Here is a 57,671-nt window from a genome sequence, read left to right on the forward strand (position 1 = left end):
TGTTTCGTGATGCAGGTGGGACTATAACGACTTATAATTTAGGCCCATACGCCAAGTCACCCGCATCTCCGAGTCCGGGAATGATGTATTTCTTCTCATTCAACCGCTCGTCAAGCGACGCAATCCAAACGGTGCAGGAGTCGGGTAGGGTTTCCTGTAGATGTGCGATGCCCTCCGGTGCCGCGATGATAGAGGCGAGGTGCACGGCAGCCGGTTTCGCCTTCTCCAACAACCGAAGCAATACCGCCGACATCGACTGCCCCGTGGCCAGCATCGGATCGAGCAGTAAAAGCGTTTTGCCATTCAGGTCCGGAATGGCTTCGTATTCCAAAAGGATGTCGAACGCGTCGTCGTGGTTATAATGGTGGCGGTAGGCAGAAATAAAACCATTCTCAGCCTGGTCGAAATAATTCAGGAACCCCAAATGCAGCGGTAGCCCGGCCCGCAATATCGAACACAACACCACCGGTTCGCTGATGACCGCGGTCGATTTCACCCCGAGCGGCGTCGTAATATCCACCCCGCTGAATGAGAGCGTTTTACTGATTTCATACGCCATAATCTCCCCGATGCGTTCGATGTTGCGCCGAAACCGCATACGGTCGCCCTGCACCGACACATCGCGCAATTGCGCCAGGAAATGGTTGAGGATGCTGTTGTGTTCCGAAAGGTGATGCACGCGCATAGGAAGGTATTTTGATGTAAATGTACGGGATTTTGAATTTGAGGACGATCTCTACCCAAGAACCTAGAGCCAAGAACTAAGAACCAAGAACTAAAAACCATCAACCCAAAACTCAAAACCCAAAACTCAAAACTCAAAACCCAAACCCCTATCTTTGTCCTCTAAATCCATCTCATGATTTCGCAGCAGGCCTATTCCGTTTTTGAACAAAGCATCCGCGACTACCATCAGTTCGATCATGTCGACCATCCGATTTCGAACCCGTACCCGAAAGGGCAGTTCGAACATTTGTTATATGTAAAGAACTGGATCGACACCGTGCAATGGCACCTCGAAGACATCATCCGCGATCCGAATATCGACCCGGTCGCCGCGCTGGCGCTGAAGCGTCGCATCGATGCTTCCAACCAGGAACGCACCGATATGGTAGAATATATCGACAGTTACTTCCTTCAGAAATACGCCCACGTGCAGCCAAAGGACGGCGCGAAAATCAACTCGGAAAGCCCGGCCTGGGCCTTCGACCGTCTTTCGATCCTGGCGCTCAAGATCTACCACATGAACGAAGAGGCCAGCCGCGCCGACGCGTCACAGGAACACCGCGATAAGTGCCAGGCCAAACTCGACATCCTGCTGGAGCAACGCCGCGACCTGACCACGGCTATCGAGGATTTGTTGCAGGATATTGAAAACGGCGACAAGTACATGAAAGTCTACAAACAGATGAAGATGTACAACGACGACGACCTGAATCCGGTACTCTACCAAGGGAAAAAATAACCGTGCCGTCACTACCGCAGCATATCGCCGTCATGCGACTCTCCGCCATGGGCGACGTGGCGATGACGGTTCCGGTGCTTCGGGCCTTTCGCAAACGCTATCCCGAGGTGCGGCTGACGGTGGTATCCACACCCTTCCTGAAACCGTTGTTCGACGCGTTGCCAGGCGTGACATTCGTTCCGTTCGATAAGAAGGCATACAAAGGCGTGTTCGGACTTTTCCGTTTCTATCGGAAGCTGAAGGCAACCGGAATCGACGCTTTCGCGGATGTGCACAGCGTCACCAGATCGCGTATCATCGGATTGTTTTTTACCCTTTCGGGCTATGCAGTGGCCCGCCTCGACAAAGGACGAAGCGAGAAGAAAGCCCTGACCCGTCCGCACAATAAGATGTGGAAACCGTTGAAGACCAGTCCGGAGCGCTATGCCGACGTGTTCCGTTCCCTTGGGTATCCGCTCGACCTTTTCCCAGCTGAATTTCCCCAACCCCAACCGCTGTCTGACGCTGTGTGGGCCGTTACCGGACCCAAAACCGGCCGCTGGATCGGCATCGCGCCCTTTGCCCAGCACGCTCCCAAAGTGTACCCAGAGGATTTGATGCAGGATGTCATAAACGCACTTGCCACCTGGCCCGACGTAAAGGTGCTGTTGTTTGGTGGTGGAAAAGAGGAAACCGCCCGACTGCAAGCCATTGCCGATTCGTCACCCCATTTGGTCAACGTCGCCGGGCGCCTTTCGTTTGCCGATGAACTTCTGTTGATTTCCCACCTTGACGTCATGCTCTCGATGGATTCCGGAAACGGTCACCTGGCCGCGATTGCCGGTGTGCCGGTCGTGACGTTGTGGGGCGCGACGCATCCGTATGCGGGGTTTGCGCCGTTCGGACAGCCACTTTCAAATTCGCTGTGCCCGGATCGGGAACGCTATCCGATGCTGCCTACGTCGGTGTTTGGCAACAAGGAGGTGGTCGGTTATGAAGACGCCATGCGTACCATTCGGCCTGATTTGGTAGTGGAAAAAATAAAGGAATTACTGCCGTAGTAACCGTCCGCGGAGGCTTTCGAAAAGGACGATAAGAAAGAACCCGCCGATATACGCCCACACATCTTCCCACGCAGCCGAATGCCCGATGACCGTGCGCGCCAGTGTGGAATGCTCCCATCCCAACCAATAAATAAAGTTGCAATACTGTAGGAATTCGATCCAGAAAGCAAACAACAGCACGCCTAGGGCGGTGGGCAGCATCCGCACCTTAAAGACGGTCCGGACGGCACAATAAAGTAATATAACGACCAACGTATCCCCAAAGTAAGGCCGGATGAAGTGATCGTGCACGAAAAGCGCAATGGCCACTTCTATCAGGAACAACGCGACCGAAGCGGCGAAATACCCGCGATGAAAGGTGAGGAAACGCGTCACACGTCGTCGTAATCGATATACAGTTCAGGCGTCGTCGGATGCGCCTGGCACGTCAGGATGAGGCCGTCTGCGATTTCACCATCGGTGAGGATGGCGTTCTTTTTCATCAAGGCACCGCCCGATTTCACCCGCGCCATACAACTGCTGCAAATCCCGCCCTGGCACGAATAGGGCGCATCGGCACCGGCTTTGAGCGCGGCATCGAGCACCGTAGTCAGGGGTGACATTTCAAAGGTCGTCTCGTCGCCGTCGACCAGCACCGTAACTTTGGTGTGGGACGTACCCGACACGTCGATTTTCTTTTCCGGTGCCGACGAGGTAAAGAGCTCGAAATGGATGTCTTTCTCTTTGACATTCTGCGAAGTCAGCACCGACGAAACCGTACGGATCATATCTTCCGGTCCACATAGCCAGTAACCATCGAACGTCATTTCTTTGTGTTTGTTCTTCAGTACAAAGTTGACCACCGAGCGGTCGATACGGCCGAACAGTGCGCCATCGACTTTCGCTTCACTGAACACATGGTGCAGGAAGAAACGGCCCACGAACCGTTGTTCGAGTTCGTGCAACTGCTGGTAAAAAATGGCAGTTTCAGGCGATTTGTTGCCGTACACCAATACGAAACTGCTTTCCGGCTCGCCCTCCAACACCGATTGCAGGATCGACATGACCGGCGTGATGCCACTTCCGGCGGCGAAGGCCACATAATTCCGTTGGCGTTCCGCATTGGGGTGAAAGGTGAAATTGCCTTCCGGAAGGCCCACTTCCAACACATCGCCCACACGAAGCTGTTCGTTGGCGAATTTGGAAAAGAACCCGTTGCGGATGCCTTTGATGGCAATACGCAGTTCGCCACTGCCGGGCGCCGAGCAGATGGAATAGGCCCGCCGGATTTCCTGTCCGTCGAGCACGAGTTTTAAGTTGAGGTATTGTCCTGCGACAAAATCATAGACGTCACGGTACGCCTCCGGAACCGAGAATAAAACGGAGATGGCGTCGGGTGTCTCGCGACGGATTTCTGTGATGGGGAGTTTATAGAAAGCCATGGTCGAAATTTCATACAAAGGTACAAATTGCAGCTCGGAAACAAATTTGAAGGAGGGCTTGTAACTTTTTTGTACTTTTCAACACCAACCGCACACAAAACAGGAACGCATGATCAAAAAATTCCTCTACCTCGAATGGAAGGCCTTCATCCGATCGGCTTCTTTCGGGACGAACCTCGCCATGAAAATCCTCATGGGCATCATGGCGCTGTATTTTACGGTGATTTTCCTCGGAGCCGGCATCGGCGGGTTTTTCCTCCTGCGGGATGAAGCCGGGCTCGACCCACTCGAAACCGTCAACCGTTACCTGATTTATTACTTCATCGGTGACCTTCTGACTCGTCTCCTGTTGCAGAAAATGCCGGTGATGAACATCCGGCCCATGCTGGCGATGAACATCCGGCGTAAAACGATTGTGCATTTTACGATCGGAAAAACCTTCCTGTCATTCTTTACCGTACTGCACCTGTTCGCGTTTGTGCCGTTCATCATCACCATGCTCGTGCAGGGTGTTGAACCGGTAGGCGTTGTGTGCTGGACGATAGCGGTTTTTGCCCTGGTGTTGTTCAACGACCTGTTGGCCATCCTGCTGAATAACAAAGACAATCTTTTTTATGCCTTTCTCGCGCTCGTGGCAGGTTTGGCGGCCAGTCAGTACTATGGCATTTTCAACGTTACAGATTACACCGTCCACTTCTACCACGGATTCTTTTTGACACAATGGCTCTGGATTATTCCTGTGGTGATTTTTGTGGTCACCTATCGTTTTACCTTCCGGTTCTTACGCTCGGAATTATACCTCGACGCCGGCCTTGCTTCGAAACACGAAGTAGCGTCAACAGAGAATTTCACCTGGCTGAACCGATTCGGCAAACTGGGTACTTTCCTTAAAAATGACATCAAACTGATCAAACGGAACAAGCGCTCGAAAGGCACCATCTTCGCCAGCATCATGTTCCTGTTTTACGGACTGCTGTTCTACACCGGTTCTATCGAGGCCTATAACAATACCTTCATGCACATGTTCGCCGGTATTTTCGTCAGTGGAGGCTTCCTGTTTACGTTCGGTCAGTTTGTGCCGAGTTGGGACAGTGCCTATTATCCGCTGATGATGACACAGAACATCCCGTATCGCGAATACCTGCGGTCGAAATGGTTCCTGATTGTGGTGGCGACGGGTGTTTCGGCGATTCTGGCGTCGTTCTACATCTACTTCGGCTGGCAGATCTATCGGATGATCCTGATTGGGGCGATTTACAATATCGGTGTCAACTCACACCTGGTGTTGCTCGGCGGTGCATTTACCAAAACCCCCATCGACCTGGCCTCGACCAAAGGAGCGTTCGGGAATAACAAGAGTTTCAATGTCAAGACCATGCTGATTTCCATCCCGAAATTGCTGGTGCCGGTGTTGCTGTATGGAATCGGCGACATGATTGCAGGCGAAACGGCTGCGTTGGTACTCGTAGGCGCCGTGGGCGTGGTTGGGTTCCTGACGCGCAATTGGGTCTTCATGCAGATCGAGAAAATATACAAGAGAGAAAAATATTCGACGTTGGACGCTTACAAGCAAAAGAACTAAAACATGATACAGGTACGCAATCTTAGTAAAGTATATGACGGAGTACGGGTGCTGAACATTCCGGAACTCGACATACGGGAAGGCGAAAGCTTCGGACTCGTAGGCAATAACGGTGCCGGTAAAACGACGTTTTTCAGCCTGTTGCTCGACTTGATCAGTCCGACGTCGGGTCATATCGACAACCGCAACGTGACAGTCGACAAAAGCGAAGACTGGAAACCGTTCACCGCCTCCTTTCTCGATGAAAGTTTCCTGATCGGATACCTGACTGCCGAAGAGTACTTCTATTTCGTAGGCGAACTGCGCGGCCAGAATAAAGCCGATGTCGATGCACTTTTGGCGAAACACCAGGAATTCTTCAACGGTGAAATCCTGAATACCAAGAAATACATCCGCGATTTCTCGAAAGGGAACCAAAAGAAAATCGGTATCATCGCGACCCTTATCGGAAGCCCGAAAGTGATCGTATTGGATGAACCCTTTGCCAACCTTGACCCAACGACACAGTTCCGCCTGAAGAAAATCATCAAGGAACTGGCCGACGACCCAACCGTAACCGTGCTGGTATCCAGCCACGACCTGAACCATACGGTTGAGGTGAGCGATCGCATTGTGGCCATGCACAAGGGTGAAATCGTCAAAGACATCGTAACGTCAGAGGAAACCCTTCGCGAGCTCGAGGCCTTTTTCGCCGTCTAAGCATAGGGCAAGCCGAAAAACGGGCGCTTACTACCCCATTTTCCGAAAAGAAGCGTATTTTTACCGGTTAGTATACTAAAGACGGCATTTGCCAGTTAATGGATAAAAACGCTTCCGATTTGACTACCAATATATTGCGGACAGCCGCTGGGTTGGCTGCGCTACTGCTTTTCGTCACGGCCTGTTCGACCCGTAAAGACCGTTTTGTGAACCGGCAATGGCAGGCGCTCAACACGAAATACAATGTCATGTATAACGGCAACATGGCCTATGAAAAAGGCCTGGCGGATATACGCGACAAATACAACGACAATTTCTGGGAAGTGCTGCCCATCGAACGGATGACGCCTAAAACCGATGAGGTAAAGGCGGGACAGCAGGCGGAATTGAACGCGAATTTCCAACGCGCGGAAGAGAAGGCGACCAAAGCCATCCAGAAGCGCTCGATGAACATCGACGGACGCGAGCGGAACCCACAGATGGACGAAGCGCACCTTCTCCTGGGCAAGTCGCGCTACTACGACAACCGTTTTGTGCCGGCACTCGAAGCCTTCAACTACATCCTGTATAAATATCCCGAAAGCGATAAGATTTACGAAGCGAAGATCTGGCGCGAACGCACCAACATGCGCCTCGACAACGACCAGGTGGCGGTCAATAACCTGACCAAACTATTGGGAGAAATCAAACTGAAAGACCAGGTTTTCGCCGATGCCAATGCCACACTGGCCCAGGCTTTCCTGAACCTCGAACAGCGTGACAGTGCCCTGGTGAAACTCAGCACCGCGCTGAAGTATACCGAAGTCAACGAAGAGAAAGCCCGTTACCACTTCATCCTCGGGCAATTATACGAAGAACAGAAAGAGAAAGACAGCGCCTACAAGCACTACCAGGCGGTGATCGACATGAAACGGAAGTCGCCGCGGAAATACGTCATCGAGGCGCATGCCCGTCAGGCCCGTCAATTCGATTATGTCAAAGGCGATACGTTGGCGTTTTTGGAGAAGTATACCGCGTTGTTGGAAGACCGTGAGAACCGTCCGTTCCTCGACGTCCTCAACCACCAGATGGCGCTCTACCATGACGCGCGGAAGAACTATCCGGCCGCTGTCAAGTTTTACAACAAGTCGATTGAAAAGCGCACGAAAGACGATTACCTCACCGCTTCGAATTACCGCAACATCGCGCAGATAAAATTCAACACGGCCAAATACCAGGACGCCGGACTGTATTACGACAGTACGATGACCTACCTGAATCCGAAGACGCGCGAATTCAAGGCGATCAAGAAGAAACGCGACAACCTGGCCGATGTCATCAAGTATGAAGCAATCGCCCAGCGCAACGACAGCATCCTCAATGTCACGTCACTTTCAGCCAATGACCGAAAGGAGTTCTACGAAGCCTATATCGCCAAACTCAAGAAAGCCGACGAGGCCAAAGCCAAGCTCGAAAAAGAAAAACAGGAACGCCTCGAACGCGAGAACCGCGCCGCCGATAACGACGACATCGAGCGGGCCGACGGAAAGGCCATCGTAGCGACGGTCAAAGACGATCCGAACAGCAAAGTGAGTCCGGTTAAGTCTACCGGCGGAACCAGCGCGGGCAACAGCACCTTTTATTTCTACAACCCGCAAACCGTGGCCTTTGGCAAACTTGAATTCCGTAAAAAATGGGGTTCCCGTGCGCTGAAGCCCAATTGGCGCTTGTCGGCCCTCAAGCAGGCAGATGAGAAAGCCGATGAGTTGCTAACCGATTCGACGGCGATTACCGCTGCACGCGATCCGAAAGGAAAAACGACGGAAGCCGTTCCGGAGAAATACACAACTGATTTTTACCTCAAACAACTGCCTTCCGACAAAAAGGTACTTGACAGCTTGGCCGTCGAGCGCAATTTCGCGTACTACCAATTGGGCGTTATTTATAAAGAGAAGTTCAAGGAGTATAAACTGGCCGCCGACAAACTCGAACAATTGCTCGGCAACAAGCCGGAAGAGCGACTGGTGCTACCGACCTACTACCATCTCTTCAAGATTTACGAGATCATTGACAAGAACAAGGCAGCGGCGATGAAAAACCGGATTGCGACGGAATACCCCGATTCGCGATACGCACAAATCCTCACCAACCCAACCGAGGCCGCCACGAGTAATCAATCGCCGGAAGCGGTATACGACCGCCTTTTTGCGATGTACGAAAAAGAAGAATATCGCGCCCTTTTACCGCAGGTGGAAGCAGCCGTCACACAGTTCACCGGTGAAGAGATCGTGCCGAAGATGGAGCTGTTGAAGGCCCGCGTGGCCGGAAAGATCAAAGGGTTGAAAGAGTATAAATCGAACCTGAATTTCCTCGCTTTGAATTATCCGAATGCAGAAGAAGGTAAGGAAGCCGAGAAATTGCTGGGGCGGGATGTGGCCATGCTCGAAGCGCGCAAGTACTATGCCGCCAAACCCGAAAGCTGGAAGATACTTTATAAGATAAGCGCAACCGACACACCTGAAATCAAAAAGCTCGTCGGATTGCTCACAACGTTCACCGCCGAACGCACCACCGAGCGCCTGAAACTGTCACGCGACCTGTTTACGATGGAAGACGACTTCCTGGTGATACACGGCATCCCGAGTGAACAGAAAGCGAAAGACATCGCCACCATCCTGCGCGACTACAAAGACTATCAGGTCAAACAGGAAAGTGTCGTCATCTCAAACGAGAACTACATCGTATTGCAGGCCAATAAAAACCTCGAGGACTACCTGAAAACGCCGCCAAGCGATCCGTTGCCAGAACCGACATACGTGCCTGAAAAACAAATCGTGCAGCCAAAAGATAAGTTACCGGGCAAGCGGCAGGAAAAACGCGACGCTTCGAAAGCTTCGGGAACGCGACCACCGGGGATGCCGGTGCCGCCAACCGAAAAAGACGAACCGTCCGCCGGATCTAAAATGGCGCCTGGTAAAGGCAGCAACAACGGTTCACTCGACAAATCGGCCGACAAAGGAAAAGCACAGCCACCCCAACGCCCATAGCCATGTTTGAGAAAAGCCAGAAATCGTATACGGACCTCCTCGGAAAGACCAACCGGATCGTCGAAGGCACGCAAATACGCGGCGACATCGTTTCGCAGGCCGACTTCCGGCTTGACGGCGAATTGGTCGGCAACTTTTCAAGTAAAGGAAAAATCGTAATCGGTCCGGCGGGCAGCGTCACAGGCGACATCACCTGCAAGAATGCCGATATCGAAGGGCGTTTCAAAGGAAAGATACTGGTGGCCGAAACCCTTAATATCAAAGCCAAGGCATCGATACAGGGCGAGGTCGTATGTGCGAAACTGTCGGTAGAACCCGGGGCCGACTTCAGCGCCAGCTGTGAGATGCGCCAGCTTAAAACCCCACTTGCCGATGGAGCCGGAGAAGAAAAGAAACCGCAATAAGTGGTTAGAGCTCTTGAGTATTCCCGCGCAAATGGGCGCGGTGATTTTTCTGTTTTCCTGGTGCGGTGGATGGCTTGACCGCGAACACCCACATCCTACCATCGATTACCGGGTATTGTTGACACTGATTGGCGTAGCCGTGTCGATGACGAGCGTCATCCTACAGGTAAACCGGATGAACCGAAAATGAGACAGGCAGCACACACCTTTGTATACCTCACTATAGTAGCTGCGGTTTGCTGCTCCGTACATTACGCACTCATTTCTTTTTTCGGTTGGGAAGAGGTAAAGCAACAGTTGCCGCTCCCGGAAACCTACGGCTTGTTTTTCCTGGGATCCTTACCGGTTTTGACAGTCGTACACCTTGTGTATCAGAAGAACAAAGACATAGTCGGTTTGTCGTTTCTGGTGGTTACGATGGCGAAGTTTATCGGCGCGGGCCTACTGGCGAAGTTGCTGCTCCCCGATTCGGAACACGGTCGCCTGGCGCAGTTTCACTTCCTGGCGCTCTTCCTTCTCTTTTTAGCAATAGAGACCGTCCTGACAATTAGGATTTTAAACAAAAAACAATAAAACAGCAGGGATTCTGCAGAAAGCTCTGAAAAAAACTTTTTTCCGTTTTTTTTACGACAGAAATCGCATACCTTTGCACCAAATTTCAAGAACCTTAGAATTTAAGTGCAAGAGATATGGTGATTTCCGGAAAACCGCTTCGATTTTTAGGATTACTTCTGATCGCGCTTCTCCCTTTAAAAGGACTTTCCCAGCATGCCGTTGACTCGGTTACCGTTGGTGATACGAAAGTGACAACAGAGGTAGAAGGCAATGAGGCAACCACCGTTGTTTCAGAAGAAGAAAAGGGAAAAGAGGAGCGTGCCGAACACATCAAGCACCACTTACTCGACTCGCATGATTTCACCCTGTTCTCGTATGGCGAACACGGACACGAAACGCATGTAGGGTTTCCACTCCCCGTCATTCTTTGGGATGGTGGCCTGCACGTTTTTATGTCTTCAAAATTCGAGCATGAGACAGCCGTAGCCGAAAGCAACGGAAACTACTATAAAATAGAACACGGTCTTGTGTATAAGACCGATGCATCCGGAAACATCCTGGAAGACGCTGACGGAAACCACATCAAGCCAATCGATTTTTCTATCACGAAAAACGTCTTTATGATTTTGGTGGTCGGCTTCATCATGTTGTGGTTGTTTTCTTCCCTTGCGCGTTCCTATAAAAAGAACGGCGGCATCGCTACTGGTGCCGGGCGCTTCATGGAGCCGTTGATCCTCTACATCCGTGACGAGATTGCGATTCCGAACATCGGCGAGAAGCACTACAAAAAATACATGAGCCACCTGTTGACGATTTTCTTCTTCGTGTGGTTCCTGAATATGTTCGGCCTGACGCCGCTGGGGGTAAACGTAACGGGTAACATCACGATTACAGCAGCCCTTGCGATCCTTACTTACATCATCACAACTACAACCGGTAAGAAAGACTATTGGAAGCACATCTTCTGGATGCCGGGCGTGCCGTATCCGATGCGTATCATCCTGGCGCCGATTGAATTGTTGGGCACCGTCATCAAGCCGTTCTCGCTCATGATTCGTCTTTATGCGAACATGCTGGCAGGTCACGTGGTGTTGATGAGTATCATCGCCTTGATGTACACCGCGAACCACCCGGTAGGAAGTCCGTTGTCGTTCCTCCTTGCGTTCGTACTCTCATTGCTTGAAATTTTGGTTGCTTTGTTGCAGGCCTATATCTTTACCATGCTGTCGGCTCTCTATTTTGGATCGGCCAGTGAAGAGCACGCACACGACGACCACCATTAATACGAGTTGTTTAATTTAATATATATAGTATGACTATTCCAAACATTGTAGGTGCAGGCCTTATCGTTATCGGTGCCGGTATGGGTATTGGTAAAATCGGTGGTTCTGCAATGGAGGCGATCGCACGTCAGCCGGAAGCTTCTGGTAAAATCCAGACAGCGATGCTGATCGCAGCGGCCCTTATCGAAGGTATCGGTTTCGCGGCTCTTTTCGCAGCGTAATCCACTTCACAAGAAAGAGTGCCGTAACGGTTGGTTGCGGCAACTTTTTCAAACAAAAAGAATACAACAACTAGATATACCGTAATGGAAAAATTATTTGGCACCTTTTCTATCGGACTGTTTATCCTTCAGACGGTCATTTTTGTTGCGCTGATTTTCCTGCTTAGGAAATTCGCCTGGAAACCCATCCTTGACACAGTAAACGAGCGTGAAGAAGGTATCCGTTCGGCACTTCGCGCTGCGGAGGATGCCAAGAAAGAAATGGCCAACCTGAAGACGCAGAACGAGAACCTGTTGGCAGAAGCCCGCGCCGAGCGTGACGCCCTGATGAAGGAAGCCCGTGAGATCAAAGAAAAAATGATTGCCGATGCGAAGTCGGAAGCAGCTGCACAAGGACAGAAAATGATCGAGCAGGCCAAAGCCACGATCGAAGGTGAAAAGAACGCGGCACTCGCGGAGTTGAAAGCACAGATTTCGACGATTTCACTTGACATCGCCGAGAAGTTGCTGAAAGAGGAATTGTCAAACAAGGAAGCCCAGACCAAACTCGTCGAGAAGATGCTGGGTGACGTCAAACTGAACTAAGGCATGTCGAGAGCTGCAATACGCTACGCGAAAGCGATACTCGAAACGGCAGGCAATGCGGCTGCCGTCAATGCCGATATGGAGACCATCCTGGGTGCGATCAGCGAAAGCGACGAACTGAAAGAGTTCCTGTCCAATCCTGTCACCACCTCCGAGATCAAGCTGTCGGCCCTGAACGAGGTATTCGCTTCGGTACAGAATGATACCAAAGCCCTGTTCCGCCTCTTGCACGAAAACAAGCGGTTTGAGATCCTGGCACAGGTAGCCCAACAGTATAAGATATTGTTCGACGAGTTGAGCGGTACCGAAGTGGCGGTGGTCACAACGGCGTTTCCGATCACAGCCGAACTGGAAAGCAAAGTGATGGCGAAGATCAAGGAGTTTTCCTCCAAGAACATCATCATCCAGAATATCGTGGATCCGGCGATCATCGGCGGGTTCATCCTTCGCATCGGCGACCGGCAGTACAATGCCTCAGTAGCCGATCGTTTAACCGAACTGAAAAGAGAATTAAGTAACTGATTTTAGTTAACAATAGTTATGGCGGAAATTAAAGCGGCTGAGATTTCAGCAATCCTGAAAAAGCAACTTTCGGCTTTCGAATCCGGAGCTACGCTGGAAGAAGTAGGAACCGTATTGCAGGTGGGTGACGGTATTGCCCGTGTATACGGACTGTCAAACGCACAATACGGCGAACTCGTGCAGTTCGAGAACGGACTGGAAGGTATCGTCCTCAACCTTGAGGAAGACAACGTAGGGGTCGTACTCCTCGGACCATCCGGCGAGATCAAGGAAGGTGCCACCGTGAAACGGCTGCAGCGCATCGCGTCCCTTCGCGTAGGGGAAGAGATGGTAGGCCGCGTCGTCAACACACTGGGCCAGCCTATCGACGGTAAAGGACCGATCGGCGGACAGCTTTACGAAATGCCACTCGAAAGAAAAGCACCAGGCGTTATCTTCCGTCAACCGGTAACCGAGCCGCTCCAGACAGGGGTGAAGGCGATCGACGCGATGATCCCGGTCGGACGCGGACAGCGTGAGCTCGTCATCGGTGACCGCCAGACAGGTAAGTCGAGCGTATGTCTCGATACCATCCTCAACCAAAAAGAATTCTACGATGCAGGCCAACCTGTATTCTGTATATACGTAGCGGTAGGCCAGAAGGCCTCTACCGTTGCCGGTATCGCCAAAACCCTTGAAGAAAAAGGCGCAATGGCCTACACGGTAATCGTGGCAGCGAACGCGTCTGACCCAGCTCCGATGCAGGTATACGCTCCGTTCGCAGGTGCCGCAATCGGTGAGTACTTCCGCGACACAGGCCGTCCGGCGCTGATCGTATATGATGACCTGTCGAAACAAGCGGTTGCCTACCGTGAGGTGTCGCTCCTCCTCCGTCGTCCACCAGGACGCGAGGCTTACCCAGGTGACGTATTCTACCTCCACTCCCGTTTGCTCGAGCGTGCGGCGAAAATCATCGCCGACGACGATATCGCAAAAGGCATGAACGACCTTCCGGAATCACTGAAAGGCATCGTAAAAGGAGGCGGATCACTTACCGCACTTCCGATCATCGAAACACAGGCGGGTGACGTTTCGGCGTATATCCCAACCAACGTAATCTCGATTACAGACGGACAGATCTTCCTCGAGTCGGATCTCTTCAACTCAGGTGTGCGTCCGGCGATCAACGTAGGTATCTCGGTATCACGTGTAGGGGGTAACGCCCAGATCAAGTCGATGAAGAAAGTAGCCGGTACCCTGAAACTCGACCAGGCGCAGTTCCGCGAACTCGAAGCCTTCGCCAAATTCGGTTCCGACCTTGACGCGGTAACGCTCAACGTAATCGAAAAAGGACGTCGTAACGTAGAGATCCTGAAACAAGGCCTCAACGATCCTTACACGGTAGAAGACCAGGTAGCGATTATCTACGCCGGTTCGAAAAACCTGCTCCGTAGCGTGCCGGTGAACAAAGTGAAAGAATTCGAGAAAGACTACCTCGAATACCTGAACAGCACCCACCGCGATACGCTCAACGCCCTGAAAGCGGGTAAACTCGACGACACCATCACCGATGTGTTGGAGAAAGCAGCGAAAGAGATTTCAGCGAAATACAAGTAAATTAGCGAATTAGCGAATTAGCGAATGTCATTCGCTAATTCGCTAATTGGCACATTAGCTAATTAAAAATGGCAAACCTCAAGGAAATCCGTAATCGTATCACGTCGGTCTCATCGACGATGCAGATTACGTCGGCGATGAAGATGGTTTCTGCGGCCAAGTTGAAAAAGGCCCAGGATGCCATCACGGCCATGCGACCGTATGCCGAGAAATTGACCGAATTGCTACAGAACCTTTCGGCGACGCTCGAAGGTGAGGTAGGTGGCGACTATACCGCCCAACGCGAGGTACGCAACGTACTGGCCGTGGTCATCACCTCTAACCGGGGTCTCGCCGGTGCCTTCAACTCCAACGTCGTCAAAGAAGTACGCGCCGTGCGGGAGACCTACGCGGGGAAGAACATTGAGTTCGTCACCATCGGTAAGAAAGGAAACGACGCCCTGCGCAAGACAAACACAATCGCGTTCAACGACAATGCCGTTTTCGATGCCCTTACATTCGACAACGTAGCAGCACTCGCCGACCGGTTGACGGCCCTTTTCCTCGAAGGAAAATACGACCGTATCGTATTGGTATATAACCAATTCAAAAACGCGGCGACGCAGGTGGTGAAAACCGAGCAGTTCCTGCCGTTGCAATCAGTAGGACAGTCAAACGCATCCGGAGTTGATTATATCTTCGAACCGTCGATGGAGGAGATCGTCATGACGCTCATCCCGAAGATGCTCAAGACACAACTGTACAAAGCCATCCGCGACTCATTTGCGGCCGAGCACGGTGCCCGTATGACGGCGATGCACAAAGCAACCGACAACGCGACGGCGCTCCGCAACCAGTTGAAACTGACCTACAACAAAGCCCGCCAGGCGGCGATTACTGGGGAAATCCTCGAAATCGTAGGAGGCGCGGAAGCGTTGAACGGATAAGAAAAATAGATGTTACACAAGAAAGCCGGCTACTAGCCGGCTTTTTTCATTGCAGATGATAGAGCAGGAAGTCGTAAAAGGCGGCAGTTGCTTCTGTAAAGCTCGCCGCGGTCGTACCTCCCCCGTTGTGGCCCGCGTTGCGATCGACCCTCAGGTATACCGGATTCTTCTGCCCGGGCCGGTTTTGCATCTTAGCCGCGAATTTATACGATTGAAAAGGAGGGACCCGTTCATCGTTTTCGGCCGTAATGATAAGCATGGTGGGATAGTTGACGTCTTCACGGATGTTGTGATAAGGGGAATACGCCATAACCTCGCGGTATCCTTTCTCATTTGAGATATCGCCGTATTCATCGACATGGAAGCGCCCTACCGAAAATTGATAAAAAAGCGGCATGTCGTATACACCCACCCGCGGTACCGCCACCCGAAAAAGCTCGGGACGAAGCGTAACGGCGGCACCCACCAACAACCCACCCTGGGAGGCGCCCGTAATCGCCAGTTTGGACGGCGACGTATACTTCTCGCGAATGAGGTACTCGGCCGCATCAATAAAGTCGTTGAAGGTGTTGATTTTGTTGGAACCCCGTCCTTTTTCATGCCACTCGGTGCCTTTGTCGCCATTGCCCCTGACTTCCGCAAAGGCATATACGCCCCCTTTCTCAAGGAAATACACCAGTCCGTTGTTGTAACGAGGGGTATGGATCTTGCCGAAGCTGCCGTACCCTTCCAGCAGTGTGGGGTTGGTTCCATCCAGTTTCATGCCGCGTTTGTGCACGATCGTGATGGGCACGTCTTCACCGTCGCGGCTTTTATACGTAATGTTCTTCGTTTCGAAATAATCAAACGGGAAAAGCGTTGGCTTGGCCTTCGTATAGCGGGAAACGAAAAGGTCGCTCGCGCCGGTTGTAAGGTTGAGGCGATAATTCTGTGCAGGAATGACATCAGAAGAAAACGTCACATATACTTCGTCTTTTTCATAGTCGTAAAAGGCAATCTCATAGTCCAGTCCGTAGGGAAGGTTGAACCGCCGGATGAACGTTCCGTTGTCGTGATATACACCCATATAAAACTGGCCATCCGCTTTATACTTGCATAAGATATAGTCTTTGAAAAAGGCGACGCTCACCAGCAGGTTCATATAGATCTGCGGGATAAGGATGCGTTCGCTTTTATCGACTACCGAAATCGTACGCAGGTCACCCCATGGATATTGGTTGGACGAGCAGTATATTTTCCCTTTACGATAGGTCTTGAAGCGATAATCCTTCAGGTCTTTGTCGAATAGGGTAGGAACAAAAGGGGGCAGGGTAAGGTCGGCCAGATACAATCCTTTAATCGATTCGTCAGGATTCTCTACCAAAACCGCCAGGACATCCCCGTAGACCCTGAAACTGGAGATGTTTCCCGTACTCTCCTTCGTGTCATAAACCGTTTCATCCACCGCCTCCTCCGAGCCGAGCCGATGGTACATGAGCCGGAAGGTCGAATCGCGTTCCATGCCATTCGTATTGTCATTTCGCTTGTAGAAAAAACCGCTGTCGCCGTTCCAGGCTACCCCTGAGAATTTTACCTGATGGATGACGTCGTCCGGATCTTTACCGCCATTCAAGGTCTTCAGCCGTATGACGCCGCGATCACCGCCCCCCGGATTTATGAGATACGCCAGGTATTGGTCGCCTTTTGAAGGATAAAAAGACTGGATGGGCGTTTCGGTGTCGCCCGTCACGTTAGAAGGATCCACTATAAGTTCGGGATCCGACTGTAGATTTCGTATCAGATAGAGTGAAGAAGGGCGATTGGCGGAGCTGCGGAAATAACCATACAGATAACGGCCTTTTTGGAACGGCAAGTAATACGTAGCCCGTTTGGCGTAGTCGAGGATGGCCTCTTTCGAAGAAACGGTCTTCCTGATTTCAGCGAAGTGGGCATCCGTAGCGGCATTTTCAGCCTCGACCCAAGCCAGGGTCTCGGGGCTATCCAGTGTTTCCAGCCAACGGTAGTTATCCGTAAACGGAAGGCCGAAGTGTTCCTCAACAACAGGCAGTTTTTTGGCAACGGGAACTTGGGCGTAAAGGTTCAGGCAAAGCAACAAAGCGGCTGCGACGAGTCGGTTCATGAAGAGGGATATTTCGCAAATGTAGAGAAAGTCCGATTTGTTTTTCGCAATACACCACCGCTTTACACTGGCATAAACTGCGTAACGATTTAAAAGCGTTGTATTTACATTCGACCAAAAGTGTTAAAATTTAAGTAACCCTTAACACTTAAAGAACGGGTAGTTTCGCTACGTAAAATCGTATCGTTATGAAGGTGAACACCTTTGTTGTTTGTTTGTTCTGGTCATTCTTCGCGTTCTCACAGACGGGCGCCATCAACGGAACCGTTCTCGACGAGGGGAACGGAAAACCCCTCCCGGGAGTAACCGTTGTATTAACTACCGGAAATCGCACAGCCATGTCGGACCTCGACGGGCATTTCTATTTTGACACGGTAGCGGTCGGATCCCACGACATCGCCTGCTCGTTCGTATCGTTTGCCCCCAAGACGGTTACAGGAGTAGAGGTGAAGAAAGGGGAGGTAACCGATCTTACTATTGTCATGTCGGGAAGCTCGGAAGAACTCCAGGAAGTGGTAGTGGTGTCTACGGCCAAAGCGCGCACCGAATCACTCAAATCGCTATTGACACTGCAGAAGAACAGTCCGTATGTGTCTGACGGCATCTCCGCCGAAACCATCAAGCGCACACCCGACCGCAACGTGTCAGACGCCCTTCGTCGCATCAGCGGCGCCAGTGTCCAGCAAAACCGGTTTATCGTCATACGCGGACTCAACGACCGCTACAACGCCAATATGATCAACGGAACGCCGCTTCCGAGTACCGAACCCGACCGGAAGGCTTTTTCGTTCGACATCTTCCCATCGAATATCGTCGACAACCTGATCATTGCCAAGACCGCTACGCCCGACCAACCGGGTGAGTTCGCCGGCGGTATCATCCAAATCAATACAAAAGGAATACCCGACCGTAACTTCCAGTCGCTTTCCATCGGCAGCGGATACAACACCCAGACCACCGGCAAAGAACAACTCGATTATAAAGGAGGAAGTACCGATTGGCTAGGCATCGACGACGGAACCCGTGCGCTACCCTCACAGATTCCGGATTATTTCAACTTCCGCGACCTGACGGCCTCCGAACGCGCCGGGTACGCCCAGTATCTCGACAGTGACTGGAGCCTTCGCAAAAAGACCTTCGCCCCCAACATCAGCTTCCAGTATACGAATGCCCGACGGTTTTCCCTTTTCGGGAAACAGGCCGGGTTTCTATTGTCGGCGTCGTATAATAAAACCAACAACTTCTTCGAGACGATTCGCCGTGATTATGAAAATCCGGGACCCGAAGAACCATCGTTGCTCTATGCCGATTTCCTCGACAGCAACTATGTGGAACAGTACCTGGTAGGTGGACTTTTGAACTTCACCCTGAAACTAAACGCAAACAACAGTCTGAGCTTCAAGAATATTTATAGTATCAATTCCGATGACCGCGTCATCATCCGGTCAGGAACGCCCTTCCAGGCGACCGATGTCAACCCGCTGCAACTCTACTCTTCCGTGCGATGGTTTACAGGCAACCGCATTTACTCCGGACAGCTCATCGGCGAGCACTTCTTTACCGCCGCCAAACAACGGCTGACGTGGTTGGTATCGTATAGCAATGTGCAGCGCGACATCCCCAACCTGCGCCGTAACATCTACACTTTTTATAAGGAAGTAACCGATCCGTCCAATCCGAATCCGGCCGACCTCCAGCCCGTTGCCAGCATCGCCGAAGGAAATGCCGGTGCCGACTATGGCGGCGGGATGTTCTTCTCAAAGAACAGCGAGAACGGCCTCAATGTCAAAGCCGATTTTTCCCAGCCGATAGGGAAGGAAGGCGAAATCAAAACCGGACTGTTCTTCCACAGGAGAGACCGCGACTTCTATGCCCGCCAGTTGCAGTACAACAAACTCAACACCGGCACCGCCGTATTCGACGACAGCCTGCTGACCCTGCCGGATGCTACCATATTCAATCCGGGGAACATCGGCATCACTGGTCCGGGTACCGCCGGGTTCACCCTTTTCGACGGCAGTAAGTACTTCGACAGTTATACCGCATCTGCCGACCTCACCGCGTTTTACATGATGGCCGATAACCGCTGGAAGAAATTCCGGTTTATATATGGCGTCCGGATGGAATCCTACCGCCAGCAACTGACCACCCGGCTGACCGACACCGAATGGCTGCGGCAAAAAGAAAACCAGGTCGACGTATTGCCATCGGCCAATGTGGTCTACGCGCTGACCGAGCAACAGAACCTCCGGTTGAGCTATTCACAAACCATCAACCGTCCGGAGTTCCGCGAATTGGCGCCTTTTGGGTTTTACGATTTTACCACCCAGTTCTTTACATCGGGTAACCCAGCACTCAGCATCGCGAACATCCAGAATTTCGACTTCCGGTACGAGATCTTCCCAGGACGCAACCAACTGTTCTCAGTGTCGGCTTTCTACAAAAAATTCCGCCGCCCCATCGAGTTGATCGCCGGTATCAATAATAAGGAAGTAAGTTATAAGAATGCCGAGTCGGCGCGCAATTTCGGTTTCGAGCTCGAATTCCGCACCGTCGTAGGCTCGTGGTTCGGCCGAGAGGAAGGCGGCTTCCTCAACGACCTTACCGTCTTCTCGAACCTGTCGATCATCGACTCGAAGGTAGACGTATCGAACCTGGCATCGGCCTCTGACGACCAAAAAGAGCGTCCGATGCAAGGGCAGTCACCCTACGTTTTCAACGCCGGGCTCCAATATGCCAACGAAAGCTCCGGATGGATCGTGTCTGTCAACGTCAACCGCGTCGGAAACCGGATCGCGGTTGTAGGCAATACTGAAGCCGAGCCCGACCTGTGGGAGAAGAGCCGCACCCTGCTTGACGCCCAGTTGGCGAAGCGCTTTCTCGGCAATAAGCTGGAAATCAAATGTAATATCCAGAACCTGCTTGACCAGGACCTGATTTTCTACCAGAACAAAACCGGAGGGAAAAATGTCACCGGCATCAGTGCGCTGGCCAATGGGATTTTTACCGGAGATAAACAGAATGCCGACGGGTACCAGGAAGGCGTTGATGACCTTGTGTGGTCGTCGCGGTTCGGTAGTACGTTCTCCCTCAGCGTGCTTTACAATTTTTAATTACAATTACGTAACATATTGATAATCAATATAATATAATAAAAAGTAAACACATTTTCTACCTTCGTTTCAATCCTTTAACATCAAAAAAACACAACAAATGAAAAAACTCAGCGTGCTCATGATGCTCCTTTTGGGAGTCGTTGGTTCGGCCCAGATCGTACCAACTTCCTATCAGGGAGCTTTTGCACCAGCCCCCGCTGCCATGTGGACGGACGGCTGGACGAATTTCGATCCACAAAACACCGCCTACCCATCGGCGACGGTAACGGTCAACACGGCCATCACCACCAACACCACCTGGACGTCAGGCAACACCTACCTCTTGTCAGGATTGGTGTATGTAAAGAACAACGCCACGCTTACTATTCAGCCAGGTGTAAAAATCCTTGGCGATAACAGCGGTTCTGCCCTTGTGATCACACGTGGCGCGAAATTGATGGCAGTCGGAACGGCTGCGGCTCCGATCGTATTCACATCCGATAAGCCTGTCGGCCAACGCGCTAAAGGCGATTGGGGAGGCATCATCCTATTGGGTAAAAGCCAGTTCAACCTGAACGGAGGCGAGAATTACATCGAAGGGATTACCAACTCTCCCGACACACAATACGGCGGCGGCGCGTCTCCTATCCTTAACGATAACTCCGGTACGCTGAAGTATGTGCGTATCGAATTCGGAGGATACGTATTCGCCCCAAACAACGAAATCAACGGCCTGACTATGGGAGCGGTCGGTAGCGGTACCACCATCGACTACGTGCAGGTATCGTTCACCAACGACGACGCTTTCGAATGGTTCGGCGGAACGGTTGACTGTAAGCACCTTGTGGCCTATCGCAACCTTGACGACGACTTCGATACCGATAACGGCTACAGCGGCCGCGTTCAGTTCGGGTTGGCGATCCGCGACCCACAAATATCCGACGCTCCGGCTGTTTCCACATCAGAAGGTTTTGAGTCTGACAACAACGCGGCCGGTTCAGAAGTGTCGCCTTACACCAGCGCCATCTTTACCAACATGACCATGGTCGGACCGTCGTACCGTCAGACACTGCCAAACGGAGGCACACTGGCCACCGGCTACAAGCGTGCGGCCCGTATCCGTCGTGCATCCCGCCTGAAAATCTACAACTCCATTTTCATGGATTATCCGGAAGGCCTTCACGTTGACGGCGTCGGATCTGAAACAGCGGCCCTTAACGGCACGCTTCGTTGGAACAACAACATCCTGGCCGGTATCACCAATACCACCAAAGTATTGCAGGTCAACACATCCGGAAACAACCCATCGTTCAACATCAGCACCTGGTATGCGGCCAACGGCAACACCACACTGGCGACGAGCAGCGGGCTGCTTACGGCTCCGTATAACACGTCGAATGCGACGGTATATACCGGACTCGACTACCGTCCGGCTTCACAAAGTGTAATTAATGGTGCCAGCTTCACCGATTCGTATTTCAACGGTATCCTCAATCCGATTGCCACTACCAAACTGAAATCATCACAATGTGGCATCACCATCAGTACGTTGACGACACAGTTGTATGCTACCGCCGTAGCGGGTGCACAGGCCTACCGTTTCCAGGTAACCAATGGTGCTACCGTACGTGAGTACACCCCAGCCAATGCCGGGGAAGCCTTTTTCAACCTGAACCTTCTCCAGGGAGGTGCTGCGTATGGTGTAGCCTACTCCGTAAAAGTCGCCATCAAAGTAGAAGGCGTATGGGGTAACTATGGCGATGCCTGTATCGTAACGACGCCGGCCGCTTCACCGCTTACCAAACTGAAAACCGCACTGTGTGGTGTCACCATACCGACCCTCGGAACACTGTTGTCAGCCAATTCCGTAACCGGCGTATCAGGTTACCGTTTTGAGATCACCAATGGGACCAACATACAAACGTTTATCCCGGCGGCAGGTTCAAATACCTTTGCCCTGACCCAATTGCCAGGCGGAGGCGCTTTCTCTACCACCTACTCGATCCGCGTAGCCACCCTGGTGAACGGCGTATGGGGTGCATATGGTGATGCTTGTACTGTCACTACACCATCTGCCGCTACAAAAGTAATGGCATCACAGTGTGGCACGACGATTCCGGCACTCAACACTCCGATTTATGCCGATGAAGTAACCGGTGCTACCGACTACAAATTCGAAGTGACACTTGCAGGAAATGTTCGTTTCCGTGAGAACAATGTTCGCTACTTCAACCTGACACAACTTACAGGCGGAGCAGCTTATGGCGCGACCTACAGTATCCGCGTGGCAGCAAAACTCAACGGGGTGTACCAAGACTTCGGTCCGGCTTGTAACATCACGACGACGACAAACATCCCGCCAACAAAACTGAAAGTGGCCTCCTGCGGTGTAACACTTCCAGCACTTGGAACAGCGATCAACGCCACACCGGTTCCATCTGTAGAAGGCTATAAATTCGAAGTGACCAACGGTTCAAACGTACGCACACTTGAAACAATAGACGCGACATTTAACCTTACGCAATTGAGCGGCGGCGCAACCTATGCGACTACCTATTCTATCCGTGTAGCGGTTAAATTCAATGGTACCTACGGTGCTTATGGCGACGCCTGTACCGTAACGACTCCGGCTACCGCCCCTACGACGTCGTTGCAAACTGCAACCTGTGGCGCGACACTCGCGGCCGTCAACTCTGTATTATATGCCAACTCATTGGCCGGCGCCCAGATGTATCGTTTTGAGGTGACCAACGGAGCCCTTATTCGTACGGTCGACAAAACAAACTACTATTTCAAACTGACCGACTTGTCAGGAGAAGCCATCAAATATGGCACTACCTACAGCGTTCGGGTAGCCGTAATGACCAACGGCACCTGGGGTGTATACGGTTCTTCCTGCAATGTCACGACACCGGCTGTTGCGCCACTTACCACACTTAAGAGCACGCAATGTGGCGTAACACTGGCCGCCTTCAACACCCTGATCTATGCGAACACCGTATTGAACGTTGATGCATACCGATATGAAGTAACCAACGGCGCTACGGTTCGCACCATCGATAAACCGGCTGCCAGCTATTTCTTCAGGCTGACCGACCTGGGTGGCGAACCTATCACAGCCAACACCGTGTATTCTGTTCGTGTAGCCACTTCGGTGAACGGTACCTTCGGGGCCTACGGATCGGCCTGTACGGTAACCACACCGGCTACGGGTCGTTTCGAGCAGGAAGAAGAGGTAACAGAAGTACGTCCAACGGAGGCGACATTGGTTGCCTATCCGAATCCGTTTACGAGCGCCTTCCAGATCAAACTGGACAGCGAGTCGGATGAGAAAGTAGAAATCGTGGTTTTTGATATGTCAGGCGTTGTAGTAGATACCATCAGCACCACCAAAGAGCGACTGTCAGAATTGACACTCGGCGACCGCTACCGCAATGGCGTTTATAACGCAATCCTTACCCAGGGACAATTTGTGAAGCGCTTCCGCCTGATCAAGCAGTAGTCCTCCTGTTGCTACTTTAAAAAACCCGTGGGATGTCCTCCCGCGGGTTTCCTTTTTGTAGGCCCTGAGCCCTTCCACCAAAGCCGAATTCCGTACTTTTGCCGAAACGCAGAATCGGTGGGACTATACAAGAAACTCTTCCAGCAAACGGCCATTTATGGGATGGCAGCCGTATTGCCCAAGATTTTCTCGTTCCTGCTGGTGCCGCTCTACACCGATGCCCTTCACAACAAAGGCGATTATGGGCGCGTGTCGGTACTCTTCTCCTGGATGATCTTTTTCAACGTGCTGCTTGCCTACGGTATGGAAACGGCGTTTTTCCGTTTTTACAACCGCGAGAAAGACCGGCAACAGGTAGTGGAAACCGCGATGGTGTCGTTGGTATGGACGTCGTTCGCCTTTCTCTTCACCGCATTGTTGTTCCGCGAACAATTGGCAGTGTGGGCGGGGGTGGATGTCGAATACGTCACCTACCTCGTCTGGATCCTGTTGCTTGATGCGCTCGTCATCATCCCCTTTTCGAAACTCCGCGCACAGCAACGCCCCATCCGCTACGCCGTCATCAAAGTCGGGAACGTATTGGTCAACCTCGTACTCAATGTCTTCTTCCTGATCTACCTGCCCAAACTGGCGGCTCACGACCCGGGAGGCTTCTTTGATTCCATTTACTATTCGAATTTCCAGGTCGGATACATCATCATCTCCAATGTCGTAGCCAGCCTGCTCACCCTGCTGGCCTTCGCCCCCGACTACCTCCGCATGCGCTGGCATTTCGATTGGGCGCTGTGGAAGAAAATGCTGCAATACAGCCTTCCCGTCATGGTAGCCGGCGTCGCGTTTGCGATCAACGAACAATTCGATAAAATCCTCCTGCAGAAGTTACTTCCGCTGTCGCCCGAAAAAGCAGAAGAACAGGTTGGTATCTATTCTGCCTGCTACAAGATTGGCCTTTTCATGGTGCTTTTCCGAACGGCTTATACGCTGGGCATCGAACCCTTCTTTTTCAGCCATGCCGACAAAGAGAACGCGGCCAACACCTACGCCACGATCACCCGCTATTTTGTCATCTTTGGCTCGTTCATCCAATTGGCGGTGATTGTGTTCGCCGACGTCCTCAAACAGATCATGCTGCGCGATGACGTCTACTGGGAAGGGATGAAGGTCGTGCCGCTCATCATCTTCGCAAACTTCTTCCTCGGCATTTACACCAACCTGTCGGTCTGGTACAAACTCATCGACAAAACGTACATCGGCGCGCTGATTTCGCTCGTGGGAGCCGTTGTTACCCTGCTGTTGAATTTCTGGCTCATCCCGCTCGACGGGCCCTTCGGAGGCTACTATGGATCCGCCATTGCTACCATCGGCGCCTACGGCAGTATGATGCTGATTTCCTACCTGATGGGACAACGGTATTATCCCGTGCCCTACGATAAAAAGCGGATCGGCGGCTACCTCACCCTTTCGATTGTCTTCTCGGTGGTGTATTTTTACCGTTTCCGGGAAAATTACCTGGTAGGAGGCGCGTTGCTACTCGCCTTCCTCGGCGTCATTTTTATCGCCGAAAAAGACGCAATCCGCCAGGTGCTGCAACGCCGTGAAAAACCACAGTCCCCCGTTTCAGGTGGGCCTGATAATGAAAACCAACTCGTATGACCATTCGCATCATCAACAAATCATCGCATCCGCTGCCCCATTATGAATCGTTCGCTTCGGCCGGTATGGACCTCCGGGCCCATCTCACCACACCCGTGACGCTACGCCCGATGGGACGCGCCATCATCCCCACCGGATTATACATCGAGCTTCCGGAAGGGTATGAAGCACAGGTGCGCCCAAGAAGTGGACTCGCGGCCAAAAAAGGCGTCACCGTCCTCAATGCACCCGGCACTGTCGATGCCGATTACCGTGGTGAAATCGGGGTCATCCTCATTAACCTTTCGGAGGAAGATTTTGTGGTGGAAGACGGCGAACGCATCGCGCAACTGGTCATCGCCAAACACGAACGCGCCGGATGGATCGAAGTCGAATCCCTGTCGGAAACCGCCCGCGGTGAAGGAGGGTTCGGAAGTACCGGCGTAAAATAAAAGCAAACAAAAACATCCTATACAAATGAAAATCATTGTCCCAATGGCCGGTCGTGGCTCCCGTCTTAGGCCACATACGCTTACCGTACCGAAGCCGCTGATCCCGATTGCCGGCAAACCCATCGTACACCGTCTGGTTGAGGATATCGCGGGTGTGCTCCACCAGGCCATCGAAGAAATTGCCTTCATCATCCACAAAGACTTCGGCAAACAGGTAGAAAGTGACCTCCTCGCCATTGCCGCCAAACTAGGAGCGAAGGGCACGATTTACTACCAAAACGAAGCCCTCGGAACCGCCCACGCCATCATGTGTGCGAAAGACAGTATGACCGGACCGATCGTCGTGGCATATGCCGACACACTTTTCCGGGCTGATTTTACGTTAGATACTACCGCCGACAGCGTGATATGGGTGAAGCAGGTAGACGATCCGAGCGCGTTTGGTGTCGTGCAGTTAGACGGTGACCGCATTGTGGATTTTGTCGAGAAACCGAAGGAATTCGTATCCGACCTCGCCATCATCGGCATCTACTACTTCAAGTCCGGCGAAGCGCTACGCGAGGAATTGCAATACCTGCTCGACAATAACGTCGTGAAGGGAGGCGAGTACCAATTGACCGACGGACTCGAGAACATGAAGCAAAAAGGACTGCGGTTCGTGCCCGGAAAAGTAGACGAATGGATGGATTGCGGCAACAAGAACGTCACTGTTGAAACCAATTCGCGCATGCTGCAGTTTCTGCACGCCGATGGGGAGCAACTGGTGTCGGATAGCGCCGTTTTGGAAGCGTCGACCATCATCCCGCCGTGTTTTATCGGTGAGGGAGTGGTGTTGAAGAACGCCACCGTCGGCCCGAACGTCTCACTCGGCAAAGGAACCAAAGTGGAGAACAGCTCCATCAAAAACAGCCTGGTGCAGGAGAAATCGACGATCCGCAATGCGAACCTTGACAACGCCATGATCGGAAGCCACGCGACCTTCGACGGGAATTTTACCAGCATCAGTATAGGCGATTATTCCGTGTTGGAATAATTCTTAAGAGCACGATAAAAAAAGGGTTGTTACGACAGATTGATGTATTTTAGGCAGATGTACAAAAAATGGCTTACCATCGCACTGGTTCTCGGAGGATGCTTCCTCCGGATGCCGGCCTGCGCCCAACAGGGGGAACCGGAAGATATCGGTGTAGCGGAAGATAAATTCCGCGACAAGTTCTTCGAAGCCCTGCGCCAAAAGGCCATCGGCAATTACGACAAGGCCATTTCCTATGTCGACGAATGCCTGAAATTACAACCCGATAACCCCGCCCTTTTCAACGAAATCGGACGGAACCAACTACTGGCCAAACACTACAAAGAAGCCTACGAGGCATTTGAGAAGGCGAGTCAACTCGACCCCGCCAACCGTTGGTACCTGAACGGCATGTATGACGTGGCCTACGAAACGCAAGACTGGAACCGCGCCATCGGTATTGTCACCAAACTCCTTCCGTTTGACGATACGCTGAAGGAAGACCTCGTTTCATTGTATATGAACACAAAGCAGTTCGACAAAGCCCTGGCCCTGATCAACGAACTCAACGCCACCGTTGGGCATTCCGAAAAGCGCGATTTGTATAAGGCCGATATCCTGTCGGATCCGAAATACGCCGGAAGCGAGAAAGACGACCTGCTCGCCCGGATCAAAGCCGACCCGCAGGACGAAGCGGCCTATCTCGAACTCATGTCGCTCTACAGCAACAGTGGCCAGGAAGCCAAAGCCAATGAAATCGCCAAACAGTTGGAAAAAGCCATCCCGGCTTCCGATTGGGCCCAGGTGAGCCTGTTCCGAAACGCGCTCGCGGCCAATGATGGCGATCATGCGGTTACAGCCATGAACCAGCTACTCAAAAGCACCCGGATCGATTCGAAGATCAAGCACCGGGTCATCAATGAGTTTTTGCTGTTTACCCAGAAGAACCCTCAGTATGCCGAGGCGCTGGCCCAGGCCACGGCGCTGTTTGGGGGCGACCAACAGGCCAAGACGGCCAAAGAAATCGGCAAGTTCTACCAGGGGAAAGGCGACTGGAAGAGCGCCGCGACTTACTACGAGAAAGAAGCGACCGCCAACCCGGCCGATCTCGAAAACACCCTGTTGTTGCTCCAGGCGTATGCGGAAACCACACAGTTTGACAAGCTGAACGCCAAAGCCGCGGCTGCCATCGAACTTTATCCGATGCAACCCGAATTGTATTACTATGGCGGGCTCGCCCTCAACCAGTTGAAGCAGTTCGCAAAGGCAAAAGACCTGTTGCTTACCGGAGTAGATTATATCGTCGACAGCGTACCGCTGGAAGCCAATTTCAATATACAGATCGGCGAAGCCTATCACGGACTCGGAGACGAGGCCAACAAGGAAAAGTACTTCCTCAAAGCCGACAAATTGCTTAATAAAAAGAAATGAAAAAAGGAATCATCATAGCCCTGCTTGCGCTCGTGGCTGTCTCCTGTAAAACCCAACAGGCAGTGGTAGCGACCGCGAAGGCACGCGAAGCCCAATCGGTTGCCGAAATCGCGAAAGGGCATTACGCCAGCCAGGGCGATTTCCGCACAGCCTATATCAAAGGGTCGGTCAGCTACAAAGACGACAACCAGTCGCAGTCGCTTTCAACCGAGATCCGCATCCAGAAAGACCAAAAGATACTTGTGAGCCTTCGTTTGCTCGGCATCACCGTCGCCAAGGCACTCATCACGCCATCGGAAGTCAAATACTACGAAAAAGCCAATGGTACCTACTTCGAAGGCGATTATGCCTCGCTAAGCAAATGGCTGGGCACCGAACTCGACTACGCCAAAGTGCAGCGCCTGTTACTCGGTCAGGCAATGGACGACCTTACAGCGGCCGGTTTCATCGCCTCGCTGGAAGAACAGATGTACAAACTTGAAAAACAGTCGGACGGCACCGAAAAAGTGTTTTACTTTGAAGCGTCAAAATACCTGCTGAAACGGCAGGGGGTAAGCCAGCCGAGTCGCAGCCGTGTCCTGCAGGTCAGTTACGACGGGCATAAAGAATACGCAGGGCTGCTGCTGCCGTCGACGATTGGCATAGAAGCCTTCAACAAAGACAAAAAAACAACCATCGACATCGACTATACCTCCGCGACCTTCAACGAAGATCTTACCTTCCCCTACAGCGTTCCGGATGGCTATGACCGCGAAGAACTTGACTGAACCAAAACAGCCAAAACATGACCAAACACCTATTCACTTTCGTTGCGTTACTGTTGGTAGCCATGGCATCGGCCCAGGGCGACGAGCAGGAAAAACTCGAACGGAGGAAAGCGCAGTTACAGGCCGAAATCCGTGAGCAGGAAGCGCTTCTGCAACAGCAGAACCAGAAGCAGAAATCGGTCACGTCCCTCATCGCGCAGCAGACTGAGAAAATCAAATTGCGCGAGCAGTTGATCCGTACCACCGAGAAGCAGGCCCGTTTGCTAAAGGATAACATGTACCTGAACCAACTCGAGATCAACCGGATGCACCGTGAACTCGACACGCTCCGCGCCGATTATGCCGAAATGATCCGGAAGTCATATAAAACGCGTTCCGAGCAAAGTCGCGCCATGTTCCTGTTGTCATCACAAAACTTCCTACAGGCCTACAAACGGGCGCAATACCTCAAGCAATACGCCGCCTACCGTAAGATGCAGGGCGAGGAAATCCGTCAGAAAGCCGAGCGGTTACGCGCCCTGAACGCTACGCTCGATACCCAGAAGAAAGAAAAACAAGACCTGTTGGCCGAGCAGGAAACCGAGCGGCAAACCCTGCAGAAAGAAAAGCAGGAGCAGGAGAAATTGATGAACTCCATCAAGAAAGACAAAAAACGCATCGCCGCCGAAATCAAAAAGAAACGAAGCGAGTCGGCTGCCATCGACCGAAAAATCGATAAGTTGATCCGCGACGCGATCACTGCGGCCAACAAAAAAGCCGCCGAAGCCAATAGGAAAGCAAACCCAACGGTGTCAGCCGCCAAAACCGAAGCGACCATCAAATCGAATAAGATTGTCCTTACGCCGGAAGCGAAACTGGCCGCCGATAACTTCCGGGCCAACAAAGGAAAACTCCCATGGCCGGTAGAACGCGGAACGGTGTATATGCCCTATGGCAACAGCGTCATCCACCCGGAATACCAACTACCGGTAAAAAACAGCGGTGTGGAGATTGAAACGGATAAAGGTGCTACAGCCCGCGCCGTCTTTAGTGGAACGGTCTATAAGGTAACCGATATATCGCCCGTCAACAAACTCGTCATCATCCAGCACGGTGATTACTTCACGGTCTACCAAAACCTGAGTAGTGTATCGGTCAGCCAGGGTGAGAAGGTCTCGACGAAACAGGCAGTGGGTCGCATCCGTACCAACGGCGACACCGGAAAAACCATCCTGAAATTCATGATTTCGCAGAACACCACCTACGCCAATCCGGCGACGTGGCTCTACAACATGTAAGCGTTACAGCACCTCGATAGAGACGCGTAACGTGCCGTGGTTCTTGTTATCGGTAATTTCCATGAAGGCCCGCTTGCTCAGATCGAGCTCACGGCTCTTTTTCTGCGGACCCCGGTCATTGACGGTGACCACAACCGATTTTCCATTTGCGAGGTTCGTGACGCGTAGCTTGGTGCCGAAAGGAAGGGTACGATGGGCAGCCGTCAGTTTTTGGTTGCGGAAGGTCTCGCCGTTCGCTGTTTTACGCCCGTCGAAAGTATCGGCATAATACGACACCTCCGCACTTGCTTTATACACACTGCGTTTGGAACTGCCACAGGCGGCCAACAGTAGCGAAGCCACCATAAAAAGCGTGAGGGTTGCCTTGCGGGCGGCCATCAGGGCTGTACGACTTCCAGCGTGACACGAAGCGATCCGCCGTAGCGCGAACCTCCGGCGATATCCATAAAGGCGCGCTTAGAGAGGTCGATATCCCGTCCTTTGGTGAACGGACCCCGATCGGTTACCTCGATGATGACCGACTTTCCATTGGCCTCATTCGTCACACGCACTTTCGTGCCGAACGGAAGCTTCCGATGGGCGGCCGTATACTTCGAGTTGCTGAACACCCGTCCGCTGGCCGTCCGCCGTCCGTTAAGTCGATCGGCATAATACGACGCGTGGGCGTTCTTCTTCAGTAATTTAAAACGGTATTTCCCCGACAACACAATCGAGTCGCTGACGATACTGTCCTGCTTACCCTTAGGTTGCTGCAACCGAAGGTGACCCGCAGGCACAAGGCCATACCCCAGTAGCGACACCAGGAACACACATACGGCCACAATACGCAGCCGCAACCTCATGAAAGCAGGTCTTTAAGTGTAGCCGACAGCAGGTCCCACGGAATGCGGCTCAGGAGCAGTACGATTCCGATTCCGTAAAAAATCAGGAACGATTTGAACTTCGATTTGCTGTCTGTTTTGCGTTTGTGTTTCGACCATCCGATGGTAATCAGGACGATCGCAATAAGGTTGACGAAAGGGTGTTCAACGGCAGTCAGGCGAAGCGACGCGTCCGACATCTGGCTCATGGCCGATTTTCCCAGCGGAGAGATCAGCCAGATAATCAGGCCGACCACAAATTGCAGGTGGGTGAAGATAAGCGCAAACAGCGAAAGCTTGCGGTCTTTCTGGGTAAACTCCCGATTTCCCGAGAAGCCCATGAGTGCATTGATAAAAGCAGCCAAAAGTAAAACGAAGACCAAAATGCCCGTTATCGCATGGACGTCGCGTATATATGGGTACATAGCATTGATGTTAGGATTCCAAATATAGCAAAAAAACCCCGCTTTTCGGGCGGGGTGGGCATTTAACCTTTATTTAAGGCTTGTTTCGCGTTGTAGGAAATGACGCAATAATAACGTAGTGGAGGCATCATGTTGGGCTACCTGTCCTGTTTCAATTTCCCCCAGGATCGAGTTCGCCAACTGTTTACCGAGCTCCACGCCCCACTGGTCGTAGCTGAAAATATTCCAGATTACCCCCTGCACGAAAATCTTGTGTTCGTAGAGCGCGACCAGCGCCCCCAGGCTTTTCGGAGTCAGTTGGTCAATGAGAAGCGTATTAGTAGGCTTGTTACCGGCAAAGACCTTAAACGGCAGCAAAAACGCCGCCTTCTCAGCCGAAACGCCTTGTTTTTCGAATTCCGCCCGCACCTGCGCCTCGGTCTTGCCGTTCAGCAATGCTTCGGTCTGTGCGAAGAAATTCGACATCAGTTTATGATGGTGGTCGGCATCGCCGTGCAGCGGTTTTACAAACCCGATGAAGTCGGCCGGGATCAGTTTGGTGCCCTGGTGGATCAACTGGAAGAACGCGTGCTGCGAATTCGTACCCGGCTCACCCCAGATCACCGTGCCGGTCTGGTAGGTCACCGGAACGCCGTTGCGCGCCACACTCTTACCGTTGCTCTCCATGATGCCCTGTTGCAGATACGGCGCCAGTTTCTGCAGGTATTGTGTATAGGGGATAAGCGCCTCGGTTTCGGCGCCAAAGAAATTGTTGTACCAAATGCTCAGCAAGGCAAGCACCACCGGGATGTTCTGCTCAGGTGCCGCCGTCCGGAAGTGGGTGTCCATTTCGTGTGCACCCGCCAATAGCCCCTCAAAATGCTCGTATCCGGTGGCCAGGCTGATCGAAAGACCCACGGCACTCCACAGCGAGAAGCGTCCGCCCACCCAATCCCACATTGGGAAGATGTTCGCTTCGGCAATACCAAAAGCGGTCACGTTCGGGATGTTCGTTGAGACCGCCACGAAATGGCGCGCAATATCCTCCGGTTGGGCCGATTGCAGGAACCATTTTCGGATGGTTTCGGCGTTGGTCAGGGTTTCCTGCGTGGTGAACGTTTTAGAGACAATGACAAACAACGTCGTTTCAGGGTCAAGTCCACGAAGGCTTTCATACACATGGTCCCCATCCACATTCGAAACAAAGTGCACGTTGAGGTGGTTTTTGTAGAAACGCAGCGCTTCTACCACCATAGCCGGACCCAGGTCGGAGCCGCCGATGCCGATGTTGACCACGTCGGTAAACGGTTTTCCGGTGAAGCCCACACGGTGTCCGCCAATGACTTCATCCGAAAAAGCTTTGATACGGGCCTTTACCTGCGCCACATCCGGCATGACATTTTCACCGTCTACGCGGATGTCAGCCGTTTCCGGTGCCCGCAACGCCGTATGCAACACCGCACGGCCTTCCGTCTCATTGATCGCGTCACCGCCAAAATACGAAGCAATCGCCTGTGGCAGTCCCGCTTCCTCCGCCAACTGCGTCAGAAGTGAAAGCGTCTCCGCGGTCAGTATGTTTTTGGAATAATCCACCACAAAGTCGTTCCAGGCGATGGTGAAGTTTTCCGCCCGTTTCGGATCATTCCGGAACAGGTCCGACATGTTGGCCGCAGCCATTTGGGTATAATGCGCCTGCAATTTAGACCAGGCAGGAAGTGTCGTGGGGTCGTACTTTGGTAAGGCCATCGGGCTAATTTAAGCCGCAAAGGTACGAGTTACCCACGGAAGCCGCAAAATGAGTAGGAAGGGAAGGGGAATTATAACGTTGTAGGTTGAAACTATTCTAATTAGCGAATGGGGAAATTAGCGAATTAGCGAATGATCCGAAACCGCAACAGTATTCTAACAGTCACGAGTTGGCTGGTTTGATATGGAAATCGGCGTAAAATGTATTTGGTAAAATCCGCAAGGCTCTGGAAAACCGCAGGGCGGGATGGCGTTACTTATCAGCAACTATTGCGTACCACAACCATTCGCTAATTCCCACACCGCCCCAACTACTACGCGCTACACACATTCGCTAATTCGCTAATTTCCCCATCCGCGAATCAACTTCACCGCCCCACCTACCACGCGCCAAGCATTCGCTAATTCGCTAATTTCCCCATTCGCTAATCAACTTCACCGCCCCAACTACCACGCCACACGCATTCGCTAATTCGCTAATTTCCCCATTCGCTAACCAACTTCACCGCCCCAACTACTACGCGCTACACACATTCGCTAATTCGCTAATTCCCCCATTCGCTAATCAACTTCACCGCCCCAACTACCACGCCGCACACGCATTCGCTAATTCGCTAATTCCCACATTCGCTAATTCCTTCCAAACTTCCTCTCAAAAACACTATCCAACGTCTTCTTCAACGGCGCCATCTCTTTCATATAGCGCGCCTTGAAACGCTCGGGCATCGGTTCAGAATTCGGTAGTTTGAGGCTAAGCGGGTCGACCTGCCGGCCGTTTACCCAAAAGCGGTAGCACACGTGCGGACCCGTCGCAAGACCGGTGCTGCCCACCCGACCGATGACATCGCCCTGGCCGACACGCTGTCCCTGCCGGACGAGTATCTTCGACATGTGAAGGTATTGCGTCGCATAGGTGCCATTGTGGCGCACCTTCACGAAGTTGCCGTTTCCGGCGGTGTAGCCCGTGCGTTCTACAGTGCCCGCGGCCGTGGTCATAATCGGAGTGCCCGTCGGCGCAGCGTAATCCGTGCCGTTGTGCGCCTTCCAGATCTGTTGTACCGGGTGGAAGCGGTTCCGAGAAAAACGCGACGTAATGTGGATGAACTTCAACGGCGCCTTCAGGAACATGTTCTTCAACACTTTTCCGTCTTCGTCATAATAATCGATCTTCCCCGATGTCGTATCCTGTTGGAAAGGGAACGCATAGATCCGCTTCCCTTTATATTCGATAAAAGCCGCGTCAAGCCGTTCCACCCCGTCGTAAATACTGTCGTTGATATAGCGCTCGGTGAAACTGATGGCGAAGCGGTCTTCTTTCTGCAGTTTGAAGAAGTCGATCGACCAGGCATAGATCCGTGCGATTTCCGTCGCAAAGCCCGGATCGACTTTTTGTTTTTGTAGACTTTCCGTAAGTGAGCCCTCCAGTCCCATTGCGATGGTGCGCTTCTTCAGCGTAATCGGACGCACTTTTTTATAAGCGACCACCGAATCGCGTAGGTCCACCACATAATAACTCGTGCGGTCGGGCTGGTAGATGAAGGCCTGCAGACGGTGTGATTTGTCTTTGGTGCGCAGCAACGTATACGGCTTCCCGAAACGCATCTTACGCACATCAAATGAATCCTGGATTTTCTCGTTGAGCACATGCACGTTATACGTACCCAGGTTTTCCTTCTCAAGCAGCGTGCCGAACGTATCGCCGTTTTTCAGCGTATCATGCACGACATTATAGTCATTGAGGCGAAAGCCAAATTCGATGACGATGGGCTCCGGCTTCGGTTTCGCGGCAGGTTCGGCCACGTCTTTCTTACAGGAGGCGAATACAAACAGGAAAAGCAGAACGGGGAGAATCCTTTTCAAAACGGTCAGGCGTATGATCGATTAGACGTTCTCGCCCCAGGTGGCCAGTTCTTCGGAAGTCCAGAGTTCTGGGAAGAAAATCCGGCGTTGGTATTTCGGGTGCATGTATTTCTGCCACTCGCTGCCGCCGGTCGCCTCTTTCTTTACCGCCCCGCTTTCGAGGTATTTGCTTGCAGCCGACATATGTCCCAGTGTCCAGGTGATGTTGACCGTGCGGTCGTAGTGACGCATCGCGGCCACCAATTCCGGGTTGTTTTGGTCGTGGGCCGGCAATTGGCGGAACTTCTGCCAAAGGTTGATGGTATTGTATTCCTCCATGAAGCGAAGGAACTGGTCTTTGTATTTTTTCTCGAACTGTTCGATGAGGTACGACTTGCGTCCCGTTTCGTAATCTTTGCCCGCGGCCTGCCAATACAGGTGCTCGAAGGCGTGGCTGTAAGGTGTGTTGCGGTCGATCGTCGCCCGGAAGCGGTGGTCGATCAGGTTGATGAGATCGGTTGAGGCGAACTCGATAAGGCGGTATTGCGCACTCTGGAAGCCCGAGGCCGGCGTCAGCGTGTTGCGGAATTTCAGATATTGTTCCACTTCCATCCCATCCCGCATGATGGTGAAAGAGGTGGTGAGCATGTCGAAATACCGGCTGATCCGCATCAGTTTTTCCGTGAACATCCCCGTGTCGGGTTTCTCGGCCCGTGAGATCTGCTCGATTTCCCACAGCACCATTTTGAAGAGGAGCTCGTTTACCTGGTGGTACATGATAAACACCATTTCATCCGGAAGCAATGACCGCTGTGACTGTAGGCTCAGGAGCGCATCGGTTTGGATATAATCCCAATAGGTAATGGGTTTCGACCAAAGCAGGCCTTCTAAATGTACCTCGGGTTTTTGGCCCATGGCCCTGAATTTGTCTTCGAGCTGACCGAGCAGTTCTTCCGTATGGGTGGTGTTCGTCATGGTTTTACTTTAACGGTAAAAGGATGTTTCAATCCTTTGAAAGCATCGAGGTCGGCCTTAAGCGACCCTACCGCGAGGCTGGCTTTTATCCGCACCGGCATCTTATTGTCATCCGCAGAGATCCAGACCGTGAGGCTTTCCTCTTCTTTGAAAACGCGTCCGGACATTACTAACGGGCGGAAAATCATGGTTGATATAGTGCCAAATTTAGTCGTAATATCCTCCTTGCCTAAATATTTTAACTTAAACTTGATCAGGTCGTCGTCAAAAAACATATCGACGGTCACGGCTTCACCCACTTTCATCCGGTCGATATTCGGATGGTTCCGCAGGTAGTAGAACATCGACAGCACGTCCTGCACATTCTCGGGCACTACAAACGTCTTCTCGGTTTTCTTCTTATAGTCTTTCAGCAAGACGCGATCGGTCGACTGGTTGATGAACCCTTCCTGGTTCTTCGTATAACCCCCTTCGTCGATTTGCCTGACGAATTGGTATGGATTGCCTGTCGTTTTGTCAAAATAGCTTTCATAGTTGTCGGCGACCTTGAAGAAGAACTTCGTCATGCCGGTCGTATAGCCGCGGCCAATGGCGTGGAAGACCTTTTTGCCGTTGCGCACATCCTCTTTCACCTCCAGGGTGGCGTACCCGGCGTTGACGATGCCATAGTGGATGCGGAACTTGAAATATTCGCCTACATCAAAAGCCCGCTCTTTTTGGGAAGCGGGGGCGAAACTGAGGGTTGAGGCGAGCAGTAAAAGTAGGGAGAACCTTTTCATGAAAAGAGCAATTTTCCGCCCTCGATGCAATATCCATACCAAAGGTACCAAAACAAAAAAACCCAGTCAAATGAATGACCGGGTTTTTATGCTATTAACCAACCAAAACTATAAATTATGAAAAATTTATATCAATCGAGGGAACCACCCCTCTTTTGCTCTACAAAGATACAATCGTTTTTCGAGGAAAAGCAAGTCAAAAGCTGTTTTTAACATTAATTTCACAACGAAAACGTTGTATTTGGTCAGTTGTTTACATTTTATTCATCAACCAGACGATTACAGCGTGCCTCGAAGCGCCTGTTCGCGTTCGATCGATTCAAACAAGGCCTTGAAGTTTCCGGCGCCAAATCCGCGGGCACCCATACGCTGGATGATCTCGAAGAACAGCGTCGGACGGTCTTCAACCGGACGCGTGAAGATCTGCAACAGGTAGCCTTCATCGTCGGCATCGATCATGATGCCCAGTTTCTGCAGTTCGCTGATATCCTCTTTGAACTTCGACATGTGGTCTTTCAACCGCTCCGGAATCGCATCGTAGTACGCTTGTGGCGGTGTCGACAGGAACTCCACTCCGCGCGAACGCATATCCGCGACCGTCGTGATGATATCATCCGTGGCCACCGCGATGTGCTGCACACCCGGACCTTCATAGAAGTCGATATACTCTTCAATCTGCGAGCGTTTCTTGCCTTCCGCCGGCTCATTGATCGGGAACTTGATGCGCCCGTTGCCGTTTGACATCACCTTCGACATCAGGGCTGAGTATTCGGTCGTGATCTGCTTGTCGTCAAACGACAGGAAGTTCACGAAGCCCATCACGTCTTCGTACCATTTCACCCAGGTGTTCATCTCGCCCCAACCGACGTTCCCCACCATGTGGTCAACGTATTTGAGTCCGACCGGCGCCGGGTTATAACTACTTTCCCACGGCTGGTAGCCCGGCAGGAAGGTGCCTTTGTAGTTTTTCCGCTCGACAAACATATGCACGGTTTCGCCATACGTATAAATTCCCGCACGCACCACTTCCCCGTGTTCGTCGGTTTCTACCGTAGGTTCCATAAACACCCGTGCACCCCGCTTCGTCGTCTCTTCAAATGCCGCCCGGGCATCTTCCACCCAAAGCGCGATCACCTTCACGCCGTCGCCGTGTTTCTTCACATGTTCCCCAATCGGGTGGTCGCTTTTCAGCGCCGTCGTCAGCACCAACCGGATCTTATCCTGCTTCAGCACATACGACGCCCGGTCCTTCACGCCCGTCTCCAGCCCGGCATACGCATGCGACTGGAACCCGAAGGCCGTTTTGTAAAAGTGGGCCGCCTGCTTGGCATTCCCTACATAGAATTCGACATAGTCGGTTCCGAGAAGCGGCAGGAAGTCTTGTGCCCCTTCGAATATTTTTTCGAGTCCGTATTCAACGGATTTTATTTCACTCATGGTAATTAGCGAATTAGATGATTAGCGAATTAGCGAATGTCGCAGTGTCGTTTAGACGTTCGGACATTGTTATTCAGTTGTTTTACGTTTTTAATTGCTTGTATGTAATTAGCGAATTAGCGAATGTGGGAGTGCCGTTTAGACGTTCCGACAATCTTGTTCAATATTTTAAGTACTACTTCTAGTTTCTCCTCGAGGTGTCGGGTATCAGGATAGTGTGCCATGGTGCTACATAGGTTTATCCAATACTCGGTCTCGTCAGCCTCTTTCAGGGCGATTTTCATCTTATGGACGAAGTCTGCCTTGCTTTCGGCGTTTTGTGCTTCCTTGACGTTTGCTCCTATCGAAGTCCCCGATCGCAATAGCTGATTAGACAGGATGAACTTCTTTCGTTGTTCCAATTGCTCGGCATACAATATAACCGCAATTGAAAACTCAAACGTCAAGCGGACGATGGTGTTTTGGGAGTACAATGCACTTCCCGAGTGGCGTAATTCAGGCATATACAATTCATTTTGGCTTATATTTTTCAGTGCGACATCCATCGCTCATTACCTCCTTCAGCGGCGCCTCATCGGTCAAGATGGCCATTCGCTAATCCGCTAATTAACTCATCCGCAAATTCACCACTTTCTCCGCATTATTTATCGGTCACAATGGTCATTCGCTAATCCGCTAATTAACCCATTCGCTAATTAACCCATTCGCTGATCAACCACTTTCCCCGCATTATTTATCGGCCACAATGATCATTCGCTACTCGCTAATTAACTCATTCGCTACTTAACCACTTCTTCCGCTTTATTTATCGGTCACGGTGGTTATTCGCTAATCCGCTAATTAACCCATTCGCTAATCAACCACTTTCCCCGCATTATTTATCGGTCACAATGATCATTCGCTAATACGCTAATTAACCCATTCGCTAATCAACCACTTTCTCCGCATTATTTATCGGTCACAATGATCATTCGCTAATTATCAACCCACGACCTATAATACTCCCCATCATCAATCGCCATCGCCTCCTCCGTCACCATCAGCGGTTTGAAGGTATCGACCATAACGGCCAATTCGACCGTTTCCGTTTTGCCGATCGAACGCTCCATCGCGCCCGGTGCGGGACCGTGCGGAATCCCTTTCGGGTGCAGCGTGATGTGGCCCTGCTCGATGTTGTTGCGGCTCATGAAGTCGCCGTCCACATAATACAACACCTCGTCGCTGTCGATGTTGCTGTGGTTGTACGGCGCCGGAATTGCTTTCGGATGGTAGTCGTACAAACGCGGACAAAACGAACACACCACGAACGTCGAGGTCTCGAACGTCTGGTGGATCGGCGGCGGCATGTGCACACGTCCGGTGATCGGTTCGAAATCGTGGATGCTGAAGCCATACGGATAGTTATAGCCATCCCACCCAATCACATCAAACGGATGCGTGGCATAGACCAGTTCATGCATCATGCCCTCCTTCTTCACCTTGATCACAAAGTCACCCTTTTCATCATAGGTTTCAAGTTCCAGCGGCAATTTGAAATCGCGTTCGCAGAAAGGCGAGTGCTCCAGCAATTGGCCCGACGCGTTCTTATAGCGCTTCGGCGTGTAGAACGGCGCATGCGACTCGACATAGAAAATCCGGTTGTCGGTCGTGTCGAACTCCATCTGGTAAATCATCCCGCGCGGAATGATCAGGTAGTCGCCGTATTCGAAGGGAATATTTCCGAGCATAGTGCGGAGTTTCCCCTTCCCACGGTGGATGAACAGCATCTCATCCGAGTCGGCATTCTTATAGAAATACGACCGCATCGATTCCTGCGGGGCCGCCAGTCCGATGATACAGTCACTGTTGACCAGCATCGCCTTGCGGCTGTCGAGGAAGTCTGCCGTTGGCTTCACGTCAAAGCCTTTCAGCAATAACGATTTGATGTTCTTGGAAATGGCAATTTTCGGCTCAACCGAATACGACCGCAGGATTTCCTTTACCTGCGTGGGCCGATGCACCTGGTACATCAGCGAAGAATGGCCATGAAACCCTTCGGTGCCGAAGAGCTGCTCGTAATACAAACCACCTGCCGGTTTTTCGAACTGGGTATGGCGTTTGTGTGGAAGCTGGCCGAGTTTGTGATAAATAGGCATAGCGTTTTCATTTTGAGTGGATACGAAGTATAAAAGCGGGGTGCTTTTTACGTCACTCCGGGTTCCGTTTGATGAGGAACTTCAAATGGGACATGAGCCCTGTCCAACGCTGGTTCATATCTACAAATATCGGAAAAATTTAAATTTCAACCGTTTTCGTTGCGGGATATTTAAAAACGAAAAGCTCCCGATGAGGAGCTTTTCGTGTAATCGTAGTCGTATCGTTTAGCGCGCGCGACGGTAGTTGTATCCGTAGATCACCACGTGTGCGGCCGCAAAAATCATCGAGAAGTAAAGCAGGAAGGTATCCTCTACCAGCGGGTCACTGTGGTGCAGCAACGCCACCCCCACGAGGCTCACTACCATGATGAGTCCGGTGCCGGCGACGGTTTTATAGCTTTTCGCGCTATAACCGCCCTGGTTGTGGTGGCTGTGTTTCATACCGTAATAGAGATACAGGTCAAAACCGATCATCATCCATACGATCAAACGGATCCAGGTATCAAGCGGCAGGAACACCATCATAAACAGACAAACCGCTACACCCAGCAAGGGCACCACCGGAACCAGCGGCGTACGGAACGCACGTGGGGCATCCGGCATCTTTTTGCGCATGATCAACACGCCCACACACACTAGGATGAAGGCGAACAGCGTACCGATACTCGTCATTTCACCCACCACATCAGCCGGGATGAACGCCGCGAAGACGCTCACCAATACCATGAACAACATATTGTTTTTGGCCGGTGTACGGAATTTCGGGTGTACCTCAGAGAATACTTTCGGCATCAAACCGTCTTTACTCATCGAGAAGAACACGCGGCTTTGGCCCATCAACATCACCAGGATCACCGACGAATAACCCGCCAGGATCGCCAATACGATGGCCTTGTTCAGCCACGGATAGGCCGGCGTAATCATGCCCGAAGCATCCGGCGTACCCATATTATCAATGGCAACCGCAACCGGCGCAATACCGTCTTGTCCGGCGAAAGCCGTATAATTCACCACGCCTGTCATGACGTGGGCGAAGAGGATATACAAAGCCGTACAGATTCCCAACGACAACAGAATACCGATCGGCATGTCGCGTTTCGGGTTCTTCGCTTCCTGTGCTGCCGTCGATACCGCGTCAAAGCCGATGTAGGCAAAGAACACAATGGCCGCCGCACGAACGATGCCCGAGAAACCAAAGTGACCGAAGGTACCCGTGTTTTCAGGGATATAAGGCGTATAGTTCTCAGGTTTGATATATTGCCATCCCACTGCGATGAACACCAGCACCACCGATACCTTCAGCATCACGATAAGTCCGTTGACGAAGGCCGATTCTTTCGTACCGCGCATCAGCAACAGCGACATCAGCATCACGATGAAAACCGCCGGGATGTTGATGACACCGCCTTCAAACGGCGACGACATGAACTGAGCCGGTATATCAATACCAAAATCGTGCAGGAACTTGCCTAAATACCGCGACCAACTGATCGACACCGTAGCGGCACCCACCGCATATTCGAGCACCAAATCCCATCCGATGATCCAGGCGATGAATTCGCCCATGGTGGCAAACGAGTAGGTATAGGCACTACCCGCGACCGGGATCATTGACGAAAACTCGGCGTAGCACAAACCGGCGAAAATACAGCCCAATGCCGCCACAAGGAAAGAGAGGGTAATAGCCGGTCCCGCATTCGTGGCCGCTGCCATCCCCGTGATCGAGAACAAACCGGCGCCGATGATCGCGCCGACCCCCAGCGCCACCAGCCCCGAGGCAGTCAGCGTTTTCTTAAGGCCTTTTTCGGATTCGGTCGCTTCCTCAAGTAATTGGTTCAGGTTCTTTCGTTTCCAGATTGACATAAATTCATTTTTGTGTTAACAGTTTCCAAATATATCGGTTTTTTCGCAAGCAGGCCGAAAAATTAACCTCTCTCAGAACCAGAACCCCACCGAAAACCAAAAAAAGTCGCGGCTCGTTTCCGGCGACCATGAATACTTCGCCTCGATAGGGCCAATCACCGTTTCAAGGCCATACCCCAGGGCGTAGCCGGTATAACGTGGCTTCGACAACCACTCGGCATCGTCGAACATCCGGTCGCGGATCTGGGCAAAGTTCGCCGCCATATTGAAGTGGTTGCGACGGGCAAATTCATAGTCGACCGTCAGTCCGGTTTTCACGAAACTGTCACCGGTGAGCGTCAGGAAATCGTATCCATAGAACGGCTTGATGTTGTTGACTTCCATAAAACCATACCCACCCAACACAAAATTGAAGAAATCCACCGTCCGCTCGCCAATCTGGCATCCCGCCTCACTGTCGAAACGCAAGGTGGTTTTGGGCAGCAGCCGCCGCGCGATCGACACGTTCAAACGGGCAATAGAAAAGGGTTCGAACTCCTGGGTATAATCGGTCGAGTAGAGAAACGACTGGAAGTCGCCCGCCAACTGCCAGCCCTTCGACGGGAAGTACTTGTCGTCAAGCGAGTCGTATTTGAAATACCCAAAGCCACTCAGGTAGCTGCTCTTCTCAAAAACCGACGACGTACTGCCCAGGGTTTCCGATTCGATGCGGAGGTACTTATGCTCCAACCCACACCCGATCAGGTATTTGTGCACGAACAGCGTCTGGAAATAAATCTGGTTCGTCAGGTCTGAAAAGTCCACATTGAACGAATCAATCCCCAAAGGTCCCAGGATGGTGCCATCGGTAAAGTCAGTACCGATGTTGCGGTTGAACGCCGTCAGTTTCGACCGCACGCCATAGCTCAGGTAGTAACCGTTATCGATGTAATAATCAAAGTTATACCGCAGGTTATCGCCCAGCATCAGGTCAAACGACGCCACATCGTTCTTGATCAGGGCGTTTTTATACGTAAGATTGGTAAGCAACGCGCTCTTGTAAAGTTTGTCATAATGGACGCCAAACTTCAAAAACGCCTTCGTCTTGTTCTCCGTCAGGTTTAGCTTCAGGTCGTCGCCCCCGTCATTGGTCTCCAGCGAGAAACTCATGGCACTGAAGTTCTGCGTGGCATTCAGGTTGTTGATGCCTGTTTTCAGGTTCTCATAGCTGATCCGGCTGCCCGGCTTGAACCGCAGTTTCCCGATGAGATACGAGCGCGTGTAGTTGTCGAGTCGCGGCGTGATGATGCGCTTGATCGTCAGGCTGTCGCATCCGGTGAGTCCTTTGCGGTCAAAACGATACCCCGTCGCCCATTTCGAAAGTTCCCCCGCTTTGGCACGGGCCGCCTTTTCCCCGCGGGCGATGATCGCTTCCCCATCCGAAAACGACACCACGGTGAAGTCGGTGATGTCAGGCTTGATATACACATCCGTCAGGTGCCGCTTTTCCTTCATCTTCTGGATCATGTCCATATTCGAAATCTGCACCAATATCCGCGTCGCATCCTTAAGGGCGTCACGTGTTTTTAGGTCGTCCTGCACATCCACACCAATGACGATGTCGGCACCCCGGCGGCGGATTTCCTCTACCGGGTAGTTGTCCACCACCCCGCCGTCCACCAGGATCCGGCCGTTGATTTCCACCGGTGCAAATAGACTCGGGAAGGCCGAACTCGCCTGTATCGCCTGCACCAGGTAGCCGTTGTCGAGCACCACCTCCTCGCCGGTTTCGATATCGGTCGCGATACAGAAAAACGGAATCGGCAATTTCGAAAAATCGCGTTGGTGCCGCACTTTGTGGGCCAGTCCCGCCAGCAGGTTGTAGTTGTAGGTGCCCTTCGACAGCGCCGTCGGAATCCCCAAACGGAATTTATTGAACGGCAACGCGATGGCATACAGCTCGTCGTTGCGCTTCTCGAAAAAGTTCTTGGATGACCGCGGAATGTAGTCCCGCAGCAGTTCGTCGAAGTCAGTCGACCGGAACACCGAGTCAATCTGTTGGGCCGAATAGCCCGCTGCGTAGAGTCCGCCGACTACCGCCCCCATGCTGGTGCCTCCGATGTAGTCAATCTTGATGCCAAGCGAATCGATGACCTTCAGCACACCGATATGGGCGAAACCCTTGGCACCTCCGCCCGATAACACCAGTCCGATCTTCGGCCGCTGTTGGGCCATCGCCGCCGAAGCGAAAAGCAGGAGTAAAAAGGAAAACCGGCGCAAAGAATGGGGCATGGCACTTGGGTGACGCGCTTAGGTAGTGGCGTCTTTTTTGTAAAAGTCCGTAATTTTTTTGGCTTTTGAAAGCCCTACGACCGCGGCGATCTCGCTTTCGGGTGCCGCTTGCAGCCGTTTGGCCGATTTGAAATGCTTCATCAGCGTCACCATGGTCTTCTCGCCTATGCCCGGAATGGCCTGCACCGACGAGGTAATGGCCGACTTACTCCGCTTGTCGCGGTGGAAGGTGATGCCAAAACGGTGCGCCTCGTTGCGAAGGTGCTGTATGACCTTCAGCGTCTCCGATTTCTTATCCAGATACAACGGCACGCTGTCACCCGGATAGAAAATCTCTTCCAGTTTCTTCGCGATGCCCACGATGGCGATCTTGCCGCGCAGGCCCAGTTCGTCAAGGCTTTTCAGCGCCGACGACAATTGGCCTTTGCCCCCGTCGATGATGATCAGTTGCGGCAACGGTTCGTTTTCGTCGAGTAATCGTTTGTAGCGGCGGAATACCACTTCCTCCATCGATGCAAAATCGTTCGGGCCTTCTACGCTTTTGATGTTGAAATGGCGGTAGTCTTTTTTGCTCGGCTTCCCGTCTTTAAACACCACGCACGCCGCCACTGGGTTCGTACCCTGTATGTTCGAGTTGTCAAAACACTCAATGTGCCGCGGTTCGGCCGGCAGGCGCAGGTCTTTTTGCATCTGCGCCATGATGCGGTTCGTATGCCGGTCAGGGTCGACGATCTGCAACTGTTTCAGTTGGTCAAGGCGGAAGTAGCGCGCGTTGCGTTCCGACAGTTCCAGCAATTGCTTTTTGTCGCCCAACTGCGGCACGGTCACTTTTACGTTGTCGGCCACATCGATGTCAAAGGGCGCGACCAGTTCTTTGGTGGTAAGGTGGAAGCGGTCGCGGAGTTCCGTCACGGCCAGTTCCAGCAGTTCGCGATCGCTTTCCTCCAGGCGTTTTTTGATTTCCATGGTATGGGAGCGCACGACCGAACCGAAGGAAATCTGCAGGAAGTTGACATAGGCCGAGGCTTCGTCCGAGATAATCGAAAAGACATCCACATTGGTTACTTTCGGGTTGGCCACCAGCGACCGCGACTGGTAATTCTCCAACACTTCGATCTTGTTCTTCATCAACTGCGCCTTCTCGAACTCCATGTTGGCGGCGTAGTCTTTCATCGCTTTGCGGAAATCCCGCAGGCTCTCCCCGAAATTCCCTTTCAGGATTTCCCGGATACGCGCCACATGCAGGTCGTAATTCTCCCGCGCTTCATGGCCTTCGCACGGCCCTTTGCAGTTGCCCAGGTGGTATTCGAGGCACACCTTGAACTTGCCCGACGCGATGTTCTTTTCCGACAGGTCGTACTGGCACGTGCGCAGCGGATACAGTTCCTTCATCATATCCAGGATGGTGTGCACCGTCCGGAAGGTGGTGTAGGGGCCAAAGTATTCCGAACCGTCCTTGATCATCCGACGGGTGGGGAAGATCCGGGGGAAGGGTTCGTTCTTGATACAGATCCACGGGTAACTCTTGTCGTCCTTCATCAGGACGTTATAGCGCGGCTGGTATTTCTTGATGAGGTTGTTTTCCAGCAGCAGCGCCTCGCTTTCGTTCGCCACCACAATATGGCGAATGGTGACGATCTTCCGCACCATCACATTCGTCTTGCCGTTGTCGTGCGTTTTATTGAAGTAGGAAGAAACCCGCTTTTTCAGGTTCTTCGCCTTGCCGACATATAAGATTTTATCGTCTTTATCGAAATACTGGTACACCCCGGGACGGTCGGGCAACGTCTGTATCTGGAGGGCAAGATCGGCGGAGGGCGTCATGGATTATTCTGTGCTGAGGGCTTTTTTAAGCGCTTCATTATGTTTGGTCACCACTGTTGAAACCAGGGTTGAAACCTCTTTGGAAGAAAGATTCTCGTAGTACTTTTTAAACAAAGCCCGCTGGTCGAAACCATCGTACACCGTATACGCAAAGTCAGACAGACTGAAACGAAGTTCCTGGTTGAAGTGATAATGCTCCAGTCCTTTTTTGTCAAGATCGTACAGCTTTACCAAAATCCGTATTTCGGTAAGCCGATCCGGGTCGAAATCAGGAAGTTCATCAAGACGATACACATGTTCTCCTAAAGAAATCGATACGACAGGATTCCTGTAGTACTTAAAAAATGGTCGTAGTTTATTTTCAATATCCCGTGCGACGGTCCGAATGCTCTTTTCAAAAACGTCGCGTAAAGAGTCTGATTTAGTCCGCTCTATTTTTTCTCCAAATCCAGCCAGTTGTTGTTCCAGCAACGCAATCTCCTTGTCCAAATCGTCCGGTTCTGTAATATCTTCCCCTTTTGCCCCCGCAATCATAATCCGAAGCGAGCGCAACAAGTTCGCCCCGATGTAACGCACAAACGGCTCCAACTGCCCCGCATCCGCCAACCGCAACACGGCAAAGTAGTTTTCCTTGTCCTCGGTTTTGATGATCACGGGCGGATAGCCGTATTGCATCAGGATAAAGTTCATCAGCAATCGCGCGGTCCGTCCATTGCCATCATCGAACGGATGGATGCGGATAAACCGATAGTGGAATTCCGCTGCCAGTAAAACCGGGTTCGTGGCATCGTCGTTCCGCTTTTCCTGGTACCACGCCATCAGGTCGCCCATTTTGGCCGGCGTTTCCTCCGGAGTGGCGAAATAAAAGATTTCACCCGTAACGGTTTTCACATGATTGGGCGACGATTTGTATTTGCCGACCTCAATGCGCTTGGTAGTGGGTTGTCCGTCAGGCGTTTCCGCTTTCTTTTCGTAGGCCTCTTTCAGCAACAGCGTGTGTAATTCCCGGATGAAACTTTCCGTCAGCGGTCGCTCGCCCTTCACCATGTCAATCACCCAATCCACGGCCTCATTGTGCCCTGTCATTTCAAGGGTATCTTTCAAGGGTTTTCCCTGGGCGGTCACGCCAAACAGCAGCAGCGCCCTGGTCTCCCCATACGTAAGGCTATTCCCCTCAAGGTGGTTGGAATGGTAGTTCCAGTCAAGACGGAATTTCTGCATGACACGGGCTTCCTGTTCCGCGTCAATCGGGCGCAATCCGTCAAGTTCGTCCTTTAAAAGACGGGCTTCTTCCAGTTCTTCCATGAGAAATAGCTATCTAACAAATGTAGACAATTGTGCCGTTCGATTTTCCTAAAAAGAGGGTTTTGCGCCGCCGCTAGGGGGCAAACAAATACACGCGATCCGGCGTCACACAATAGGGCGTCACTTTTTTCGAATCATCTTTTTCGGATGCTGTCTTGAATCAAATACATCATGAACTTCAATACGATTCCGATTGGTGTCGAACAGATAAACGATTTTGTAATTCTTGTAGACCAAATAGCGATAACCCAAATCGAAATCCTTGAGTAATTCTTCGTGTTGGCCCATTAGGGGTAGACCTGAAAGTTTCTGGGATGCCTTTACGATTCCGGCAACTAGTTTTTTGGCGACGGTTATACCCGCGGTTTCTTTATAATAGTCGAAAATAGTCTGCAGTTCCGATTTCGCGAAATTTGTCCAATAGATTTTTAACTCCATTTTTCGATTTCGGAAAGTAAATCGCCTGACTCTGTCAGTTGATCGTTTTTCGAATTGGCAATAGACTGGGTAATTCTAAAATGATAATCTTCAACAGACATTGGGTTTCGAACCGCTTCGTCCTTCTCCTTCTTGAGCACAGATTCTAAGTGAGAAATCGCCTTCTCGCTTTGTAGTTTTAGAAACTCTTGAACAAAAACTATTTTTCGTGTCTGCAAATCCATCGGACCATCATTTTTTCAAAGGTAAAGAAAAGTAGATTCTATAGGAACGGTTGATGAGGATGATTTTCCGAAGCTGCCTGCCAAAGGCCGACATTGCACCAGGCTAGTGTGCAAACGAATATACGGCCTGCGGCGTCACGCAAAAGTCCAGCCGCACATCCTGCGCCCACACATCGTCCCACGACGCCACGGGCGGAAAGAACGACAGCCCCACCTTTATCGTATCAGGGCGGCAATCCGCGAGGAAGCGGTCGTAGAAGCCTTTGCCATATCCCACACGATGGCCGTTCGCATCAAACGCCAGCAGCGGCACGAACACCACATCAAGAACATCCGTAGCAACGGGCGTGCCGTTTTCCGGTTCCGGAATACCATAGGCATTCGCGCGCAACCGGACGCCGTCTTCCAATAAAAAATGCTGCATGGCACCTGTGTCGAAATCGCTGCGTGACACCACGACCGATTTGTCTTTGCCCGCTAACAGGTGCAACAGCGGTTCGGTGTCGACTTCCCGCAGGCGTTCAATCGGTAGAAACAGGTGGTAGTAGTGCCCATTCCAGATGGGAAGTGACAGGCAGTGGTTCGCAATCGACAGGCTGTCGGCTGCGTGTTGCTCCGGCGTTAGGGCGGCGCGGAGTGCCCGGTAGTGGAGCCGTATGTCGTTTTTCGTCATAACGGCCGACGGGTTATGATTTATGGAACGCCTTCTTATTAAACACGATCAAAATCCCAATACCCACCGAAATCGCCGTATCGGCCAGGTTGAAGATGGCATTGAAGAACTTAAAAGGCTCACCGCCCCAGATCGGCACCCATTCGGGGAAGCGACCTTCGAACAAGGGGAAGTAGAGCATATCCACCACTTTTCCGTGGAAAAGCGATCCATAGGGTTCGGTTGAGAACAAGGTGGCAGGCTCGCTATAGCTTTCGTTGAAGATGACGCCGTAGAATACCGAATCGATGATGTTGCCGAACGCGCCGGCAAAGATGAGCGCAATGGCCACGATTAGGAAGTTCGACGCCTTTTTCTGCACCGAATCCCACAGCCACCAGCCGATGCCGCCCACCGCCAGGATCCGGAACAATGTCAGGATTAGCTTGCCATAATCACCCGGAATCTTCGCGCCCCAGGCCATCCCCTCATTTTCGATGAAATGGATGTGGAACCAACTGAAGACATTCACGCTTTCGTCATACACGAAGTGCGTCTTGATATACAACTTCGACACCTGGTCGGCAAGCAACACAAGGAAGATGATGAGATAGGCTTTCTTTAACGACATAGTATGCGGATAACCGGGCAAAAGTAATTAGAAAATTAGCGAATTGGCGAATTAGCGAATGGGAAAATGTACTGTCGTCCCTTCAAAACGAAATTCCAAACCCCGATTGGTAGAACCGGAATTTGGAATGCTTCTGTTTTTAGTTTCGTATTACCGCTGCAAATTCTTCGCCTCGATGCTCATCGTCGCGTGCGGCACGATCTTCAGGCGCTCTTTGCTGATCAGTTTGCCCGTTACCTTGCACACGCCATATGTTTTGTTCTCGACACGGAACAGCGCGTTCTTCAGGTCGCGGATGAACTTCTCCTGACGGATCGCCAGCGCCGAATTCGCCTCTTTCGACATCGTCTCACTTCCTTCCTCAAACGCCTTGAACGTGGGCGACGTATCGTCGGTGCCGTTGTTGAGGTCGTTCATATACGCACTCTTGATCAGGTCGAGGTCGGCCTGGGCTTTCTGTATTTTCGCTAAGATGATCTCCTTGAACTCGGCCAGGTCGGCGTCTGAGTAGCGTACCACTTCATCTGTCATGATTTCTGCTATTTTGTTATTACAATGGTTGTTTTGATATCGTCAAATTCTATTTCCGTTCCGCCCGCGGCCTCCCCGAATGTCAGGGCTTCCGTGAGTGTTTCCGACATAATGTAGGCCTCATTCTCCCGCACCGCCGTTTCCAGCGCCTCGTTGTGACCCAACGTCACGCGAATCTTATCGGTGACCTCGAAGCCAGAGTCTTTCCGGATGTTCTGGATGCGGTTGACGAGTTCCCTTGCCATTCCCTCGTTCCGCAGTTGGGGCGTTACCGTAATGTCGAGCGCCACCGTCAGTCCATTCGCGTTGGCAACCAGCCAGCCTTCGATGTCCTGCGAGGTGATTTCCACATCGTCGGAAGTTAAAATTACAGTATTTCCCGAAATAACAAGCGGCAATTGCCCGTTGCGCTCGAGTTCCGCAATCTGCTCCTGCGACAGGGTTTGTATCTCTTTGGAAATCAACCCCATGTCTTTTCCGAAACGCGGACCCAAGGTCCGGAAATTCGGTTTGATCTGCTTGACCAGGATGCCCGAAGCATCGTCCAGCAGCTCTACTTCCTTCACGTTTACCTCTGCCTTGATGAGGTCTGAAACCGCCTCGACTTCAGCGCGCTGCACTGCGTCAAGTACCGGAATCATTACCTTTCTAAGCGGTTGGCGTACCTTGATCATCTCTTTCTTCCGCAGCGACAGCACCAGGCTTGAAATCGTCTGGGCCTTAGCCATTTTACTCTCGAGTGTTTTATCAACAAAGTTTTCGACAGCCTGCGGGAAATCCGCCAGGTGTACACTCTCAAACGCGTCTTTTCCCGTTACATTGTTCAGGTCGCGATAAAGCGTTTCCATATAGAACGGCGCGATCGGGGCGCCGAGTTTCGCTACGGTTTCCAGGCACGTATATAGTGTCTGGTAGGCCGCGATTTTGTCTTGCCCGTACTCGCCCTTCCAGAAACGGCGACGGCACAGACGCACATACCAGTTCGACAGGTTTTCCTGCACGAAATCCGAGATGGCACGCGCCGCTTTAGTCGGTTCGTAATCGGCGTAGAAACCGTCCACATCCCGCACCAGCGAGTGCAGTTCCGATAAAATCCAGCGGTCGATTTCCGGGCGTTCCGCCAACGGCACTTCCGCTTCCGCATACGAGAACCCGTCGATGTTCGCATAGAGCGCGAAAAACGAATAGGTGTTATAGAGCGTACCGAAGAACTTCCGGCGGACTTCCGCCACGCCTTCGATATCGAATTTCAAATTGTCCCACGGGTTGGCATTACAAATCATATACCAACGCGTCGCATCCGGTCCGTATTCCGCCAGGGTCGCAAACGGATCGACGGCGTTGCCGAGGCGTTTCGACATCTTCTGCCCGTTTTTGTCGAGCACGAGTCCGTTCGACACCACGTTCTTGTACGCCACCGAATCAAACACCAGCGTGCCGATCGCGTGCAGCGTATAGAACCAACCGCGCGTCTGGTCAACCCCTTCCGCGATGAAATCGGCCGGGAAGTCGGTGCTGTTGTCGATCTTGTCTTTGTTCTCAAACGGATAGTGCCACTGCGCATACGGCATCGCACCCGAATCGAACCACACGTCGATGAGGTCGGCTTCGCGCTTCATCGGTTTGCCCGACGGCGACACCAGCGTGATCGCGTCGACGATGTTCTTGTGGAGGTCGACTTTTTTATAGTTCTCGGCGCTCATGTCACCGGCTACGAAGCCCGCGAACGGGTTGTCCTGCTGGTGGCCGGCGGCGATGGATTTCTCGATTTCGGTATACAGCTCTTCAACCGATCCGATCAGGATTTCTTCCGATTTGTCTTCCGTCCGCCAGATCGGCAATGGGATGCCCCAATAGCGCGAACGCGACAGGTTCCAATCGTTGGCATTTTTGAGCCAGTTTCCGAAACGCCCTTCTCCGGTCGCTTTCGGTTTCCAGTTGATGGTGTCGTTGAGGTCGAACATCCGTTCTTTCACCTCACTCATCCGGATGAACCACGAATCGAGCGGGTAATAGAGCAGCGGTTCGTCGGTGCGCCACGAGTGTGGGTAGCTGTGCACGTATTTCTCGACCTTGAAGGCCTTGTTTTCTTCTTTAAGGCGGATAGCGATCTCGACGTCGACCGATTTATCCGGCGCCGTGCCCGCCTCGTAGTATTCGTTCTTGACGTATTTTCCGGCCAGGTCGCCCATATGCGAGGTGAATTTCCCTTGCAGGTCGACCAGCGGCACCGGGTTTCCGTATGCATCCAGCACGAGCATCGGCGGTACTTCCGGAGTCGCCTCTTTCGCCACCTTGGCATCATCGGCACCAAAAGTCGGCGCGGTATGCACGATACCGGTACCGTCTTCCGTGGTGACGAAATCACCCGAGATCACGCGGAAGGCGTTTTCCGGATTTTGGTAGGGAAGGGCGTAGGGCAGTAATTGTTCGTAACGGATGCCCACGGCGTCGATGCCCTTAAATTCTGTCAGGATGCGGAACGGAATCGATTTGCTTCCTTCGGTGAATTGTTCGAAATCGGCGTCTTCGGTCGATTCGAAGTAGTTTTTCCCAAACTGTTTCCCGACGAGGTTCTTCGCCAGCACCACGTTGATGGGGGCGAAGGTATAGGGGTTAAAGGTCTTCACCAGCACATAGTCGATTTTCGGGCCGACGGTCAGTGCGGTGTTCGACGGCAGCGTCCAGGGCGTGGTCGTCCAGGCCAGGAAGTGCACGTCGCCGAAGCCTTGCAGGAAGTCGGGCAGCGTATCAGCCAGGGCTTTGAACTGCGCCACGATGGTCGTATCCGTCACATCGCGGTAGGCGCCGGGCTGGTTGACCTCGTGCGAGGAGAGTCCGGTGCCCGCTTTAGGCGAATACGGCTGTATGGTATAGCCTTTATACAAAAGGCCTTTGTCGTAGATTTGTTTGAGCAGCCACCACACCGTCTCCATGTATTTCGGCTCGTAGGTGACATACGGGTCGTCCATATCCACCCAATAGCCCATTTTTTCGGTGAGGTCGTTCCACACGTCGGTATAGCGCATGACGGTGCGTTTGCACGCCTCGTTGTATTCGGCGATCGAGATTTTCTTGCCGATATCCTCTTTGGTGATGCCCAGTTCTTTTTCGGTGCCCAGTTCCACGGGGAGTCCGTGCGTATCCCAGCCCGCTTTGCGTTTCACCTGGAAGCCCTTCTGCGTTTTATAGCGGCAGAAAATATCCTTGATGGCGCGTGCCATGACGTGGTGGATACCCGGCAGGCCATTGGCCGACGGCGGCCCTTCGAAAAACACATAGGGCGGTTGTCCGTCGCGGGTAGAAACACTTTTGGCGAAGATGTTTTGGTCTTTCCAGAAAGCCAGTACGTCGTCAGCGGTTTTGGGCAGGTCAAGCCCGTCATATTCAGGGAACTTCACACTCATGGGAGGCGTTTATTTAAAGCGCCTGCGAATGTAAGGATTTTTTGTGTGAATGTGGTGTTAAGGGGGGGGCGTGAAGTCAGATACATTTGCGCAGCTTCGTTTCCATAATAACGATCGACGTATTGAAGTTAAAATGGGCGCAAAGTCAGAGACATTTGCGCAGCGTAGGGTTTGATGGGAGAGTTTGCGGAGCGGGGGGAGGGGAAACTCAATCACAGATATAGTACGCCCGCACGATTTACGTGACTACCAAGTTTCAACTGAATATCTGATAGGAGTTGCTGTCGTAATTTGAAATTAGAAAATTTCTTTCTCATAATTAGCTCTGAAACTGAGTGCAAGAAGCGAAAATCAAAAATCAATAAATAGTTAATACCATTGATGTTTATTTTAGGATCTGCAATATAATTGAAAGCGCTGTTTCTGTTTACTGTATTTTCATGTATTTCGGGAAGGAACAATCCTGGCAACATTCTGCAACAAGGCATTTTGCTTTGAGCATAATCACAAATGGGCGATATATTCAATTCAATCTTTAGAGAATCATTAATTATTTGTTGCCTTTGGTCCCGATACTCTTCTTTTAAAATGTCATTCAGAATAACGTTATAATTCCTCTTAAACTCAGATTTCCTGAAATCAATATCCCGTTTTTCTTGCTCGAACGCCTTTTCTGCTTTTTGTACAGCAGCGGCTTTTTTGTCCGCGGGAATTTTGTGGTTATTGTTTATTGCTTCAACTTTTTGACTTGCGATGCGCAGTTCTTCGTTTAACACCTCATCTATGAAAAAAATGCATCCGGGTATATTGGCGACGAACGTTTTTTCAGATACGAGTAGCTTTTTATTGATGGTTGGAACAAACGCATCGGGGGTATCATGTGTGTTTGATATTACATCTTTAAAGTGTTCTTTTTCAGCATCAACCTTATAAGAAATGACGCTTTCAATAGAATCAATAAGTGTATGATTCAACGTGTAATAAGAATTTTTTATTTGTTCTAGTTCTTGAGCCCCTGAAATTTCTTTCCCGCCGTATGCGTAAGCTAATTTGTGAAGGATGAATTTTGCGGTATCATCCCATTGAGTGTCTTTTGTAATAAATCCGGTAAAGGCATTCACAAGATGCCCCGCTGAATCATTTACGAGATTTTCCCAGAATGAAAAGACTTTTAAGATGTGGAAATCCTCGGCGTTTGCGGCAAATTGTTCAACAATGTAATCAATTGTTTTGTTTACGTCTGCCAATGCATCACTTTTGCGTAGTGACATCTTTAATATAGGTTTATAATCAGACAATTCATTATCAAAGGCATCATCGATAATTTTTCGATAAGTATCTTCCTTTGTACTCCAATATACTAGTATATAATTGGCTTTTTTTTCCAGCACCCTGGCTAACCTTGCGCCGATTGACGAAATGATATTTGCCGCATTAGCACTTCCGTCAGAAACGAGTTCAAGATCTAAAAAGACCAAACGAACGTTCGTGATTGGCTTCTCTGGAAGGTCATCACCCCCTTCATCCCGGTAATACAAATAAGGAACACCGTTTTTTGATAAAGCCCCGAGTAAATTTTCCACTTGCTCGTACTTGTCATCAAAAACTGCAACTTTACCATTAGTAGGAAGAATCATAAATGAATTTATTTGTTAAGTCTCAACACGACAACTGCCCCGTTCTGAAACTCTTCTTCTAGGTTGTACTCGCCATGTTCGGGAAATATAATCTGTCCCTTTTGCGCCTTCATAACTTCACTAACGATATGCAGTCCGAGGCCCATCCCGTTGGGTTTGTCACTAACAAAAGGACGCGTTAATTGATGAGTGGGTAATCCAAACCCAAAGCCATTGTCGGCAATTATTATATCCACGTAAGAATTTCTGTCTACAAAATCAATTAAAATTCTTTTAGAAAAAGTCTGATCTTGGATAGAGAGTTTTTTGGATTTTCGTTCTAGCCAATATATAGAATTGTCCACAATGTTTACAATTGCGCCTAGCATTAGTCGCTTACTACATTTGACTGATATTGGAGTATGATTTAGATATTTACGGTTTATGCTGACATCATGAGCTCGAAGCCTAAATTCTATATTAAATATTGCGCCTTTAATTATCTTGCTAATTTCTTCCGAATCACTTTTTGCCTGACGAAATAAATCGCTATAATTTTCAATTAAATTATCTAAATGCGTAATAAGATTTAATATCGATTCTGGAACTTCCTCCTCCTGTATTAGATGATTGAGTTCTGCTATCACTTTTTGGACCTCGTGAATTCCTACCCCCATTGTTAAACCGACTCCGGCGCTGGTAAGAAGTACCTCATTTATGTGATTATAATCTTCCTCTATTTTAAGTAAATGATTGTTGATTTGTTGTTTTACTGACTCATCCTCAACTTTACTCTCGACTAACTCTCTCAGCTTTACAAGATTATGTATTACAGGCTCCTGCTTCTCCGTCGGATTAACTTTTCTCCGAATAGAATCCTTATCAATCTTTCTAAGGTTTTCTATTATATTGAGAGTATAAAGTAGCGCAGCACAGAAATCATTAAATGCGTCATTTTCAATAAAGCCTTCTCTATTAGTCTTTTCAATTAATGCTGAACTATTCTCCGTGTCGACGTCGATTACTCCCAAGATGATGTTATTGCTAATTCTCTTCGCCGGAACATTTATTCTACGAATGTCGAGATTTAGCCAGTCATTCCCTTTCTCGCCATATTCGTTGATTCTAATACCGTTTCGATAGACTCGTATGCCCCCTTGTTCATCCAGATATTCTTTAAGCAATGATATTCCCTGATGGTTGCTTAGCTCTAATGTGTATTTATCACGATCGAAAATATATCCTTCAAAGTTCACTTCACCGATTGAAGTTGGATTTGTATCTGAGCCATAATTCTTTGATAGGTTCAGTATTTTTTCGACCTTTTTTCCTTTTATATTTTCAGTAACAACAATCGTTGATCGATCGGAAATGTAGTCATCTTTTTCAGTTAGAGTACGTTCTTGTATTCCTTTTAAGCTCTCCCAGGGTTTAAACTCATACAAAAACTCTTTTATCTCGTATCCAACTATTTTACATTTAAAATGCCATAACGAAAATTGATGAATATCTTCCCAAACGGGCATCCGATCGATTAAATCTTTATTATCTAGGTCAAGGTCAACTCTAAATCGCCCGGTTTTGTGAAAGGGCGAATTCAGAGTAAAGATCGCCCGATATAAATCTCTCACCATTTTCTTGTCCCAAATATTTCTGAGGCTTGAAATCGTTATTTTAGTACCGGTTTTAGTCCCACGAAAATACTCCGGATTCGTTCGCTCAAACACTTCGAATTTAGCATCCTTAAGATATTTATTCTTTGAAAACTCGTTCCAGTCTATTCTGACAACAACCTCATTTTTCCCTTCTCTTTTTGAAACAACTTCGATATTGTTCCCTAGCTTATGTACTCCAAAACGGCCTATGCCTTTCTCTCCAATAGGTAAACGGCCATATTTTTTTGTGCGAATTTTTTTTTGAAATATTTCTGCTTTATAATCACTACCAGGTTCTAGCCATACATTTTCTATGATTTCCATGTCCATGCCCTCTCCCTCATCTAGAACTTCAATGTACCCCAATTTTGAATTGTCGATGTTCCTTAGTTTCACCTTACACCATCGCGAATCCGCATCGTAGGAATTCTTTATTAATTCTAAAAGAGCAATGTTCTCGTTTT

The 57,671-nt window shown here is 51.1% G+C and carries 49 protein-coding genes (2 of these 49 running past the window's edge); 23 read left to right on the forward strand and 26 right to left on the reverse strand.

Going from position 1 to position 57,671, the window contains the following annotated elements; translation table 11 throughout:
• A protein-coding gene (locus tag MKO97_RS03205) for a DUF6427 family protein (RefSeq protein WP_241104627.1) crosses the window boundary here: on the forward strand, positions 1 to 27 show its final stretch. Its footprint begins 909 nt before the window's first position; the window shows 27 of its 936 coding nt (coding positions 910-936); the start codon falls outside the window, past its left edge; the stop codon is at positions 25 to 27.
• 4 nt (positions 28 to 31) lie between these two features.
• On the opposite strand, the gene upp is transcribed toward MKO97_RS03205, so the two are convergent.
• Positions 32 to 685 carry a uracil phosphoribosyltransferase gene (upp, locus tag MKO97_RS03210; protein ID WP_241104628.1) on the reverse strand — a complete coding sequence of 218 codons (654 nt, stop codon included), beginning with the start codon at positions 683 to 685 and terminating at the stop codon, positions 32 to 34.
• 174 nt (positions 686 to 859) lie between these two features.
• On the opposite strand from upp, the gene MKO97_RS03215 reads away from it, so the two are divergent.
• Both MKO97_RS03215 and MKO97_RS03220 read left to right on the forward strand, forming a co-directional pair.
• Entirely contained in the window at positions 860 to 1,465 is a 606-nt protein-coding gene (locus tag MKO97_RS03215; protein ID WP_241104629.1) for a DUF4254 domain-containing protein, read from the forward strand.
• Positions 1,466 to 1,467: 2 nt separating this feature from the next.
• The gene (locus MKO97_RS03220) at positions 1,468 to 2,505 is read left to right on the forward strand and encodes a glycosyltransferase family 9 protein (RefSeq protein ID WP_319800017.1); all 1,038 of its coding nucleotides are present in this window, start codon (positions 1,468 to 1,470) and stop codon (positions 2,503 to 2,505) included.
• Here MKO97_RS03220 and MKO97_RS03225 read toward each other — a convergent pair.
• Positions 2,494 to 2,883, reverse strand: a complete 390-nt coding sequence (locus MKO97_RS03225) for a DUF2809 domain-containing protein (protein ID WP_241104630.1) — start codon at positions 2,881 to 2,883, stop codon at positions 2,494 to 2,496. The two genes, MKO97_RS03220 and MKO97_RS03225, sit on opposite strands and share 12 nt — an antisense overlap.
• Complete coding sequence (locus MKO97_RS03230; protein ID WP_241104631.1) at positions 2,880 to 3,929, reverse strand: ferredoxin--NADP reductase; 1,050 nt, start codon at positions 3,927 to 3,929, stop codon at positions 2,880 to 2,882. The genes MKO97_RS03225 and MKO97_RS03230 overlap by 4 nt, the downstream gene beginning before the upstream one ends.
• A 109-nt stretch (positions 3,930 to 4,038) precedes the next feature.
• On the opposite strand from MKO97_RS03230, the gene MKO97_RS03235 reads away from it, so the two are divergent.
• The 12 genes from MKO97_RS03235 (at position 4,039) to atpG (ending at position 15,328) form a co-directional block, all read left to right on the forward strand.
• Positions 4,039 to 5,511, forward strand: a complete 1,473-nt coding sequence (locus MKO97_RS03235; protein WP_241104632.1) for a DUF5687 family protein — start codon at positions 4,039 to 4,041, stop codon at positions 5,509 to 5,511.
• Between the two features lie 3 nt (positions 5,512 to 5,514).
• Positions 5,515 to 6,210 carry an ABC transporter ATP-binding protein gene (locus tag MKO97_RS03240; protein ID WP_241104633.1) on the forward strand — a complete coding sequence of 232 codons (696 nt, stop codon included), beginning with the start codon at positions 5,515 to 5,517 and terminating at the stop codon, positions 6,208 to 6,210.
• A gap of 98 nt (positions 6,211 to 6,308) precedes the next feature.
• Entirely contained in the window at positions 6,309 to 9,236 is a 2,928-nt protein-coding gene (locus MKO97_RS03245; RefSeq protein WP_241104634.1) for a tetratricopeptide repeat protein, read from the forward strand.
• A 2-nt stretch (positions 9,237 to 9,238) separates the two neighbouring features.
• Positions 9,239 to 9,640 carry a polymer-forming cytoskeletal protein gene (locus MKO97_RS03250; protein WP_241104635.1) on the forward strand — a complete coding sequence of 134 codons (402 nt, stop codon included), beginning with the start codon at positions 9,239 to 9,241 and terminating at the stop codon, positions 9,638 to 9,640.
• Positions 9,609 to 9,830 (forward strand): AtpZ/AtpI family protein, encoded by a 222-nt coding sequence (locus MKO97_RS03255; protein WP_264557907.1) that lies wholly within the window; start codon positions 9,609 to 9,611, stop codon positions 9,828 to 9,830. The genes MKO97_RS03250 and MKO97_RS03255 overlap by 32 nt, the downstream gene beginning before the upstream one ends.
• The gene (locus tag MKO97_RS03260; protein WP_241104637.1) at positions 9,827 to 10,213 is read left to right on the forward strand and encodes a hypothetical protein; all 387 of its coding nucleotides are present in this window, start codon (positions 9,827 to 9,829) and stop codon (positions 10,211 to 10,213) included. Before MKO97_RS03255 ends, MKO97_RS03260 begins: the two co-directional genes overlap by 4 nt.
• Before the next feature lie 116 nt (positions 10,214 to 10,329).
• Positions 10,330 to 11,478 carry a F0F1 ATP synthase subunit A gene (atpB, locus tag MKO97_RS03265; RefSeq protein WP_241104638.1) on the forward strand — a complete coding sequence of 383 codons (1,149 nt, stop codon included), beginning with the start codon at positions 10,330 to 10,332 and terminating at the stop codon, positions 11,476 to 11,478.
• A 29-nt stretch (positions 11,479 to 11,507) separates the two neighbouring features.
• Positions 11,508 to 11,699 carry an ATP synthase F0 subunit C gene (gene atpE, locus MKO97_RS03270; RefSeq protein WP_241104639.1) on the forward strand — a complete coding sequence of 64 codons (192 nt, stop codon included), beginning with the start codon at positions 11,508 to 11,510 and terminating at the stop codon, positions 11,697 to 11,699.
• Positions 11,700 to 11,783: 84 nt separating this feature from the next.
• Entirely contained in the window at positions 11,784 to 12,284 is a 501-nt protein-coding gene (locus MKO97_RS03275; protein WP_241104640.1) for a F0F1 ATP synthase subunit B, read from the forward strand.
• A 3-nt stretch (positions 12,285 to 12,287) separates the two neighbouring features.
• A complete protein-coding gene (gene atpH, locus MKO97_RS03280; RefSeq protein WP_241104641.1) occupies positions 12,288 to 12,806 on the forward strand; it encodes an ATP synthase F1 subunit delta in 519 nt (172 codons plus the stop codon).
• An 18-nt stretch (positions 12,807 to 12,824) separates the two neighbouring features.
• Positions 12,825 to 14,402, forward strand: a complete 1,578-nt coding sequence (gene atpA, locus MKO97_RS03285; protein WP_241104642.1) for a F0F1 ATP synthase subunit alpha — start codon at positions 12,825 to 12,827, stop codon at positions 14,400 to 14,402.
• Positions 14,403 to 14,470: 68 nt separating this feature from the next.
• A complete protein-coding gene (gene atpG, locus MKO97_RS03290) occupies positions 14,471 to 15,328 on the forward strand; it encodes an ATP synthase F1 subunit gamma (RefSeq protein ID WP_241104643.1) in 858 nt (285 codons plus the stop codon).
• A gap of 46 nt (positions 15,329 to 15,374) precedes the next feature.
• Here the strand turns inward: atpG and MKO97_RS03295 are convergent, their stop codons facing one another.
• Positions 15,375 to 17,447 carry a prolyl oligopeptidase family serine peptidase gene (locus MKO97_RS03295; protein WP_241104644.1) on the reverse strand — a complete coding sequence of 691 codons (2,073 nt, stop codon included), beginning with the start codon at positions 17,445 to 17,447 and terminating at the stop codon, positions 15,375 to 15,377.
• A gap of 188 nt (positions 17,448 to 17,635) precedes the next feature.
• Here MKO97_RS03295 and MKO97_RS03300 point away from each other — a divergent pair, with 188 nt between their 5' ends.
• The 8 genes from MKO97_RS03300 (at position 17,636) to MKO97_RS03335 (ending at position 30,615) form a co-directional block, all read left to right on the forward strand.
• Positions 17,636 to 20,560, forward strand: a complete 2,925-nt coding sequence (locus MKO97_RS03300; RefSeq protein WP_241104645.1) for a TonB-dependent receptor — start codon at positions 17,636 to 17,638, stop codon at positions 20,558 to 20,560.
• A gap of 100 nt (positions 20,561 to 20,660) precedes the next feature.
• Positions 20,661 to 24,044, forward strand: coding sequence for a T9SS type A sorting domain-containing protein (locus MKO97_RS03305; protein ID WP_241104646.1), 3,384 nt, complete (start codon positions 20,661 to 20,663; stop codon positions 24,042 to 24,044).
• 117 nt (positions 24,045 to 24,161) lie between these two features.
• Entirely contained in the window at positions 24,162 to 25,697 is a 1,536-nt protein-coding gene (locus MKO97_RS03310) for a lipopolysaccharide biosynthesis protein (RefSeq protein WP_241104647.1), read from the forward strand.
• Positions 25,694 to 26,128 (forward strand): dUTP diphosphatase, encoded by a 435-nt coding sequence (gene dut, locus MKO97_RS03315; protein WP_241104648.1) that lies wholly within the window; start codon positions 25,694 to 25,696, stop codon positions 26,126 to 26,128. The genes MKO97_RS03310 and dut overlap by 4 nt, the downstream gene beginning before the upstream one ends.
• 25 nt (positions 26,129 to 26,153) lie before the next feature.
• Positions 26,154 to 27,161, forward strand: a complete 1,008-nt coding sequence (locus tag MKO97_RS03320) for a sugar phosphate nucleotidyltransferase (protein ID WP_241104649.1) — start codon at positions 26,154 to 26,156, stop codon at positions 27,159 to 27,161.
• Between the two features lie 57 nt (positions 27,162 to 27,218).
• Entirely contained in the window at positions 27,219 to 28,571 is a 1,353-nt protein-coding gene (locus MKO97_RS03325) for a cytochrome C biosynthesis protein (RefSeq protein WP_241104650.1), read from the forward strand.
• Positions 28,568 to 29,338, forward strand: coding sequence for a DUF4292 domain-containing protein (locus tag MKO97_RS03330; protein WP_241104651.1), 771 nt, complete (start codon positions 28,568 to 28,570; stop codon positions 29,336 to 29,338). Before MKO97_RS03325 ends, MKO97_RS03330 begins: the two co-directional genes overlap by 4 nt.
• 17 nt (positions 29,339 to 29,355) lie before the next feature.
• A complete protein-coding gene (locus MKO97_RS03335) occupies positions 29,356 to 30,615 on the forward strand; it encodes a murein hydrolase activator EnvC (protein WP_241104652.1) in 1,260 nt (419 codons plus the stop codon).
• 3 nt (positions 30,616 to 30,618) lie between these two features.
• On the opposite strand, the gene MKO97_RS03340 is transcribed toward MKO97_RS03335, so the two are convergent.
• From MKO97_RS03340 to MKO97_RS03445, 22 genes are all read right to left on the reverse strand, one after another.
• Entirely contained in the window at positions 30,619 to 30,960 is a 342-nt protein-coding gene (locus MKO97_RS03340) for a septal ring lytic transglycosylase RlpA family protein (RefSeq protein ID WP_241105496.1), read from the reverse strand.
• 32 nt (positions 30,961 to 30,992) lie between these two features.
• On the reverse strand, positions 30,993 to 31,457 hold the full coding sequence (locus tag MKO97_RS03345; protein ID WP_241104653.1) for a septal ring lytic transglycosylase RlpA family protein: 465 nt from the start codon (positions 31,455 to 31,457) through the stop codon (positions 30,993 to 30,995).
• The gene (locus MKO97_RS03350; protein WP_241104654.1) at positions 31,454 to 31,900 is read right to left on the reverse strand and encodes a hypothetical protein; all 447 of its coding nucleotides are present in this window, start codon (positions 31,898 to 31,900) and stop codon (positions 31,454 to 31,456) included. Before MKO97_RS03350 ends, MKO97_RS03345 begins: the two co-directional genes overlap by 4 nt.
• 69 nt (positions 31,901 to 31,969) lie before the next feature.
• The gene (gene pgi / locus MKO97_RS03355) at positions 31,970 to 33,625 is read right to left on the reverse strand and encodes a glucose-6-phosphate isomerase (protein ID WP_241104655.1); all 1,656 of its coding nucleotides are present in this window, start codon (positions 33,623 to 33,625) and stop codon (positions 31,970 to 31,972) included.
• A gap of 630 nt (positions 33,626 to 34,255) precedes the next feature.
• The gene (locus MKO97_RS03360; protein WP_241104656.1) at positions 34,256 to 35,485 is read right to left on the reverse strand and encodes a peptidoglycan DD-metalloendopeptidase family protein; all 1,230 of its coding nucleotides are present in this window, start codon (positions 35,483 to 35,485) and stop codon (positions 34,256 to 34,258) included.
• A gap of 21 nt (positions 35,486 to 35,506) precedes the next feature.
• Positions 35,507 to 36,439, reverse strand: coding sequence for a tryptophan 2,3-dioxygenase family protein (locus tag MKO97_RS03365; protein WP_241104657.1), 933 nt, complete (start codon positions 36,437 to 36,439; stop codon positions 35,507 to 35,509).
• On the reverse strand, positions 36,436 to 37,218 hold the full coding sequence (locus tag MKO97_RS03370) for a DUF3108 domain-containing protein (RefSeq protein WP_241104658.1): 783 nt from the start codon (positions 37,216 to 37,218) through the stop codon (positions 36,436 to 36,438). Before MKO97_RS03370 ends, MKO97_RS03365 begins: the two co-directional genes overlap by 4 nt.
• A gap of 279 nt (positions 37,219 to 37,497) precedes the next feature.
• Positions 37,498 to 38,655: a 4-hydroxyphenylpyruvate dioxygenase gene (gene hppD, locus MKO97_RS03375; protein WP_241104659.1), complete on the reverse strand. Its 1,158-nt coding sequence runs from the start codon at positions 38,653 to 38,655 to the stop codon at positions 37,498 to 37,500.
• Positions 38,656 to 38,771: 116 nt separating this feature from the next.
• The gene (locus MKO97_RS03380; protein WP_241104660.1) at positions 38,772 to 39,158 is read right to left on the reverse strand and encodes a four helix bundle protein; all 387 of its coding nucleotides are present in this window, start codon (positions 39,156 to 39,158) and stop codon (positions 38,772 to 38,774) included.
• A 471-nt stretch (positions 39,159 to 39,629) separates the two neighbouring features.
• Complete coding sequence (locus MKO97_RS03385) at positions 39,630 to 40,790, reverse strand: homogentisate 1,2-dioxygenase (RefSeq protein WP_241104661.1); 1,161 nt, start codon at positions 40,788 to 40,790, stop codon at positions 39,630 to 39,632.
• Positions 40,791 to 41,015: 225 nt separating this feature from the next.
• Positions 41,016 to 42,653 carry an amino acid permease gene (locus MKO97_RS03390; protein ID WP_241104662.1) on the reverse strand — a complete coding sequence of 546 codons (1,638 nt, stop codon included), beginning with the start codon at positions 42,651 to 42,653 and terminating at the stop codon, positions 41,016 to 41,018.
• Positions 42,654 to 42,725: 72 nt separating this feature from the next.
• Positions 42,726 to 44,924 carry a patatin-like phospholipase family protein gene (locus tag MKO97_RS03395; protein WP_241104663.1) on the reverse strand — a complete coding sequence of 733 codons (2,199 nt, stop codon included), beginning with the start codon at positions 44,922 to 44,924 and terminating at the stop codon, positions 42,726 to 42,728.
• Positions 44,925 to 44,942: 18 nt separating this feature from the next.
• Positions 44,943 to 46,748 carry an excinuclease ABC subunit UvrC gene (uvrC, locus tag MKO97_RS03400; RefSeq protein ID WP_241104664.1) on the reverse strand — a complete coding sequence of 602 codons (1,806 nt, stop codon included), beginning with the start codon at positions 46,746 to 46,748 and terminating at the stop codon, positions 44,943 to 44,945.
• A gap of 3 nt (positions 46,749 to 46,751) precedes the next feature.
• Positions 46,752 to 48,053, reverse strand: coding sequence for a Fic family protein (locus MKO97_RS03405; protein ID WP_241104665.1), 1,302 nt, complete (start codon positions 48,051 to 48,053; stop codon positions 46,752 to 46,754).
• Positions 48,054 to 48,173: 120 nt separating this feature from the next.
• Complete coding sequence (locus MKO97_RS03410) at positions 48,174 to 48,491, reverse strand: type II toxin-antitoxin system RelE/ParE family toxin (RefSeq protein ID WP_241104666.1); 318 nt, start codon at positions 48,489 to 48,491, stop codon at positions 48,174 to 48,176.
• Positions 48,482 to 48,715, reverse strand: a complete 234-nt coding sequence (locus tag MKO97_RS03415; RefSeq protein ID WP_241104667.1) for a hypothetical protein — start codon at positions 48,713 to 48,715, stop codon at positions 48,482 to 48,484. The genes MKO97_RS03410 and MKO97_RS03415 overlap by 10 nt, the downstream gene beginning before the upstream one ends.
• Before the next feature lie 103 nt (positions 48,716 to 48,818).
• Positions 48,819 to 49,388: a 5-formyltetrahydrofolate cyclo-ligase gene (locus MKO97_RS03420; protein ID WP_241104668.1), complete on the reverse strand. Its 570-nt coding sequence runs from the start codon at positions 49,386 to 49,388 to the stop codon at positions 48,819 to 48,821.
• 13 nt (positions 49,389 to 49,401) lie between these two features.
• The gene (locus MKO97_RS03425; protein ID WP_241104669.1) at positions 49,402 to 49,998 is read right to left on the reverse strand and encodes a lipoprotein signal peptidase; all 597 of its coding nucleotides are present in this window, start codon (positions 49,996 to 49,998) and stop codon (positions 49,402 to 49,404) included.
• Between the two features lie 150 nt (positions 49,999 to 50,148).
• Positions 50,149 to 50,529 carry a TraR/DksA C4-type zinc finger protein gene (locus tag MKO97_RS03430; RefSeq protein ID WP_241104670.1) on the reverse strand — a complete coding sequence of 127 codons (381 nt, stop codon included), beginning with the start codon at positions 50,527 to 50,529 and terminating at the stop codon, positions 50,149 to 50,151.
• Between the two features lie 8 nt (positions 50,530 to 50,537).
• Complete coding sequence (ileS, locus tag MKO97_RS03435) at positions 50,538 to 53,936, reverse strand: isoleucine--tRNA ligase (RefSeq protein WP_241104671.1); 3,399 nt, start codon at positions 53,934 to 53,936, stop codon at positions 50,538 to 50,540.
• A 212-nt stretch (positions 53,937 to 54,148) separates the two neighbouring features.
• Entirely contained in the window at positions 54,149 to 55,573 is a 1,425-nt protein-coding gene (locus MKO97_RS03440) for a hypothetical protein (RefSeq protein ID WP_241104672.1), read from the reverse strand.
• An 8-nt stretch (positions 55,574 to 55,581) separates the two neighbouring features.
• A protein-coding gene (locus MKO97_RS03445) for an ATP-binding protein (protein WP_241104673.1) crosses the window boundary here: on the reverse strand, positions 55,582 to 57,671 show its 3' portion. 76 nt of this gene lie beyond the right edge of the window; 2,090 of the gene's 2,166 nt are visible here — the last part of the coding sequence; its start codon lies off the right edge, out of view; its stop codon occupies positions 55,582 to 55,584.

Origin of the sequence: Flavobacterium sp. HJ-32-4 (genome assembly GCF_022532105.1) — a bacterium.
In the GTDB taxonomy this organism is placed as follows: domain Bacteria; phylum Bacteroidota; class Bacteroidia; order Flavobacteriales; family Flavobacteriaceae; genus Flavobacterium.

Excerpts from the sequence above, each read along its gene's own strand:
- upp (WP_241104628.1), bottom strand. The coding sequence starts at position 685 with ATGCGCGTGCATCACCTTTCGGAACACAACAGCATCCTCAACCATTTC.
- MKO97_RS03215 (WP_241104629.1), top strand. The coding sequence starts at position 860 with ATGATTTCGCAGCAGGCCTATTCCGTTTTTGAACAAAGCATCCGCGAC.
- MKO97_RS03230 (WP_241104631.1), bottom strand. The coding sequence starts at position 3,929 with ATGGCTTTCTATAAACTCCCCATCACAGAAATCCGTCGCGAGACACCC.
- MKO97_RS03235 (WP_241104632.1), top strand. The coding sequence starts at position 4,039 with ATGATCAAAAAATTCCTCTACCTCGAATGGAAGGCCTTCATCCGATCG.
- MKO97_RS03240 (WP_241104633.1), top strand. The coding sequence starts at position 5,515 with ATGATACAGGTACGCAATCTTAGTAAAGTATATGACGGAGTACGGGTG.
- MKO97_RS03245 (WP_241104634.1), top strand. The coding sequence starts at position 6,309 with ATGGATAAAAACGCTTCCGATTTGACTACCAATATATTGCGGACAGCC.
- MKO97_RS03250 (WP_241104635.1), top strand. The coding sequence starts at position 9,239 with ATGTTTGAGAAAAGCCAGAAATCGTATACGGACCTCCTCGGAAAGACC.
- MKO97_RS03255 (WP_264557907.1), top strand. The coding sequence starts at position 9,609 with ATGGAGCCGGAGAAGAAAAGAAACCGCAATAAGTGGTTAGAGCTCTTG.
- MKO97_RS03260 (WP_241104637.1), top strand. The coding sequence starts at position 9,827 with ATGAGACAGGCAGCACACACCTTTGTATACCTCACTATAGTAGCTGCG.
- atpB (WP_241104638.1), top strand. The coding sequence starts at position 10,330 with ATGGTGATTTCCGGAAAACCGCTTCGATTTTTAGGATTACTTCTGATC.
- atpE (WP_241104639.1), top strand. The coding sequence starts at position 11,508 with ATGACTATTCCAAACATTGTAGGTGCAGGCCTTATCGTTATCGGTGCC.
- MKO97_RS03275 (WP_241104640.1), top strand. The coding sequence starts at position 11,784 with ATGGAAAAATTATTTGGCACCTTTTCTATCGGACTGTTTATCCTTCAG.
- atpH (WP_241104641.1), top strand. The coding sequence starts at position 12,288 with ATGTCGAGAGCTGCAATACGCTACGCGAAAGCGATACTCGAAACGGCA.
- atpA (WP_241104642.1), top strand. The coding sequence starts at position 12,825 with ATGGCGGAAATTAAAGCGGCTGAGATTTCAGCAATCCTGAAAAAGCAA.
- atpG (WP_241104643.1), top strand. The coding sequence starts at position 14,471 with ATGGCAAACCTCAAGGAAATCCGTAATCGTATCACGTCGGTCTCATCG.
- MKO97_RS03295 (WP_241104644.1), bottom strand. The coding sequence starts at position 17,447 with ATGAACCGACTCGTCGCAGCCGCTTTGTTGCTTTGCCTGAACCTTTAC.
- MKO97_RS03300 (WP_241104645.1), top strand. The coding sequence starts at position 17,636 with ATGAAGGTGAACACCTTTGTTGTTTGTTTGTTCTGGTCATTCTTCGCG.
- MKO97_RS03305 (WP_241104646.1), top strand. The coding sequence starts at position 20,661 with ATGAAAAAACTCAGCGTGCTCATGATGCTCCTTTTGGGAGTCGTTGGT.
- dut (WP_241104648.1), top strand. The coding sequence starts at position 25,694 with ATGACCATTCGCATCATCAACAAATCATCGCATCCGCTGCCCCATTAT.
- MKO97_RS03320 (WP_241104649.1), top strand. The coding sequence starts at position 26,154 with ATGAAAATCATTGTCCCAATGGCCGGTCGTGGCTCCCGTCTTAGGCCA.
- MKO97_RS03325 (WP_241104650.1), top strand. The coding sequence starts at position 27,219 with ATGTACAAAAAATGGCTTACCATCGCACTGGTTCTCGGAGGATGCTTC.
- MKO97_RS03330 (WP_241104651.1), top strand. The coding sequence starts at position 28,568 with ATGAAAAAAGGAATCATCATAGCCCTGCTTGCGCTCGTGGCTGTCTCC.
- MKO97_RS03335 (WP_241104652.1), top strand. The coding sequence starts at position 29,356 with ATGACCAAACACCTATTCACTTTCGTTGCGTTACTGTTGGTAGCCATG.
- MKO97_RS03340 (WP_241105496.1), bottom strand. The coding sequence starts at position 30,960 with ATGGTGGCTTCGCTACTGTTGGCCGCCTGTGGCAGTTCCAAACGCAGT.
- MKO97_RS03345 (WP_241104653.1), bottom strand. The coding sequence starts at position 31,457 with ATGAGGTTGCGGCTGCGTATTGTGGCCGTATGTGTGTTCCTGGTGTCG.
- MKO97_RS03350 (WP_241104654.1), bottom strand. The coding sequence starts at position 31,900 with ATGTACCCATATATACGCGACGTCCATGCGATAACGGGCATTTTGGTC.
- pgi (WP_241104655.1), bottom strand. The coding sequence starts at position 33,625 with ATGGCCTTACCAAAGTACGACCCCACGACACTTCCTGCCTGGTCTAAA.
- MKO97_RS03365 (WP_241104657.1), bottom strand. The coding sequence starts at position 36,439 with ATGACGAACACCACCCATACGGAAGAACTGCTCGGTCAGCTCGAAGAC.
- MKO97_RS03370 (WP_241104658.1), bottom strand. The coding sequence starts at position 37,218 with ATGAAAAGGTTCTCCCTACTTTTACTGCTCGCCTCAACCCTCAGTTTC.
- hppD (WP_241104659.1), bottom strand. The coding sequence starts at position 38,655 with ATGAGTGAAATAAAATCCGTTGAATACGGACTCGAAAAAATATTCGAA.
- MKO97_RS03380 (WP_241104660.1), bottom strand. The coding sequence starts at position 39,158 with ATGCCTGAATTACGCCACTCGGGAAGTGCATTGTACTCCCAAAACACC.
- MKO97_RS03385 (WP_241104661.1), bottom strand. The coding sequence starts at position 40,790 with ATGCCTATTTATCACAAACTCGGCCAGCTTCCACACAAACGCCATACC.
- MKO97_RS03390 (WP_241104662.1), bottom strand. The coding sequence starts at position 42,653 with ATGTCAATCTGGAAACGAAAGAACCTGAACCAATTACTTGAGGAAGCG.
- MKO97_RS03395 (WP_241104663.1), bottom strand. The coding sequence starts at position 44,924 with ATGCCCCATTCTTTGCGCCGGTTTTCCTTTTTACTCCTGCTTTTCGCT.
- uvrC (WP_241104664.1), bottom strand. The coding sequence starts at position 46,748 with ATGACGCCCTCCGCCGATCTTGCCCTCCAGATACAGACGTTGCCCGAC.
- MKO97_RS03405 (WP_241104665.1), bottom strand. The coding sequence starts at position 48,053 with ATGGAAGAACTGGAAGAAGCCCGTCTTTTAAAGGACGAACTTGACGGA.
- MKO97_RS03410 (WP_241104666.1), bottom strand. The coding sequence starts at position 48,491 with ATGGAGTTAAAAATCTATTGGACAAATTTCGCGAAATCGGAACTGCAG.
- MKO97_RS03415 (WP_241104667.1), bottom strand. The coding sequence starts at position 48,715 with ATGGATTTGCAGACACGAAAAATAGTTTTTGTTCAAGAGTTTCTAAAA.
- MKO97_RS03420 (WP_241104668.1), bottom strand. The coding sequence starts at position 49,388 with ATGACGAAAAACGACATACGGCTCCACTACCGGGCACTCCGCGCCGCC.
- MKO97_RS03425 (WP_241104669.1), bottom strand. The coding sequence starts at position 49,998 with ATGTCGTTAAAGAAAGCCTATCTCATCATCTTCCTTGTGTTGCTTGCC.
- MKO97_RS03430 (WP_241104670.1), bottom strand. The coding sequence starts at position 50,529 with ATGACAGATGAAGTGGTACGCTACTCAGACGCCGACCTGGCCGAGTTC.
- ileS (WP_241104671.1), bottom strand. The coding sequence starts at position 53,936 with ATGAGTGTGAAGTTCCCTGAATATGACGGGCTTGACCTGCCCAAAACC.
- MKO97_RS03440 (WP_241104672.1), bottom strand. The coding sequence starts at position 55,573 with ATGATTCTTCCTACTAATGGTAAAGTTGCAGTTTTTGATGACAAGTAC.